This is a genomic window from Mesorhizobium sp. WSM3626, assembly GCF_000513935.1.
GTDB classification, from domain to species: Bacteria; Pseudomonadota; Alphaproteobacteria; order Rhizobiales; family Rhizobiaceae; genus Mesorhizobium; species Mesorhizobium salmacidum.
In genome coordinates, this window is record NZ_AZUY01000018.1 from 1 (window position 1) to 57,299 (window position 57,299).

Sequence of the window (57,299 nt, forward strand, 5' to 3'; positions counted from 1 at the left end):
TTGTAGCGTGTGAGGATCTTGTAGCCCGTCTTGCGCGAGATATCGAACTCCCGGCAAAGCACGGCCATCTTCTCGCCGTCCAGCAGACGGGCGATGAACTTCAGCCGCTCTTCCATGACGTTACACTCCTTCCAAGGCACCTTGCTCTCCTTGCAAAGGGCCGAAAGTGTAACCCATCTATCCGCAATGAACTGTCACCCATCTCTCGGGAAGGGCACCAAAGACTATACGCGGGCACCACACATGACGGAGTGGGTTTGCCGTGGTTGTGACTGGTCGACTAACCCGTACGGAGCTACGGCAGCGACACCTCTGGGCAGTGCCGCTGCCGTGTCGCAGCTAGGCGGCGATCCCACCGCGGCCTGATTTGGTGCCACTCATCCAGGGCAGCGGAGCAAGCGGCTCCTGCAGGATCTTGACGGATCTCGCGAAGCCAGCGACGGCATCGCGCGCGACCGACAGTGGTATCTGGCCATCGTAAGCACGCTGGCAAGCCCGGAAAGCCGTTTCGAAAATCGGGCCCCGCCGCTCCCGCGGCCACTCATCCAGGAAATCGAAGGCATCCTCAAGACTTCCTATTTCTTGAATGAACTGGCCATCCTTGACCAACACCGGTCGATCGAACGTCCTGTCGTCCATGTAGTCCTCCATTCGGTTGAACGAATTGGTTTGCCGATTCAGGTTTTCACGCGACGGCATGCTCAGGCTCCGCGAACATGCCGCCATCCCCACATCTGGGCGGAACGCCGGCATACGCGGGAACCGGCGGCGGATCATCGTCATCGTCATCTCGCCAGGGGTACCGTATCCAACCGCGCCTGGCTTTGTTGCGACGCCGGTCTGAAGGCGGACTGCGGTCAACCGGTGGCCTGGCCGGCGGCTTGCGCCCGATCTCGTCCAGGGTGTGGAGCGCACGAAGAATCTCGCTGAACTGCGCAACGGCACCGCTGTCCAATTGGCGTAGGCTGGGATTGTCTGGAACCGCATTGGCGTCCGAAGCCCAGAAGGCGAGCAAAGCCCTCTTTTCGTCGATCGTCATTTTTCTTTCAGGACATCCTCCGGCCTACGCACGGCAGCGAATCCCGCAACGTGATCTGCCAGTTTGGATTCATGAAAACAGTAAGCTTGCGATCTCATCTCCATTCTCCGCGATCTGTGCCTCCCGGCCGAGCCGGGAGGCGGACCACAGACTGAGGTTTCCGGTATCAGGCCACCTTGCGTTGCGGCTCTGAATCTATGGACTGCTTGTTGCCGCTGTCCTGAAGCGGAACCGCTCTGGCTTCGGAGCCGATCTCGATGCGCCGAGGCTTGAGTTCATCGGGCACTTCGCGGACCAGGTCCACCGACAGCAGGCCATTATGGATATTGGCCGCCTTGACCTTGACGTGGTCCGCAAGTTTGAACACCTGCTTGAAGTTTCCTGTCGCAAGGCCGCGATGGAGGATTTCCCGATTTTGCTGATCGGGCTTCCTCTGTCCGGTCACGGACAATTCAGGGCCGTTCTGCACAAGCTCGACTTCGTCAACACCGAAGCCGGCGACGGCCATCGTGATACGATAATCGTTCTCGCCATTCTTCTCGATATTGTAGGGAGGCCAGTCGGAGCGCACGCCGTTTTCGAGCATGTCGAACAGCCGGTCGAAGCCGACCGTGGTGCGGTAAAGGGGGGAATAATCAAAGCTTCTCATAGCCATATCCTCCGTGAAGCAACATGGGTCGCGGCAGCGCCGCCGCGACGAACTATGTCGAGCCGAAGCCTCGACGGAAAACGATCTGGGAATCGCGTTTTTTTGTTCAAGAGGTCGCCCGAATTTTTTTCGGAGCGGCACCACGGTCGTTCATGATCGGCATACGTCCGACTTTCGCGGCGAATTTTGCGGCGAAAGCGTTCGGTTCGAAGCGGGAATATGGTTCCTGTGGTGGATCGCCTGCCCGTGCAAGTGCGCGCCAGGTTCGGCCTCTGGTCAGCAGCGGTCTTGCACACGCCCCGCCACCTCTCGCGTGATGAGAGGGTTCTCAGCAGCCGCGCGGCGTGCGGAGCGGACTTGCTCGGTGAACACCGGCGCACGGGCAACTCAACGTGCAATCCGGACGCCTTTCCATCCACGGTCACAAAGCGCCTGAGCTCGCTCTGCAGCCGCACGCCGGTGTGTACCAGTGAAAGACATTTCTTTACGTCGAAACGAAACTATCGGGAACGCAGCGAGAAGCGCGGCGTTGGGATCGTGAAGGGACGGCCGTCCCTGCCACCGTAAGGCAGGCATCGGACAGGCAGTTATCGGAGTATCCGTCATGCGAACTCTCATCGTCATTGCGGCGATTTCGCTGCTTGCCGGCCCCGCGTCGGCAGCCGATCACCTCTTCACCGCCACGTCGGCCGGCGGCCTGACGACCTCGAGCCAGCCGTTCATGAACGGCATAAACAACAGTGCGCCGACAGCCGACGCTGTGCCGGGCCAGGGCAGTCCGCTGTCGGGCGACGAGCATACCGTACCGGCCACTGATACGCAGACCGGTGCCTCACTCAGGAACCCGCCGTCGGTGACTCAGGGTAAGACGGCACCATCGGCCAAAGCCCGGTAACAGCCCTGTCGCCTGACGGACGCGCAAGGCGGCACCCATCATCAGCAAGTGCCGCCCTCGGGTCCTAAGCGGACTGCACCGCCCGAAGGTTGATCGTCACTCGCGACCGCTGACCGGAACCGGCCAGGCGCGCGGCACGTTTTTTCTGCCCGATGGACTGGCTCCAACTGGTATTGCTCTGCGGCGCGGGCTCTATGGCCTGGACCTCAATACGCTGTCGGCAGGCGGTGGCGGTCTGCTGCTGATCCCGGCAGTGACCTTCCAGCAGGGGCGCAAAAGGCGATCAATACCCATCTCAAAGGATTCGCCCGCGACGATTTTCTCTAACAGCCGCGTCACGGCGTGGGAGCCGCCGTGATCTGCAATCCACCTGCTTACCCGGCAGGCAGCTTTCGCGTACAGGCTGGCCGATGCCGCACTTTCAATCCAGGCGCTCCTCGTCGTCGGCAGCGCGCCATCCGGTTCACGCAGGCAACGATCGGGCGATGATATTGGCTTCAGGTAGCGGTCGTCATCCGAAACCAAGACCGCAACGCCCTCATCAAACCATTGCGGCACATCACGACGGAAAGTCTTGATCAGCCCGATCCGGATATGAAGTTCGATGTGCGACATCTCGTGTGATGCAATGGTAACGGTCGCGCCTTCGGGCGAGAGGAACAGCGCGAGATTGAGGACAGCCATGCCGCGCGATTTGCCTCCGCCGATCTTGCGGTAACAATTGTCGTCACCGCAGACGAAGATCTCGGGATTACTTTCTGTCGCCCCGTAGAACTGGCGAAGCCGTTCGCGAGCCATGGCGATTGTCTCAAGCGCTGCTGCCTGCCGCTGAGGCGTCATCCCATCCTCGACATAAACTTGACCCGAGGCCTTTTTGAACCCCAGGCAGCTCGGGCACGCTACAGCGGCCGCCGTGGGATATGCGACCGCGAGGCCGGCGGCTGTCGTCACAATCAGAAGGATTGCGAGTGCGGTTGCTTTCATCGATCTTGACACCATGCTCCTTCCAGTCCCGCGCGGGTATGAGCTTATACAGTGGCTTTCGCGGCGATGCCGGTTGGCGAGCCATCACGAAGCACAGAAAGCGGAGAGCGCTAGGACCCGGCCGCATCGCCGACGCCGGACGAAACGGTGTTCAACTGAGAACGCGCGAGCAGATAGAATGCGGTGAGATGTGAGATCATCTGCAACGGCATATAGATGATCAGGAACGCGTACATGGCGCCGAGTTCGCCCGCGACTGCAGGAAGATTGACCTGGACCGCGTGGTAGGAGTCGAGGGCAATGTCCGCCACCCCTACAAGGTTGAAGGCGAGCACGAGCAGCCAGAACAGCGGACGCATCCTGATCGCGAGCAGCGCCAGCATGGATAACGCCCCGGTCGCGAAGTTGCCATAGGCCGCGAACGTGGCGAAGCCGCCAGGCAGGTTGGGGCCGACGAAGCCGGGAAGGAGAAAGGCAAGCCCGATGACGCGGAAGTTGTGCACGGCCGCAATAGCTCGTTGCGCATCGAAGTGATCCATCGCGTTGAGCCTTGGCCAGATGTACGCGCCGAAGAAAAGCAGCCACGGGACATACCCCAGGACGAGCTGGGTTAGGAACACGGTTTGCGGCGACATGTGAGCTCCTACAAGCTGGTTTTGTTCGTCAATCCGCCGGCGGCCTCGAACGTCGCATTCGGTGGCCGAGCAGCCTTCCTCGACTAAAGGGTCCGAAGGAAGTCGATCATTGCGGCGTTCACCTGCGGCGCACGTTCTTGCTGGGTCCAATGACCGCAGCCCGGCAGCATGACTGCGGGCCGGAGCTTGGGAACCATTGCCGACTGTTTGGCGATGATCGGTTGAAATAGCTCCACGATCATGTCGTGTTCGCCCGCAATGTAGAGCGCCGGAACAGTCACCACCGCCTGGCTGAACGCGGCCATGAGCTCCCAACTGTGATCGATGTTGCGCCACCAGTTCAGAGGGCCGCGAAATCCGCTGCGCGTGAATTCCTCGACATAGATATCGATGTCGGCCTCGCTGACCCAGGAAGGCAACGACACCGGATTGGTCAGGAAATCTCCGTTCCGGGGCACCATTCCGGCGGCAAATCCTCCGGCGCCTGCCGGTGGCGGGCTGTCGCCCGAGAGCGAGTAGAACATGGAACGGAAGGTGCGACGCAGGTCGCCTTCGAGCGCCGCCTCAGCCTCCGGGGTCTGGAAATAGAGTTGATAAAACAGGGCGTCCTTGGTGTGTGGCATCAGCGTCGTCGGCGGCCCGGAGTCGCCGAACCCTCGCGAGCGGAACGGCGGGCTGAGCGCGACAACAGCCCGGAAGCGATCGGGGCGCAGAAGCGCTGTTTGCCATGCTATCGCGGCACCGATGTCGTGGCCGGCGATCACGGCTTGTCTGGCGTCCAGGGCGTCGATGAGGCCCACCATGTCGCCGATATTATGGAGAATCGTATATTCCTCCACATCCTCCGGCCGGTCGCTCCGCCCGTAGCCGCGCAAGTCGGGCGCTACCGCACGGAACCCGGCGTTCGCCAGCGCGCCAAGCTGGTGCCGCCAAGAATACCAGCATTCGGGAAAGCCGTGACAGAGGATGATGAGCGGACCTTCACCCTGTTCGGCAACGTGCAGCCGGATGCCGTTTGTCTCGATCATGCGATGCGTAACGTCGGGCATCGTCGGATCCACCCACGACGTCGGCTCTGGGCCGCCTACGGCGAGTTGAGCGGCAGCGGCTTTAAGTGGCTTTGCGAGAGTAGCGCCGACTGTCAGCGCGCCCCCTGCCAAGAGCACCTCGCGTCGGGAAAATGTCGCGTCTGCCATTGTGTGTCTCTCTCTCTTGATCGTCGCGCATCTGGAGCATCGACGACGTCGCAGGCTCTCGAATTGCGGCGCGAGTCCAGATTTCCACGGCAGAGGTACCGCCGCTCCCTGCGATCGACTATTGGCGATAACGTCGATGAGCTATGAAGTAGAACTTCACAATCAAGCGCTGAGCGCCGGACTCGCGCCTCGTTCGGGCGTGCCGTGAATCCCGTAAATGGACAGATCGATCCAGGCCGATCCGAAAGGATTGTTGGGCCCGGCAGCGTCGGGCGCGCAAATGTAAACTTCGGCACCGCTGGCGAGGCAGCAGACTTGCGTTGAGGGATATGTGCTGCCGCGTTTGAGATGGATACGGGCCGAACTGCTTCGCTCAGAGGGTTGGCGCGCTCCCCTCGCCGCCCGGCCGCTGCGACCGGCTCCTGATAAGTGGTTCCGTAAGCAATTCCGGACGGAAACCGCTCACACCTTTCCTGGAATTGCTCTTCCTGGAATTGCTCTTCCTGGAATTGCTCTGGTCCTTGCCACAAGTGCCAGGATCAGCACGGCCGGCATGGTCAGCATCGTCGTCTTGGCGCTTATGCCGACGCTGGTGGAGTTGATCAGCAATGCGAAAAAGAGCGGCAGGATCGCGCCACGGCCGCCGACCCGCAGCATCTCGATGAACCAGCTCAAGATGCCCAGCCACAGAACCGACGAGAAGACGAGACCATAGCGCAACAGGTGGCCAGCCCACGCGTTCTCGATACCCTCGCTGAGGCCGTTTATACGTACACTGGTCTCCAGCTCGTCCTGATTAAATCCGATGAGCAGTTCGCGCAGCCCGAAATTGTCGAACAGGCGAAACAACTGAATGCGAGTCGCCGCACTGCCGCTGTCATTGGTAAAACGCGCGAGGAAATTGTCGAAATAGCCGAATTGGTACAGTGCCGCGACAGCGACTACGCCAAGCGGTGCAAGAACGAGAATGGCGAGCAATGCGCGCACTGAAATCGCGCCGCCGCGCATCAGCTTCAAAATGAAGATCAGGCCCATCACCGCCGCCACGCCATAGACAACAGCAAAGGAGGTTCGGGCGCCGAGAAGCGGCATCGTCGCCATGCACAGGAGTATGATGGGCAGGCGCCAGCGCGGGCTCAGCCCGCGAACATCTTTCACAGTCATCAGGATCACCGCGTAGACGCCAGTGACCAGCGCACCACCAAGCGGGTGGCCAAGCAAAGCCGTGGCCCGATGATCCCAGGTCTGGACCCGATCCTCAATGAGGAAGGGAAACAGTCGCCACGACGTCAAGCCTTCGGTGATCGCAATCAGGCAATTGAGGACCATCAGCATGTGAAGGCAACGGGCAGTATAAAGCCGCAGCTTCTCGCCCGAGTCGCAAAACAGCATGGTAATAACGGCCGCGACCATCAGCGCGTCGATCAGGAAGGAGGCGGATTGATCGGGTTTGTAACGGGAGATGAAGTACCAGAGCAGCAGGGAAGCGGCGAGCAGGCTGGTCGATCCGGCGCAACGAACGAGAAGGGAGACCGCGTAGCCGACCGGGTTTCGATTGGCGAGCACCGCCAGGACCAGCGCCAAGCCAAATGTGTAGGTTGCCGGATGGATCTTGGTGACGATCGATCCGCTCGATGAATCATACGGGATGCCGAGAAAGTCGAGCGCATAGTTTGATAGGGAGAATAAAAATACCGTGGCCAGCAGAATGAGCGGATCGACTAACTGCCGCCAGGACGCAAGGTCGCCTTGCACCTTTAGAGGGAAATCGGCCACGTTCAGCCGATACTCTATTGATCCCATTGTCATTGACTTTCAGTGGCCGCGTCGGGCCGATGAATGCCTTTCGCCGCGACGCAATACCTTGGCCAGGGGAACTTCATGCGGCTTGATCGATAGCCACGTCCTTCTCAACCGACACCACCGAAACATCCATGTCGCCATCGCCGGCCAACGCATTTAAAGCCTGGCGTTCGCGTAGACCAAACACACCGTCCCGCACCGCCAGCACCGACCGGCTGGAATATCCGGCAATCACATCGGCCATGGGACCGGGGCTGGCCTCGAGTGTCCCTCCATTGACAACGATGTGGTCATATTCCTGAATTATCGCGCCAAGGACCGCTTCCACTTTTCCGGGCGACAGGCGCGCGACAGTATCCTTGCGCCCGGCGTTGAGCATCTGAAGTCCCGATTTACGGCCGATCCGGATCGCTTTCGCGACCGGGGATTCACCAATTGCTAGTTCTGCAAGTCCGGCTATGTCGGAAGGTGCATCAGACGCGAGATCGATGAAAATGACCTTCTGGTCGGCCGCCATTGCGTCTCGCGCCAACTCGAACGCGGCCTGACGGGCAAGGGCGGGATCATGGATGGAGACGACTGTTACAAGCCCGCCGGTGATGTCCGCCTTGGCAGGTTCCAAAGGCTGAGCCTGAGGACGCGCGGCGAGCGCGCCGGCAGCCAGATCCCGCAATATCGCGGCAAAGACGCCTATGAACAAGCCCAACAGTCCGGCGGCGATAAGCAGCGGCAACTTAGGTGGATACGAGGACGAACTTGGAACCGCCGCTTCAGCGATGATACGGGCATTGGGCGGCGAAATATTTTCCTGCTCGGCGGTTTCCTTGGCGCGGACCATAAACGCCTCGTAGACGACCTTGCTGGACTGCGCCTTGCGCTCAAGTTCACGCAGTTTGATCAGATCCTGGTTGGTATCGAAGGAAGCTGTCTTGGCGGCATTAAGGTCTCCGGTGACCTTGTTCAGGGTGTCAACAGCTGCGCGATAGTCATCTTGCGCGGCTTGCACCAGCCGCTCACTTTCCGCACGGATTGTCGCGCGAGCTTGCATAACCTGCCCTTCGGCAGCCGTGACGCGAGGATGACGCGGTCCAAGGATCTGCTGGAGCTCGGCCAGGTTTCGCTGCGCCTCGCCAAGCTGGGTGCGCAGGTCGACCATGGCGCTGTCGGTACCGGTGATGACCGTGCTGACATCTCCGCGCGTCTTCAGCGCGGCCTGCATAACCTCGAACCGGGCCTTTGTTTCGTTGACTCGCGCAGCACTAGCCGACTGGCGAGCCGAAAGGTCCGTCAGTTCGCGATCGCCGAGCAATCGTCCGTCCGATTCCGAAACATTGTGGTCGCGCTTGAAGGCTTCGACCTCCTCCTCCGAGCTATTCAACTCGCTTTGCAATTGTGCGAGGCGGTCACGGATCGACGTGCTGGCGTCGCGTGCGGTACCGGAAGTCGTTTCGGCCTGATAGCCCAAATAAGCGGCAGCCACGGCGTTCGCGAGACGAGCCGATTTGATGGCTTCTTTGCTGGTGACGCTGATCTGAAGCACGTAAGTGTTTTCGGGCCGCACGACCTTGGTCGCTTGCGCCAGCGCTTCAAGCGCAATGACTGAGGGATCTTGCCCGCTTTTGATGGCGGATATGAATTCGGGATCCGTGGCAAGACCGCTGCTCTGGACAACCCGCTTGAGCACCGCTTCCGAGGTGATCACCTCGATCTGGCTTTCCACCAGCGCCATGTCGGAGCCGAAGCCTTGCTGCACCACCTCGTTCTGCATGACCCGCTGCTCACGCGGGTCGATAAGGATGCGCGACGTCGCTGTATATCGCGGCGAAATCAGGAACAACGCCAACAGTCCCAAGGCGACGAAGGTCAGTGTGAACGAAAGAACGATCCAGCGCCGCCGGATTAGCGTATCGGCAAGGCCGAGCAAATCCACCGAGGTGTCGACCTGCGCTCGCCTGGCGGCAGATCGATCGCGTGAAATGCCGCCCATGGAGGTCGCCATAGTCTCGTCTCCATCGCACCAAAATCATCGTGCGCATATCGCCAATAATCCATGCGCGGATATGCTTAATATCGGGTTACAGGATATTCCTCAGCCGCGATGCCGGAGCCACCCTCATCGGGAAGACGCCAGTCAGGGCGAGGTCTCAGTCCGGGATCTGACTTACATCTGGTCAGCGACGGATATGCTCCCAAGGGGAGGCCGCATGCGGTTCCTCAGTCGTGCCGTAATCCGTGGAAGCACCCTTCGAAAATCCCCGTCCGGCATAGGCTGGGCTTGCAATTTTAGCTTGTCCGGTTGCTTGAAGATTGCATCAGTTCAGCCACGCTGGCATGCAGTTCGGCGAGCTCGGCATGAATGCTGTGGATTGTTTCAGCGGCATTTTCATCCTGGTCTTGGAATATCTCGTTGTCATGAGGAAAGTAATCCAGTTCCAGTGGATCGAGGAGCCGTAGTCTGGCCGGCGAGCCGGCAAAATCGTCATCCCCGTAGATCACGCCGGTCTGTGAAGCCGCTAGATTGCCGCTCCTCTTGCGCAGCAAATTGGTGATCAAGGACAGCAATCTCAATTTTTTCTCGCTCGACGGTGGCAAATCTGGGTTTTCACCCGGCCTGGCGGCTGTGTTTCGCGCGTTGGACATTCCGCGATATCCATGAAGATAAAAAGCCTCTCCCAATTGGTATGCCAGTTTGGGAAATAAAGAATTAAAGTGCCGGCTGTCGATTGGTCGCCGAGCAGGCCCCAAGTCCCTACCGCCCATCGGCGGCGGGGCTTAACAACTGTGTGACGTGCTCGACAAGCCGAGAGCGTGCATGGGCCGGCGTCAATGTATGATCGGCGGCATCCAGACGCACGAGAGTGATACCTTGCATGCGCCTCAAACGCTCGCCGTCCGGCCCGAAGTGACGGGCAATTTCATCCAGGCTCCGATCGTTTTCGGCGCTTACCACCAAGACGCGCGTTCCACGCGCGGTCAGATTTTTCATCCAGGTTTCCACGGATTGGCTTCCCGAACCGCGCCTGCGCCAAAAATTGGACGTCGTGGATTTCGACAATTCCAGGCCGAAGCGCAGGGCGCGCCCGCCAAGTCTGGACAGGAGCGCTTTCAAGCGAGGTGATCTCAAGGCCGTTCCGTGTGAATGCGGCTCAGCCACATCCGCCTCGCCGGCGCCGTCCTCTGGTTTGAGTGAGCCACGCGCATTGTCCCTGACTTTCGACAGTTCCATGTCCAGGGCATATGAACTGTTCCATGCGAAGCACAAAGGATTGACCATGGTGAGCGAGGCAATACGGCGATCGAAACGCGCGGCATGGAACGCCTGATAGGCCCCGGCGCATGTGCCGATCGCGCTGACCTGATCAAATCCATATTGCTCGAGCCAGTTTACAATGCGCAGCATGTCATCGCGACCGCGCTCATCGTAGAGAAACAGCCGTTTCTCGTCCGGCGTCCCACTCTGGCCGAGGCCCGGCAGATCGACCCTCAGCGAGGCTATGCCATCTCGGGCGAGTGAACGCGCCATGTCGACCGCGCCACGTGCCCAACCGATATGCGGTATCGCGCCGGCATTGAGGATAAGGGCGACCTGTCCCTTGGGCTTGGCCTGGGCAGGCATGCACAGCACGCCGCAAATCTCCGGCGCGGGCGCGAGCACCAGTGGCCATTCGTTATATCCACCCTCCGCCAGAAACACGGGCGCGGTGGCCACCGGCTCGTGGGAAGCCGCGCCGACGGGCTTTCGGCGCTCGACTGCCCACCCCACGACCATTTCAAGGGTGGATTGCGGGATGTCGTTGGCGGTCGGGTTGCTCATCAGCCGGGCAAAACCGGCAAATGTCTCGATCCGCACGCTGCCACCGGCCGCGGCCACGCCTTCGGCGAGCGCCGAATGCGACGTGGCGGGTTGTGTCGTCACAAGCAGAATATCCTGGCGCAAGGAACCGGCGAGTTCACGCCACTCAAGCGTCCGCAGATCCGCGATCGTCTCGGCGCTCATCCTGAACCCGGCGGTTTCGATGCCGTCGAATGGCTCGACCTCAGTGTCGTATGGCGGCAGGGCTGCGTCGATCATTCTCGCCAGGCCTGCCATCTCGCGCACATAGGCCTTGCCCGATATTGGCGGCGCAAGCAGTGCCAGACCGGCAACGTCATCCCGTCCGCCCATGGCCGATGGAGCAAGGAGAGCACCGAGACGGAAGCCGATCACCAGCACATCGGTCACGCCGGTTTCGGCTTTCAGCCGCCCTATCGCCGTCTCGATGCTCGACACCCAGGCAGCCACGCGATGGGGCTCGGTGTGATCGCCGATGGCGTCTCCACAGCCTGGATAGTCGAATTGCAGAACGGGTAGACCAGCTTGGGCCAACCGCCTTGCCATCAATGTGAGAAAACGCCGGCTGCAAAGGTCTTCGAAACCGTGCGCGCCCGCTATAACCACGCCCCGGCTGCCCGCTGCGGGATGAACCCAGCCGACAGTCCCTTCGAAAACGATCGGCCTCACGAAATGCCCCTGGCTGCACCCATTTTAGGGAACGGCTCGGTCAGGTCGAAACCGACAGGTCGCTGCGCATTGAGGGCTGTAACGGTCCCGGTAGGCATCGGTGCGCCCGTCAGCGCGACCAGCCTCACTGTTTTTTCGCGACCAGGCAACAGATGAAAATAATCCTCTTCGGCCCGATAATGGGGACCGCCGACATGGACATAATACGCGGCCCTGTCGCAGGCGAGCCGAAGCCGCCAGCAATCGCTGCCAGGTTCGATCTTGGCGCGAAGGCCGATATCGCACCGTTTCGCCATGACATTGGGCAGAACATGGAAGGCTTCCGCCAACTGGGTTCCCTGCGAATCCGTAAACTGCCCCACGCTCAACTCATGCGCAACCGGACCGAAGCGGTAGGCGTAAGAGATATCGAAGAACGCACCGAACAGCTCGAAGGCCGAAACCGTCACGGCGTCATGCGCCGCAACCGCGATCTCGCGTTTGCCTGTGACGACCGGTGTCAAACCATCGCGCAGACAGGTCAGGGTGAGCCTGCCTTCAACCAAGTCCGGTCCATCGTTGATCACATGCACATGGAGGCCGTTCAAGCCTTCATCGCTAAGGATCAGGCGCAGCGGACGGAAGGCCCGCTTCATCGCATGCCAGACTGATTTTGGCCGGCCGGTCGCATCGATCGCGCCCCAGCCGGCGCCGACGGCCAAATCTTTCCAGAACAAGGTCAGTGCACCCGCCGTCGGCGAGGCCGGTCGGCGCCATTCGTCAATCGTGCGCTCCACAATCTCGGCCGTCACGGCACGCGAGAGGTCGAGGTAGCGCGCACCGTCCTGCAGCCTCAACGCACGGGCGTCGACGCCGAAGACGTTTTCCAGATAGTGGTCGCGTACATCCTCGAAATCCCAAGACGCCCCAACGTCTCTCGGCGTCGCGGCTTTCCAGCGTGGGTCATGCACGGGCGCAACGGGCAGGAAGGCGTCCAGCGTCTCCTGATCCGGCACGTTGGCGAAGGCAAGGCACTCGCTGGCGAAGCGGACCTCGGCACGGCGCGCATCCTCCACCGGCCGGCAATAAGCGCCCACGCCATAATAATGCACCGGTCCGGCTTCAGCGGTGAAAGGCAGGCTGCCGCCATGCGGCGAGGAAGCAACCTGCACGAGATCAGGTCTAATGGCGTCCGCAAGCGGCTTCACCACCGTGTCGAACCACGGCGTCGGGTCCATGGACGCTGGAATTCCCATCATCGACGCCTGCTGGGCGATTTCGCTGCCGCCGCAAATCACAGCAAGCGAAGGCGAATGCCGCAATCGTCGCAGCAATGCTTCTACCTCCGCCGCCAGCGCAGCGCACCATTCGTCATCCCGGGCGGGATAGTCGAAATTCGCCAGCATCAGATCCTGCCAGACGAGTATGCCGAGTTCGTCACACAGGGCATGAAAGGCGTTGGATTCATAGACGAAGGGGCCGGCGACACGCAGCATGTTGACACCGGCATCACTTGCCAGGCGCAAGGCGGCGTCCAACGGCGCCGCGCTCCCGTCCAAGGACACTATGTCCGACGGTGTCCAAACCGCGCCGCGACAAAAGACCGGGATGCCGTTGACGATCAGCCGAAAGTCGCGCCCGTCACGGCCGCGATCCAGCTCCAGGCGTCGAAAGCCGACACGTCCGAGGTTTACCTCGTTACTCCCGATGGTAGCGCTGACACCATGAAGATCCGGCGTTCCATGGCTGTGCGGCCACCAAGCCGCGACGTTGGCGATGTCAAGGCGCGCATTCAGCTTCTCGCCATCGCTGGTGAGCGTCGCGGTTTTTCCGGCACAGCTGATAAAGGCGGTTTCGCCGTCGACAAGCGGCGTGAGGAGCGTCAGCTCGACATCGAGCTTGCCTGTAGTCCCTTCGAGATCGGAACGCATGTCGACGCTAGCGACGCGCGAAGCCAAATTCTCGTGCACCAGCAGAACCGGCCGCCATGCGCCGACGACGTCGAAGGCCGGGCACCAGCCCGGCATGTGGCCAAGCAGGGTCGTGCGAACGAGCCGCAAGCGCTGATCGTCAATCATGCGCGCCTTCCAGCGGGCCCGCGGACCCTTGAGGCCGTCCATATAGGCGTCAAGACTGCGAAACGCGATGGTAAGCATTTCGCCGCCTTTCAGCGTCAGCGACGTCTCACACGGCGCGAACATGGAGGTGGAGACAAGGACCAATCGATCGTCGATGTAGATTTCGGCAATCGTCGCAAGGCCTTCGAAGACAAGCCGCACCGGCCCGCTGGCTTCAAGGCGACAGCGATACCAGATGTCCTTGTCGTGCAATGGCATCGGCGCTTGCCGATCCCAAAGGCCGCCCGCCTCGAGCGCCGCCGCCGCGGTACCAGGACATGTGGTGCGCAGCCATGTTGCCGAAGGGTCAGCATCGCTGGGCCCGCGCCATGCGCCAGCCGGTGTCAGGGCAAGCTGCCATCCTGCTTCCAGCAACTCAGCTGAATCGGCGACGGAGATCACTGTCGTCATGGATCTGATCCAGGCTACGGCAGCCGAATTCCGCTCGCCGTTCAGGCCGCCTCCGCCAGGGTTGCCATGCGCGCGTCAAGCACGTTGATGATAACATCATAAGCGCTGGCCATCGGTTCCAGCGTTGCCTCCAGGCCATCGAAACGCCCGCGCGCCATGGCCCTGGCGAGTTTGAACTGCATGACCTTGGCGCCTTCGGCGATATCGCCGGCGGCCTTGGCCGCTTGCTCGAAACTCTCGCGGCGATTTTTCCCGAGCCACTCCAGATGGCTGCCGAGAAGCTCGAAATTCGCGCCTAGCTGCCGCAACGTGTTGAAGGAGTAGATATGAAAATACTCCGGCGGGCGGTGGACCAGCATCTCGATATGGCGGCCGAACGCAGCAGCGTAGGATCGCAACGGATTGTGCTTCGGGCGGCGTGACAGGTGATGTGAGAGCAGTATCGCGGCTGCTCGTGCCATATCTTCCGGCGGCTGCGTGACGCCGAATTTCACGAACTCCGCGTAGGGAAACAGTGGCAACGAGCCCGCGCTCGCAAGGTCAGCGCCGCCGAAGATGCCTTCATAGTCCTCACCACCCAGTGCGAAGACACCATCATTGTGAAAATAGACCATCCGCTGCGTCCGCGGATCGATCTCATTGATACCGATGGTCGTCTTGGAATGGGCCGCGCGATAGGTGATTCCCCTTGTGTCGGGCAGGTAGAAAGCATCGACTTCCACCAGCGGCAGGCGTCCGAGGTCGATCTGTGTCGCAACATGCGTTTCCAGCCGGTCGAAGATCGCCAGTTCCTGGATATCGAGACCCGCAAGCCGCTGCAGATCGGCGATTGGAAACTTGAAGAAGGTGAACTGATCGCCTTCGAAATCCTGGGCAAGGGTAAAGCCGAGCGCGGCCACCGGGTCATGGCCGGTCGCATGCATGACTTCAATCAGCAGGTCGACGTAGCAATTTGTCTGCGGCCAGCGCCGTTCGGCGCTGTGCAATTCATGCGGCCTGTAGCCCGCCGGGTCGAGACCGGGGATCACGGCGTTCATGTCAGGCATCCCAGAGAACCGCGCGGACAGCCGGCGGCCAGGCATTAACGTCGGGGCCATGATGACGAAACAGCGCCAGCGCCACACGTTCCAGGCCGAAGCCGACGCAGGCCGAATGGCAAAGGCTGCCATCGGCGAACTTCAATCCCCAGGTCTGGCCGAAATGATCCTGGTGATAGTTGAAACTCAGGCAGGCTGTCGGCTTTTCCTGGCTGCTCACCGGTATCAGCAGCTCGAATTTCAGCCCCTGGTCGCGCTGGTTGTTGGCCAGCATCTTGCCGCCGCGGCCGAAGAACGGATCGTTGGCGAGATCCAGCTCACAAGGCAACTCCAGCGACTCGACCATCGCCTTGCCGCGCTCAAGCCAGCTCTGGCGAAACGCATGCACATGATCGGCCGTACCGATGCAGACGAATTCCCGCATCCGGAAAAGCTGCATGCGGGCCGGGTCCTGCGATGGCTCATGCCGGAAACAATAGGATGAGAGTTCAAACAGGAGACCGTCCATCGGAACCGGTCCGCGTGCGGCGACCGTCGGATAGAGCGGATAGCAGGCGGCAGGCGTCAGCGCCAACTCCGTTGGCTGCTGCAGTTCGGTCCAGTCCTGGCCGGCGTCCATCATGCCAAGCAGCTTGGCATGGTCGCGCTCGCCGCCCATGAAGGAGTGCACGCACCCGGCAAGCTGCGGAAAGCTTTTCATGTAGCCGCTTTTTTCCAGCGTCGCGCGGCTCATGCCTGGCGGAAAGTGGATACGGGTAGGCTTGTCGACCGCGCCGAGGCGCGTGACCAGGCGCTCGAAACGTTCGATGACTTCCTCGAACATGCCGGAGCGGCCATAGAGGCCGTCGACGCCGGTCTCAAACAGGATGCCGTTATCGAACAGCTTGTCGAGCAGGTCCTTTGAGGTGAATGTCCCGGTATCCATCTCAACCTCCCAGTCTGGCATCGAAGCGGCTCATCAGAAGCAGCGTCGATGTGTTCGCATGAATGCGGTCGTTCGAAATCATCACTGTAGCGGAGGTGATGTCGCGCAGATGCCGGCCGACGCTGAACGGCGTGCCGTTCTTATAGCCAAGGATGCCGCAGATCAGCATTGCGAGCCGCACGATTTCGCCCGCCTTTTCACTCGCGGCCACCTTCAGCGCGTTGATTTCAGCGGCAAAGCCTATCGAGGAGAGATCGTCCTCATTGCGTTCGGCGATCTCGAAACGGCGGATGGCGGCAACGAGATGTCCCTTCATCTCCTGCAGCTTGGCGGCTGCCTCCGACAGGCGTAGCGCGCCTGGCGGCGTCAGGTTTGGCTGCTTGCGGGCGGCTTGCTTGACGAAGGCCTGGGCACGCGCGAAGGCATCGGCCGCAATGCCAAACCATGTCGCTGCCCAATAGATGTGCGAACTCGCCAGCATTGATTGGGCAGCGATCTCCGAAAACGGCTTGGTGAATATCTGCGCGGCATCGCCGGTTGCGGTCAGCAGAAAGCCGTCGGAACAGGTGCCGCGCATGCCGAGCGTGTCCCAAACGGACTTGCGCTCCAGCGTGCGGTTGGCGTCGGCGGGTATGACGATCATGGACTGGTCGGTGCCGGCTGCGTCCGGTGCCCGGCGCGCTGTGGCCAGGATGGCGTCGGCAAAGGCGCCGTAGGAAATCACGGTCGCGTCCTTGGTCAACGAGAAGCGGCCATCGATGACGTTGAGCGCGCAGATAGAATTGCGAAGATCGCCACCAATGCCCGCCTCGGAGGTAGCGGATGCCATCAGCAGCTGCTCGCTGGCAATGCGACGCATGTAGGCACGATGCCATTCGCTGCCAGTCCCATGGCTGGCCAAGCTCGCAATCTGAATCTGGTGCATGCCATAGATCATCGCACTGGAACCGCATGCCTGCGCCAGCTGGACGATCAGGTCGGCAATAGCGGCATGGCCCATTCCCTGGCCGCCGAATTCAATCGGCACAGCCACGCCAAGAAGGCTTTCCTGCTTCAATGCATCGAAGACTTCGTGGGGGAAACGGGCGTCGCGATCGACGGAATCGGCCGCCTTGGCCGCAACTTCGGCAACACGGGCCATGCGCACCGTGGGGGCGTCACTGTGCATGCCGGCAGGGGCGACGCCAATTGCTTTCGCGACATTCATGGTCAGACTGCCTGCCTCGCAAGTTTGGAGACCGCCTCGGCGATGTTGGCAAGCGAGGCGAATGTGCGCCGTGTCAACATTTCCTCTGGAAATTCGGTGTCGAATTCCTCCTCGATCGCCAGCATGATCTGGACGGAGGCGAACGACGTCATCCCCGCATCATAAAGGTTGTCATGATCGGAGAGTGTTTCGATGTTGAATGAAAGCGCCTCGTTGCGGGCGAAAAGTGCACGAATACGATTGATCATCTGTCCAAGTCTCCCTGTCTGGAAGATACGCTTCAACTCTAGCGGCGCAGTTAATGCGAAATCGTATCCGCGATTATGCTTAACCAACGACTTCCGGATCCATTATAATGCCAATGTTTCACCCCGACGCACCATCAGGCATCCAAGGATGCCGACTTGGCGGGCGCAGTGGAAAGGTCACGATCGCGAAGCAACGTGCCCTTTTCACCGCACGTCCGGCCAATGGCGAAGCGGGTGAACCCGATATAGACCACCGTCTGCAGTGACCAGGCGATGGCGCGGGCCATAACGATGCCGAGAGCGCCGCGATCTTGCAGAAACCACGTTGCGATGATGAATGTCAGCGCCCATCCAGCCGTGATCGAAAGTCCGGTCCACATGTAACCGGAGGACACCGGGACCTGTCCGAGCGGCAGGGCGGCGGCGATGATGGCGGCCGCGAGCACCACGATCATGAAAATCGGCCAGTGCTGGGCGGGATCGAGCTTGAACAGCACAAGGAACCAGTTGCCGAACGTCATCATGACCACGACGAAGCCTATGGCTATGGCTATATTGGTGCCGATGCCCATGCCAAGCACGTTGATCACACGCCGGCGGTCGGCCTCGCCGAAGCCGGTCGACAGCATCGGGATAACCACTTGCACCACGATCTGCGGCACGAACAGCAGCAGCGTCTCCAACTGCATGGCAATGAAGTACAGGCCGACCTGGGCAAGACCGTCGGGATTGTTGACCACCATCGCCGTGCAGATCCAGTTCACCGGCTCGTACAGCAGGCTGGCAAGCAGCGCCGGCACCGCATAGCGTGTAACCAGCCGCCACTGCGAAAATGCCTCCCGGAACGCAATCTCAATACCGCGCCGCCGAAGCGCTGCCACTACGGCCGGATAGGCGATGAGGCATCCACCCAAATAAGCGCAGCCCAAGGCGATAAAGCTGCCTGAGAGGCCGTAAAAGTAAAGCCCGACAGGCACCAGCGTGATCATCAATCCTCCAAAGATCACGTTGAGGCGAGCGATGGTCCTGAAGGCCTGGATACCGCTCAGGATGGCCGTCTGGACCGTGTTCATCGCGTTGACCACAATCACAGGCGCGATGATCTGGAGATAGAAAGCGAGCTCCGGTTGCTTCAGCAGCCGACCGGCGATCTCATGCGCGAACAGGAAGATCATCAGGCCGATCAATGCCGCGGCGCCACCGGTGAGGAGGAATGCCATGCCGGCCAGGCGGCCCGCCGTGGCGGGGTCGTTTATCGAGTAGGCGGCGATATTGCGCGTGGCCATCAGGCTCACACCAGCGGATGCCAGCAGGCTGCTCGACATCAGTGTGCCGTAGGTCACTCCGAATTTGCCGACGAATTCAATGCCGAACCAGTGTGAAATCAAAATGGTGGTGATCATCGGCGTCAGCCGAACGATCACCGTTCCAAAGGTCGACCAGAGCAGCCCGGCGCTGAATACCCGAATGTCTGCGGATCGACCGATCAATGTTCTGAGCGACGCAATCAATTCTCGTCCTGTCGATTGGATAATTCTCGCCGACTGCTAACAGGAATGTATGAGCTAAGCGATTACCGCCGAGGCGACCGGTTCGAAAGGTTAACGAACTCTCTGCGCTTGCCTCTCCGCCGCCCGAGAAAACGCGATCCATGGGGTATGAAGAACGTCTGTCTGAGGTATTATAGAGGATTGCTAGACCATTCCTTAAGTCGTGCGGGATAAAGTAGATTTGGAACCTGGCATGCATACCCAACAGTTTTCTCAACGCAGATTGCCAGCAGCCGGCGCCAAGGGTCGCGAGAATGAACTCACGGTTGAACACGGCAGCCGATGGAGAGGCACAGGCTGTCCGGTCCGACAGACCTTGTGGTCGTTTCGAGGTCGCGGCTTTTACCAACCCTTCGGATATCGAGCGCGAATGGCGCCAACTCGAGTCGACCGGCGTGGCAACGATCTTTCAGCGCTATGATTGGGTCGATGCCTACGCCCGGCATGTGCTGCCAAAGGAGAAAGCCACGCCAGCCATAGTATTGGGGCGGCTCGACGGCAATCCGGCCTTCATCCTCCCGCTGGCGACCTCGACGTTCGGACCCGTTCGCGTCGCGACCTGGATCGGCGGAAACCACTCCAGCTACAATTTCGGCCTGTGGAGCCACGAAGCCGCGGCGGTCATGGCCAGCATGAGGCGCACCCAGATTGAAGCCATGTTGCGCGCCGCGCTCGATGGAGTGGACTATGCGGTGCTCAGGAGAATGCCCAGGATCCATGACGACATGGCTCAGCCGCTCGCCGCGCTGTCGCGCAGCCCATCGCATACGGAAGGCTACTCCTTCGCTCTTGCCGGGGGATTTGCGGCTGTGCTGCAGAAAAGAAACGGCGGTTCGCGCCAACGCAAAATCCAATCGAAAGAGCGTAAAATGCGAGAGGCAGGCGTGCTGGAATACGGCACGGTTCGGTCTCTCGAGCGCGGCAATGCCGCTCTCGACTTCTTTTTCGAGCAGAAAGCCTTGCGCCTTGCCGAGCAAGGCCAGCTCAACAGCTTTGGTGCCCCAGGGGTGACGGATTTCTTCCGCGACCTTCTCGATCGCTCCCGGCACATGAGCGAGCCGTTGCTGGAAATGGCGGAGCTTCGGGTGGGCGGCAAGATCTGCGCCGTCATCGGTTCGGCGATACATCGCAAGCGGGTCAACGTATATTTCATGACCTTCGCCAGGGATGAATTGGCGCCACAAAGTCCGGGCCAAGTGCTGACTTTCAGGCAGATCGCGGAGTGCTGCGAACGCGGCATGGCCGCCTATGACCTGGGCGTCGGCTTCGAAGACTTCAAGACCCATTGGTGTGACGTCATCCATGAACTGGATGATGCCTATGTGCCGCTCACATCACGCGGCAAAGCCGCTATCGCGGCGATCCAGCTTGGTCGGGCAGCGACGGATCAACTGCGTCGAAACCCATTTCTGTGGCGGCGCCTTAAATGGTTGAGGGCATATTTGGCGCGCCATGCATTCGCAGGGAACAGATGACGGTCTTGGCCTCGAAACAATCCATCGCGACCGCTGACGTGATATCGCCACAGCAAAGTCCGCTGGCTGGAGTCCGCGTCCTGTTCGTGGCGCCAGACGACTACCCGGCATTCCGTGTCGATCTGGTGGAACTGTTTTCAAACCACCTGGTTGGCCGTGGGCTGAAGATTGACTGGAGCCTGCGGCCTTACGCGGATGGTCCCAAACGCGTCGACGTGCGCGGCGCCGAGCGGTTCTATATCGCTCGTCGCCAGATGACGGAGAAATTCGGTTCGCTCCGTTATATGATGGGGGAAACCCGGCTTCGCCTGAAGCTGGCCTGGCGGGCAATGCGTGGCGAATATAACCTGATACAGATACGCGATCAGCCACTGTGGGGCATCGTGTACGGAATCGCGGCCAGGATCTCCGGTACGCCCTTCGTGTTCTGGATGAGCTATCCCGTGCTGGAAGCGCGCATGCGTATCGCGCTTCACAATCTCGTGCCCATGAGTCTGCCGGCCCGATTTGTTCGACTTGCCTATGCCGTTATCGGCAGCGCCCTCTTCTACCGGGTCGTGCTGCCGCTGTCGGACCATGTCATTGTCCAATCGAAAAGGATGCTTGAGCGCGTTGCCGAACGAGGCATACCGACGAAGAAGATGACGCCGATACCGATGGGGGTCACGGTTGAGCGCTATAATCCCGCGTCGATCCCTGCCACCGACGACCCGCGGCTCATCGGCAAAAAGAGCATGGCTTATATGTGCGCCGATGTTCTGAACCTGACGACCCGTCTGACGTTCGAGGCATTGGCCCTGCTGGTAGCCAACGGTTACGACACGGTGCTGGTGATCATCGGGGCCGTTTCGGCGCACGAGCGTGAACAACTTGCCTCTCAACTCGACAGGCTCGGCCTGTCCGAGAGGGTGATCTTTACCGGACGTCTTCCCCTGGTCGAGGCGCTGGGCTGGGTAAAGCGTGTCGACGTCTGCCTGTCACCGTTCGAGATGGATGCGGCCCAGCAGGTCGCCACGCCCACAAAGCTGGTTGAATATATGGCCATGGGACGGCCGATCGTTGCCACCGTCCACTACGATCAGAGCGAGGTGGTCAACCGCAGCGGCGCCGGTATCGTCACGGCATTTTCGGGCGAAGCAATCGCGGAAGGTGTCGCGCGATTGTTCGACGACCCGGACAAGGCCCGGACGATGGCCGCCAAAGGGCCCGTATGGGTCAAGGCCAACCGTGACTACGCCCGTCTGGCAGACGAAGTTGAGCGCGTCTATACCAGCCTGCTTGCCCGATAGTGGTCGCGGGAGTCGAGGCTCTACTCTTGTTTTTACACAATCTTGGACGGACCCGAACTTCTCGTGGAATTGTGCTGGCAAGCATCGCTGCGGCGGTCTCAAGGCGGCGATTGCTTTCGGCATGTCGCGGCGGATAGGACTCGGTCGACGTGCCGTAAGCTTCTGATTTTATGCATGTCGTTATCCCGGAACCGAGGACACTTCCGGGCGACATGCATTAGCCTGGCATCCCCAATGCCTCGACGATCGAAGGATCGATCCGGTTGTCGTCGGCCCGCTGAATACCAAATTCCCGGCCGTTGATTTCCCAGAGCGCCCAGCCAAATCCCTGCGTCTGCGCAATGCCTGTCACATCCGAAAGCCAGGCCCGGCGATAGGTCGGCTCGGCTCCCGTGAAAATCCGATCGCGCCGCGTCACCCCGCACTCGCCCATCACTATGCGATTCCTCGCGATGCCGTTACGATCTGCCCAGTTCGCCACACGCACGAAGTCTTTCTCGATGCGGGCGCGGTTCCAGCCGTCGGCCAAGAAACCATCGAGAATCCGACGCGCATCGGCCATGGCAGCCGTCTTTGCAGCCTGGTCAAGCGCGGTGTTGGCGGCAATGCGAGCTTCTATTTTCGCCGATATCTCGTCGGGCGAGACAGCGTCGTAAGGATAAGGAAGATCGACGACGTAGGGCGAACAGGGGGCGTCCGGCGTCCCAAAATCGATGCCTTGATGGGTGAAGCTGAGCGGCATGTAGTAGTGGTAGGAAAACAGCGTATTGCTATCGTTGAATGGTGATGGATCCAGATCCGTAAGCCCACTGATGCCGCCATAGTCGGCGCCGGTCAGCAGGATCGGCAGATCGACCGCCGCCCGCCGCGCCGCATCGTGCAGAACCAGCTGCGCCGCGCCCCAGACTTGGACCTGGGTTCGATGACTCGCCTCCCCGACCACCGGCTCATTCATGAGTTCCAGCGCGACCCGCTCCGACCGCAGTTCACCCAGCAGAGCCGCCAGCCGGCTGATCATCGCGGTGTATTGAGCAAAAAGCGGCGCCTTCAGATCCGCCAGGATTGACTGAACCGAATAGGCCGGCACCTGCTCGACCGGATGGCAATCCACGATCACCGAAAGCCCGAGCTCCTGGAAGAGTTGCAAATTGTCCATGAGCTTCCGCTCCAGCGCGTCCCTGTCGCTGCCCTGCAACTGAATGAACGGACCGACGTCCAAGGTGAGTCGGATAAAGTCGAATCCAACCTGCGCAAAATCGCGCACCAATTCGGCTGGGAAGACGTTTCGGGCCGTTTCGAACGGGCGCGCCAGATAGTGTTGTGGATCGCCGTCGCGCAACGCTCCCCAATTCATCATTGTATGGATCGAACCGCCGTGTTGAAAACGGGAATTCGTTTTTGGCGCCGCGGCAGCACGCACCGACAGCGCCGTCAGCGCGGCAATCGAAGCTGACAGAAGCTGGCGTCGTGAGAGTTCCATATGGCGGCGCTCCTTGCGAGGCCCGGCAAGCCCGCGCCTATAAAGATACGGTACCCGGCCGGTGCGCGCGAGGACAACGCGACAAAGATGCCGATTAAGGTTAGCGGAGCCGTCCGCCCGATAGCGGCCGATGTTAATCTCAAGGCAATGGCAGTCCGTTAGAATCTGCTCCATGTTGAGACGTTTGACCTGGTATGCACGACGGCTTGCCGTGATGGAACATGGCGAGGTCCGTCATCGGTTTCGTGAGCAGTTGGAGCGCAGGCGCGCGCGGCGCGAGCGCCACAACTGGTCCGACTTTGCAACGGCCGGTGCGCGACCCAAGGTGTTGCCGCTGTTTGCGCCCCTGTTCGAAGCGGACTTGCCGCTGCCTGTCGCACAGCAACTGCAAACCGCCGCTGCCGCGTTTCGCGCCGGACGGCTGAGACTGCTCAATCGCGATTGGCCTGTATCGATGCTGGACAGTAGCGGCCGTGTCGATCCGGTGATCTGGCGACTGGACCCGGTGAGTGGCGCAAGCTGGCCTGGCGCCGAGCGATCGACCTTCGACATCAATTTCCGCTTCGGCGAGGAGCATGGAGACGTCAAGTACGTGGCCGAGGCAAACCGGCTGCATTTTCTGGCGGCGCCGGCAATCCATGCCCGCCGGGAAAACGACGCAAGCCTTGCCGACGCCATACTCGGCTCCGTCTTCTCGTGGATGGAAGCGAATGTTCCCGGCCGCGGCATCAATTGGTATTCAGGCATCGAGGCCGGCTATAGGCTGATCTCGCTGTCCATCATCATAGCGTCGCTCGATCCATGGATCGACCGGGCTGCCGGCGAGCGGCTGGCGTCCTTTGTCTGCGCCCACGGCCTGTGGCTTGCCAGGTTTCCCTCACTCCATTCCTCGGCCAACAATCACCTCGTCGCCGAGGCGATGGGCCTTGTGCTTGCCGCACGCATGCTGCCGAACCACTCCGACGCCTCGCCCTGGTTGACACACGGTCGGACGCATCTTGAAGACAGAGCGCTGGCCCTGTTCCATAGGGACGGCGTGGGCAAGGAGCAGTCGCCGGCCTACAGCGCTTTCACGCTCGAAATGCTGCTCATCGGCTTCAGCGTCTTGGGCGGCGCCACAGAAACCGCACGTAAGCGCATGGCGGAAGCCGCCCGCGCCTTGAATTTCTTTCTCGATGATGCGGGCCATACGCCGTTGATCGGCGATGACGACCAGAGCCGCATCCTGTTGGCATTCGGCAGCGACGAGCCGCGTTATGTCGCGTCCATCGTCGGCGCGATTGCCGGTTTTCTGGATCAGCCCGAACTCGGACCGGCTATACGCGATCCGCATTGGCGCGATGCCGTATTCGCCACCCCATCGTTGACGCCACTGCCTGCCGACGGCGCGGTTACCCTTGAAGAGGGCGGCTATACCATCCGGCGCGGTGCCATAAAGGGCCGCCGTGTCCATTTTGTCTTCGATCACGGGCCGCTTGGATTTGGCGCCTTGGCCGCACATGGCCACGCCGATGCGCTCGCGGTATGGCTCTCACTGGATGGCCTGCCGCTGCTGGTCGATGCGGGCACGCATCTTTATCATTCGGAAGGCGAAAGTCGCCGGCGCTTGCGGGTAAGCGCCGTACACAATACCCTTACAATGGACGGCGTCAGCCAAAGCGAGCCGTCAGGTGCTTTCAACTGGATGCCACGGCGTGCCCAAGCAACATTGGACGCCAGGTCGCAAGCGTCCCGGCTGAAAGTATCCGCCTCGCATGATGGTTACATGAGGCGCTTCGGCGTCATTCACCATCGGGATATAGAAGAAACCGCCGAGGGTTTTCTGATCACGGACCGGCTGGTTGGCACGAAGCCGTCCGGGACGGTCGAGATCGCCTTCCTGATTTCGCCGGAACTCAGCGTGTCGGTCGAGGGCAATTGTGTGGTGGCACGCCGCAACGGCCGGTCGGAACTCAACATCGTAGCACCCGAAAGCGCCGAGATCGAGATTGTACGCGGCGACCAGGCATCCGGACGCGGTCTGCAGTCGGCTGGATTCGGGCTCCTCGATAAGGCGGCAACCGTTGTTTTCAAGGCGCCTGGCCACCGGATGCAGTGGCAAAGCAGATTGCTGATCGGTTTGCTAACCTGACCTTTACTTGTCTTTTTTATGTTCTTCGAAAATAAGCGTGAAGGTGGCTCGATCCGCCTTTCGAAAGAAAGAACAGGACGGGCGAGCTATGAAAGTTTCCATCTTCGGGTTGGGATATGTCGGTACTGTTTGTGCCGCGTGCCTGGCCGAGCGCGGGCATGACGTCATCGGCTGCGACGTCAGCGAGGCCAAGGTCGATCTCATAAACAGTGGCCGAAGCCCTATCATCGAGAAAGACGTCGGCGAACTTGTCGCTGCCAATGTCGCGTCGGGTCGTCTAAAGGCCTCATCCTCGACCGAGGAAGCCGTGATGAACAGCGACTTGTCGTTGCTTTGCGTCGGCACGCCCTCACGCCCCAACGGCTCACTGGATCTGTCGGCGGTTCAGGCGGTATCGCGCCAAATCGGATCGTCTCTTTCCAGAAAGGCCGACTATCACTCGGTCGTCGTTCGCTCGACCGTGCTGCCGGGGACGTTGTCCGACATCGTCATTCCGGCGCTCCAGGCAACTGCATCAAGGAAACTGGGCGAAACGTTCGGCGTGGCCTCAAACCCCGAATTCATGCGCGAGGGGTCGGCGGTCGCCGATTTCAATAATCCAGCCAAGACCGTGATCGGCGTTGACGATGAGATAACCCGGGATCGGCTGTTGGAGCTCTACGCAGGCCTGCCTGGCCGCGTTGTCGTCACAGAGCCCCGGTTGGCTGAACTGGTCAAATACACAGACAACACCTGGCATGCGCTTAAGGTCGCCTTCGGCAACGAAATCGGCAATATCTGCAAGGCGGCGGGCGTTGACAGCCATGAGCTGATGGAGGTGTTCTTCGCCGACACCAAGCTGAATATCTCGAATGCCTATCTTCTGCCCGGCTTTGCGTTCGGCGGCTCGTGCTTGCCGAAGGACGTACGTGCAATCAACGCCTACGCGATCCAGAACGATGTGGAAGCACCGCTGCTTAAATCCCTGCTGCCGTCGAACAAGCAGCAGGTCGAGCGCGCACTGGACCGCTTGCTAAGTTATGGCAAGCGCAAAATCGGCTTCCTCGGCTTCTCCTTCAAAGCAGGCACCGACGATTTGCGCGAAAGCCCCTATCTGGAACTTATCGAGCGGCTTGTCGGGAAGGGCTGCGACATCCGCATTTTTGACCCGAACGTGTCGTTGGCAAAGCTGATGGGCGCCAACAAAACATACCTAATGAACGCGATCCCGCACGTTACGCAGCTGATGGTCCCCTCGCTCGACGAGATGGTGATGCATTCGGACGTTGTCGTGGCCACCAGTCGTTCGCCCGAATATGAAACTGTGGTTGACAAGATGAATGCAGACCAGACGCTTCTCGACATGGCCAGGCTGCCGAACACGAACCGGTTTGCGGGGACCTATGACGGCATCAACTGGTAAGCGCATCCTCATCATCGTCGAAAATCTGCCGGTCCCCTTCGACCGCCGCGTCTGGTCAGAGGCAACCACGCTGGTGAAAGCCGGCTATCAAGTGTCGGTGATCTGCCCGAAAGGCAAGGGCGCGACGGCGCCATACGAGGTGATCGACGGCGTCCATATCTATCGCCACTCGCTGCCGCTCGACGCCGAGGGCTTCCTTGGCTACGTGCTGGAGTACAGCACCGCGCTGTTTTGGGAATTCCTGCTGTCATTCAAAGTGGCGCGGCAACGCGGTTTCGACGCGATCCATGCCTGCAACCCACCAGATACGATTTTCCTCATCGGCGGGTTCTACAAGTTGTTCGGCAAGAAGTTCCTGTTCGACCATCACGACATCAATCCAGAGCTCTACGAGGCCAAGTTCGGCAAGCGCGGCATCGGCTGGAAATTCATGGTCTGGTTGGAGCGGCTTTCGTTCCGAACCGCCAATGTCTCGATCGCCACCAATGAAAGCTACCGCGACATCGCCATCAGACGGGGGGGCATGCCCCCCGAGAAGGTGCATATCGTGCGTTCTGGCCCGAATCTGGACCGGGTCAGAGAGGTTGCGCCCGATCCGAAATGGCGCAATGGTCGCCGCTTCGTCGTCGGCTATGTCGGCGTCATCGGCAAGCAGGAAGGGCTCGACCTTCTGCTCGACTCGGTCGACCACCTGGTGAATGCCAAAGGGCGCCAGGATATACAGTTCGTGATCTGCGGCGGCGGTCCCGAGCTTGATGCCATCAAGGCGGATACAGTCGCGCGCGGGCTCGGCGAGTACGTCACCTATACCGGTCGCTGCCCGGACGAGATTCTGTTTTCCGCGCTCTCGACAGCCGATGTCTGCGTCAATCCCGACCGGCCCACGGCGATGAACGACAAATCGACCATGAACAAGATCATGGAATATATGGCGCTTGGCAAACCGATCGTGCAATACGATCTGCGGGAAGGCCGCTTTTCGGCGCAAGGCGCCTCGCTCTATGCAACCTGCACGGAGCCGACCGACTTCGGCGACAAAATCGCCGAACTCCTCGACGACAGCGAGCGCCGCGCGACCATGGGCGCGTTAGGCCGTGAGCGGGTACGCAAGGAACTCGCCTGGAGCCACGAGGGTCCGAAGTTGCTGGCCGCCTATGACGCCTTGTTCGGCACGCCTTCCAGGAGCCACATCCAGAAGCCAAGTTCGGGGTCCGACCCGGCCATGTGCAGCGGTCAGGGCTAGCCGCGATGTGCGGAATTTTTGGGTTCCACGCCCGATCACGCTTGCCTCTCGCCGAAACGCTGGATGGGGCCACGGATCGGCTGGCCCATCGCGGTCCGGACGGACGCGGAACATTGATCATGCGGAGCCCGGATGGCGAGTGGCAGGCCGGAATCGGTCATCGTCGGCTGTCGATCCTTGATATCGAGGGCAGCCCGCAGCCGATGCATTCGCATGACGGCCGATATGTCATCGTCTACAATGGCGAGGTCTACAATTATATCGAATTGCGCGCCGAACTCATGGAACGCGGACATCGCTTTGCCACGCAAGGCGACACCGAAGTCGTGATCGAGGCCTGGCGCGCCTGGGGCGACGACTGCCTGCCGCGCCTCAACGGCATGTTTGCCTTCCTGCTTTGGGACAGCGAAACCGGCCGCCTCTATGCCGCGCGCGATCCTTTCGGCAAGAAACCGCTCTTCCTGGCTTCCGGGGATGGCTTCCACGCCTTCGCCTCCGAAATCGATTCGCTGCGCCATTTTCCGGGTGTCGACGACCGTCTGGATCAGGATTCGCTGCGCGAATTTCTCAGCTATCGCTATGTCCNTGGACCGGCCACCTTCTTTCGCGGCATCTCCAAGGTTCCGCCAGGAACCTTCATGGTGGTCGATGGCGCCAACATCCGTGCGGAGCGCTATTTCACGACGCCTTTTTCACGCACGTCGCCCACCGTCGAAAGCTTCGACGAGGCGGTGAAGCTTTTTGGCGAGAAGCTTGATGAGGCGGTACGGCTCAGATTGCGCTCGGATGCGCCGTTTGGCGCATATCTTTCCGGCGGGCTCGATTCCTCGATGATCGTTGCGCTGATGAGCCGTCACATGGGCAAGCCCGTGGCGACCTATTCAGTAGGGTTCGATGTGCCCGGCTCCTCCGAATTACCCTATGCCAGGCAAGTCGCCGACACCTTCGGCAGCGACCACAGTGAGCTCGTCGTGAACATGGATGCGTTCACGTCGGTGTGGGAGGAGGCGGTGCTGCGGCGGGGCGCGCCGGTATCCGAGCCGTCGGACCTGCCGGTTCTGCTTTTGTCACGGCTGGCGAGCCGCACCGTCAAGATGGTGCTTACCGGCGAAGGCGCCGACGAGCTCTTGGGAGGCTATCCCAAGCATCGCGCCGAGCCGTGGGTTTCCATGTACCAGAGTCTGGTGCCGGGCGGCTTGCACGAAGCCCTTGTGGGTCCCGGCGCACGCGCCCTGCCCTATGCGGCGCGGCGACTGAAGATCTTGGCCGGCGTCGCCGGCATTCGCGATGCACAGGCCCGTATGGTGGCCTGGTTCGGCGGAGCAGACGGCGGACAAGCCGAAGCGCTCTATGCCGGTCCGCCCCAATCGCGCGATCTCGACCCGCTGCCGTTCACGACGGATGGCGAAATCAGCCCGCTCAAACGCATGCTGCATTTCGATCAGACGTCATGGCTGCCGGATAATCTTCTCGAGCGCGGCGATCGCATGATGATGGCGGGGTCGATCGAAGGGCGCATGCCATTCATGGATGTCGGCCTGGCCGAACTCGTCGCCCAATTTCCCGATGCTTTCTTGACCGGCGCGCCAAAGGGCAAGCGCGTGCTGCGATCGCTTGCAGCGCAATTGCTTCCCCGCCAGATCCTGGAGCGCAAGAAGGTCGGCTTCCGGGTACCTGTCGAGCAATGGTTCCGTACCGGCATGTCGGATCAGCTTCGAGATCTGCTGCAGAGTGACAGCGCCACGGTGCGCAATGTCTGCAATGCGCGCGAGATAGACCGACTGATGAGCGAGCACCTGGGTGGCGCTCACAATCACGAGAAGATCCTGTGGGCGCTTGCCAATCTGGAGCAGTTCTTCCGGGTGTTCCGGCCGACGCTCGATGCTGAACAGCCGCAAGCCGCTCAGCGACGGGTCGCCAGCGCCTTCCGATAGGCTCCCTGAAGACCTTCGATCATGGTTTCGAGGCGGAAACGCGCGTTATAGATATCGCGCGACGCGGTTCGAAACGCTTCGCGGCGCGCGCCGTTTTCAATCAATTGCGCAAGGGCATGCGCAAGCTCTTCCGCATCGTCCGGCTTCACGCTTAGACCGTTCCGACCTTCCCTCAATACGTCGGGCACCGAGCCGACCGATGTCGCGACCAGGGCTGCGCCCGCACACGCACCCTCAAGCAGGCAAACCGGCAAGACCTCATTGCGTGACGGCAGGACGACGATATCGGCCTGCCGATAGAGCGGCAGGATCGTCTCGAGCGCCAGCCAGCCGGTGAATTCCACCTGGCCGAAAAGCCCTGAACTTATGGCGCGGTCGCGGAAGGCGGCGACATCGCCGGCACCCGCGAAGGTCGCGCGCCATTGCGGCAGATCCTTCGGCAGCAGCGCAAGTGCCTGAAGCAATACCCCGGCGCCTTTGGCCTCGGTGAGGTTGCCGGCAAACAACAGTCGAACGGGCGCATTCTCCTCGCGCGGTTGCGGTGCATCAAAAGCGAAGTCGGCGACGCCATTGGACACGACGTCGAAGCGATCCGGCGGCATGTGATAAAAGTGGGCGACGAAGTCTCGCCAGTAATCGCCAAGCACGATGATGGCGTCGGCTCGCTCAAAGACAAGGCGCAAGACACGGACCCAGCCGCGTTGCGCATCTCCGGGCTTGGGAAAGGCCGAGCCATGAAAGTGGACGACCGTGGCCGCGCCGGCCAATCGCGCCATGGACTGCATGACCCATTTCCTCCACGACGATGCATTCGTCGCGGTGTTGAGGTGGACGATGTCATACCGGCGGGTTGCCAGCAGCCAGCCATAGCGGATCAATGCGAACGGGAAATGTGCCAGCCAACCGACACCGGACGCGTCGCCCCGCGAGGCCAGGAAATCCATCTCGATCGCACTGCCGGCCGTCGAACGAAGCTGTTCATCAACGTGAGAAAACAGCGTCTCGATCCCGCCACGGCCTTTCAGGCCCCGCGGAACGACACAGAGGACCCGTATTCGATCCAAAAGGTCACACAACCCTTCGAAGCGCCGACCTGGGCGCGGGTGCACGACAGTCGATGACTTCAAGATGATCGCTGCTGTTGAGAGTATGGATCATCGGATAAGGTCTCTTTGCCGAAGCAAGAATGGGCACTGGTAAGGTCAAATGCACCTTCGTCTCGTCCAACTCGACAAGGTCGGCAAGTCCGAGCCCGCCGCCATAATTGTCCGTGCCGTTCTGCAATGGCAATATGATGCGATCGCCCATACGCACAAAACAGCCTCCGGGCCGGGCTGCGGCGCGATCGATTCTCACCGGATTGCTCCGGTGCGGGAACCATGGTCCCTCCAGGGCCTGCGCATAATAGACCACGAGGGTGTCCGAGGCGCTGCCGTAGCCGTCGCGTTCGGTCGCGAACAGCCAAAGCTTGCCGCCATGCTCCAGCAGGGTCGCATCGAAAAGTTCGCGATCCGGAATCAGGACCGAATGCCGAACCCACCGGTCCGGGAACGACTCAGCCCGGTATAGAACCAGATCTCCACCCGAACCGCCCTCGGGAAGCATCCAGATCTGGCCGCCATGACTGAACACTTGCGGATAGGACAGATGATAGGGTTCCTCGATCACCACACGCGGCACGGTTGGAGCGCCGTCTCGGAAGACCTCGGTCACGGAAATCACCGCTTTGGTACTGGCATGGCAAAAGTCTTCAATGAATATGAAATATCGCCCCTGCCATTCAAACGGAAACGGATCAGCATAGAAACGATCGCCATCATCGGGCAGATCGATCCAGGGTTCTCCGGCCAGGAGACCCGTGGCCGCGACGGTCTGGCCATTGTGAAACCGGTAGCTCACCCGCCAACGATTGAGGCGGAACCCCAAGCGCCTGGCCGCCCCTGCTGTTTGCCGGGGTATGGTTGAAAGAAGGTAGGTACCGATCAGCTGTCCATCGGTTGGACACTGACGCGCGCGCCCTGTCGGTTCGGATCGGGCCTTGTGGCCCTTGAGGAAATGATCCGTCGTGTCCACCAGCAGTGTGCACATGCGCGCCAGAATGTCATTGAGCCCGCGAAGGATCGAAAGCCGGCTGTCGACCATGGGGGCCGCGCGCGCGATGCGTTCACCATCCAGAATGATTTCGATATCGGGAAGGCCGCCGGCCATCAACACCCGGGCTGCTTCGGCAATTGACGCGGAGCTCGCGAAGCCCGGGCGAAGGCCGGGAGAGGCAATAGGCAGCATGACGCCGGTCAGATCGATACGCAGTTCAGCGTCAGGCCGGGACCGGGACAGTTCCACGCCCTCGACAGGTTCAAGAAGGTCATGGCCCCGAATCTGCACTGCCTTGCGCTCAAGGCGCAGAATATAGCCAAGCGGCCATTGTACCCCGGGCGCCGCAACGCCGACCAGCGCAACGTCATGACCTTTCTCGGCCAGCCGCTTGGCGACAAGCATGTGCACCGAACACACATTGTCATCAGGAACAAGTATATCAATTCTGCTCATCGGGATTCCGTCAGCGAAGGTCGAGAGACTATGAGAACCAGTTGCTAAGTTCGGCTTAATACCGCGGACTCTGTAAGGTGTGTTCGGCGCTGTGCCTTCTGCCGACCACCGAGACGTGCGACAGCATCGCTTTCTCACTCGGTGCACGTGGCAATGGGTCGAGCCATTCCGACGGTCTCACCGGCAGGCTTGCGCATGGAAGTCTCCCGAGCAATGCTGCGGCAGTGGAGGAATCATGCGGAAAGTCCTGATAGCGGTACTGCTGGCCGCGGCTGCACTTTATGCAAATTGTGCCCTGGCATTGGACAGCAGCGGAACCCCCGTCGTCGTGACGCCACTCGCATCACGCACGACCACTGCATCAGGTCGGCCGATCACGCTGCCGCAGAAGAACGTGCAGGTGCTGGTCTCGACCTATGAGATCAGGCCCGGCGCGACCTTGCCGGTCCATCGCCATCCCTTCCCGCGCTACGCCTATGTCGAGGCTGGAACATTGAAGGTCACCAACGTCGAGACCGGCAACAGCAACGTCTACAAGACAGGTGATTTCATCATCGAGATGATCGGCCAATGGCATCAGGCCACCAATATTGGTGACGGGCCGGTCAAGCTCCTGGTGATCGATCAGGTCGAGGAAGGCGCCAAGAACACGGAATTGCGCCAGTAGCCACCAAGACTATGCCCGCGCCCGAGGGCGGGAGGGCAATGCCCCGCCCGCCCTCGCCTCGCGGACCATTCGAAACCAGGCGCCTAGCCCCAGGCGCCAACCGGCTGCCGGGTCGTTGCGTTCAGCCTATTGAAGGCGTTGATCAGGGCGATCTGGATGACCAGTGCGGCAAGCGCCTTCTCGTCATAATGCCGGGCCGCTTCATCCCAGACATCGTCCGGCACTGCGTCCGGCCGGTCGGCGAGCCTGGTGCCGGCTTCTGCCAGCGCCAATGCCGCGCGCTCGGCGTCGGTGAAATACGGCGTCTCCCGCCAAGCCGCCAGCGCAAAGATGCGCTCGTCCTTTTCTCCGGCCTCCTTCAATTCGCGCGCATGCATGTCGACGCAGACGCTGCAATTATTGATCTGGCTGGCGCGCAGATGAATGAGCTTGCGCGTCACATAGGGCACGTCGGCCGCCTCGGTCGACTTGTCCAGCGCCAGCAGCGCCTGCACCGAACCGGGGATGAGCATCACCGGGTTCTTGATCCTTGCTTGCATGATCCTTCTCCTTTTGAATTGTTTCTCCGGGCGTGTTTTCCCGGCCCGGACGCCTCGCATCCAGGATTCGAACTTGATAAAACTGTTGGCTGCCTGCCGCGTATCAGGCCTGTGTTGCGGTAACCTGTTCGAGCCGTTCGAGAATGCGCGGCCAGCCACTTCCCATGCCGATATAGCCACGCTCGTCGGCCGGCCGGAATCCCGACTGCTCCATTCGCACCCGGGTCGCCACACCCTCGGGCGTCAGTGACCACGTCACCACGGTTTTCAACCCGCTGTCCGATTCCGTCCCATCGCCCCAACTGTAGGCCAGCAGCCGCGGCGCCTCGACTTTCAGCACCACGCAGTTCGTCACGCCGGACCATCCGGGAACTGGTGTCGCACGCAGTGTGAAGCGATGCCCCTCTTGCGCAGCGAAGTCATTCTGCATGAGCCATTCGCCGACGAGTGCTGGCACGGTCAGTGCCCGCCATATCTTTTCCGCCGAATATGGAATCAGCCTTTCGACGACAATCGATTTGGTTTCCGTCATGCCTCGCTCCTCTCGTTGTTGTCGTCGTGCCACGCACGCGCAATCAATAACCCGTCAGCTATAGATTATTACTCATAACCATGCGGTTATGCGATTGTCAAGTAAGGAATCTGCCGTCTGGTCCAAATGGCGGCATAGGGTTCGCGCTTTCGCGTCAGCCGTCCTGGTGCTAGGGCTCTCCACGACGTCATGAACTGGATTGCCCCTTGAGCATGGAAACTCGCCCGCCGCTGATCGAAATCTGTGTCGAAGGCATCGATGGCCTGCTCGCCGCGCAGGCCGCAGGCGCCGACCGGGTCGAACTCTGCGCCAGTCTGGTCGAGGGCGGCATCACGCCGAGTCTTGGCACTGTGCACGCCGCGCTCGACCAGGCGACCGTCCCGTTCCACGTCATGGTGCGGCCACGCGGTGGCGATTTTCTCTACAGCGAGACTGAATACCGCTCGATGCTGGCCGACGTCACCGCGCTCCGCGAGCTCGGTGTGCCCGGCGTGGTGTTCGGCTGCCTGAACGCCGACGGCGCCATCGATGAGAAGCGCATGGGCGAACTGACCGAGGCCGCCGGGCCCTTGAACGTCACCTGCCACCGCGCCTTCGACATGACGCGCGATCCGGCCGAGGCACTGGAGGCGCTGATCCGCTGCAAGGTCGGCCGCGTGCTGACCAGCGGCCAGCGCGACACGGCGATCGAGGGCTTGCCGTTGCTGGAAGAGCTGGTGCGTCAGGCCGGCGACCGGATCATCATTCTCGGCTGCGGCGGGCTCGATCTCGGCAACATTGCCGAGGTGCGCGCAAGGACCGGCCTGGCCGAAATGCACTTCGCCGCCCTCAAGGAAGTGCCGAGCGCCATGCGCTACCGCAATCCGAAGGTCGGCATGGGCGGCTCCGATCTCGACCGCGAGTATCGCAACACACTGACCGACACACCGCTGGTGGCGGCGACAATCGCGGCGGCCAAGGCATGACCTCTCCCATAGACCGCATAGCGCAGGACGACGAAGCCGCCATACTGGCGCTCAACAACGAGCACGCCGCCGAATTGTCGTGGCTCGAAGCCGAACGGCTGTCCTTCCTGCTCGGCGAGTCCTTCTATGCCCGCCGCATCGGCGATCTCGAAGCCTTCATCATGACCTTCGACCAGGATGCGAATTATGACAGTCCGAACTTCGTCTGGTTCCGCGAGCGCTACGAGCGCTTCATCTATGTCGACCGCGTCGTCGTGGCGGCGCACGCAAGAGGCCGCGGCCATGCTCGCCGGCTCTATCGGGACCTGTTCGACCAGGCGGAGAGCGCCGGCCACACACTGGTTACCTGCGAGGTCAACACCGACCCGCCCAACCCCGCCTCGGATGCCTTCCACGCCGCTCTCGGCTTCGCCGAAGTCGGCGACGCGGTGATCCATGGCGGCAAGAAGGCGGTGCGCTATTATATCAGGCAGATCGCCGCCTGATCCGATGGCGCTCGGCGTTCATTCACCAATTGCGGTTGAGCCATTCGCGCGCTGGGCGCTCGATGAGGTAGTAGCTGCAGAGCGCGCAGGCGAAAACCCCGGCCAGCATCGGCCATGGATTGCTGCCCTGCTCGTAGACGAATTTGTAGAAGGGCTGCTGCCACAGATAGAGCGAATACGACCACAGACCCAGTGTCGTCATCGGCAGGGATGACAGCCATCCGGACAAGAACCGCGTGCTGAAATCCAGCGCATTGATAGCAGTCGCCAGCAATGGCACCGCGACCAGGTAGTGGATCGGTGTCGGTACTGAATCCATGAACAGGAAAACCGCGCCAACGGCCGCCGCAACGGCGACATAGGGGCCCTTCAACAAGGCCGGCAGCTTGCCGTCGGCCTTGAGCAGGCAGACCGCGGCCGACAGCAGGATCGAGGCGATGTGCACATCGGTGCGCCAGTACGTGGCTTCATAATCCATGTGCAGGAACCAGTAGGAAACCGCGCCATTGGCCATGGCCAGCAAGGCCAGGACCAGCAGCAGCGGGACGACACGGCTGCGGCTGGCGACGATTGCGCTGATCGCCGCCAGGATGATGTAGGCATGCTCTTCGATACAGAGCGACCAGATGTGGTCGAGTGCGCCGGCCCGGTTCAGGAGAATTCCGGCATAGTTGTAGGTGAATGTCAGCGCCGTCAGGGCCGCCTTCCATTTGAAGACGATGAACGTGCCTGAGAGCGCGATCATGGCGACGACGACAAAGACCAGAAGCGCCGGATAGATGCGCGAGAAGCGGCGTTTGAAGAATTTCTTCAGCGGATAGCGTTCGATGAACAGGATTTCGGCCATCAGCCGGCCGCTGAGCACGAAGAAGAATTCGACGCCCAGCACGCCCAGATTGATTCCGGGAACGGGAAAAAAATGCCCAATCAGCACCAGGGCGATCGACAGACCGCGCCAGCCGTCGAGATAGGCCAGCCTTGTCCTGGCCGATCGGTCGACGATCGTTTGGGACGGCACCAAATGGGTCGCGGAAATTTCGGACATGCCGATCCTTTCGCATTGATATGCGAAAGGGCACGGCTGTACGCCTTCCGAACCCGGCTCGCATTCTCCGCCCGCCCCATACTGCAGTGCAATATAAGTTTGTGCAAGTGCGAGATTGGTGCCGGTGCATTCCCGGGCAGGCATGGGTCAGAATCGTTTCAAGCAAACATAGGATGCGGCGGCCGGAAACCGGGCAGCTACAGGCGCCAGGAACGAAAAAGGGCCGTGACAGCCCCTTTCCTTGTCCGCAATCGATCTTGCGTCAGGCGTTGGCTGCCGCCACCGCGCGCTTGGCCATGACCGCGATCAGGTTGGCGCGGTAGTCGGCGGAAGCGTGGATGTCGCTCATCAGGTTTTTCGCCGGCACTTTCACGCCATTGAGCGAAGCAGCATCGAAGCTCTTGGCAAGCGCCGCCTCGATCTCCTTCGAACGGAAGACGCCGTCATCGCCGGCGCCGGTGACGGCAACGCTGACGCCATCCTTGCCCTTGGCCACGAACACGCCGACGATCGCGTAGCGCGAGGCCGGGTTGCGGAATTTTTCGTACGCAGCCTTTGCCGGCGCCGTGAAGGAGACCGCCGTGATGATCTCGCCGTCCTTCAAGGCCGTCTCGAACAGCCCCTTGAAGAACTTGTCGGCTGATATTTCGCGCTTGTTGGTGATGATGGTGGCGCCCAGCGCCAGAAGTGCGGCCGGATAATCCGCCGCCGGATCGTTGTTGGCGATCGAACCGCCGATCGTGCCCTTGTGGCGTACCGCCGGATCGCCGATCAGCGACGCCAGATGGGCAAGCGCCGGGCAGGCCTTGCGCAGCTTCTCGTCATTGGCGACGTCGAAATGGGTGGCGGCGGCGCCGATCGTGACCGTCTTGCCTGACACCTTGACGCCCTGCAGGTCCTTGATGCGTGACAGGTCGATCAGGTCGGAAGGGGCCGCCAGCCGCGTCTTCATGGCGGGGATCAAGGTCATGCCGCCCGACAGCAGCTTGGCGTCGCCGCTCTTCACGAGCTTGGCGGCTTCAGTGACCGAGGCGGCACGATGATAGTTGACTGCGTACATGGGATCCTCCCCTAAGTGGTCAAGCAGTATTGAGCAGTGAGTAGTCAGTAGTGGGAACGCCGCCGCCGGAGCTGGACACGGTGCCCTATTCGCTACTCACTACTCCCTACTCACTCATTTCGCGGCGCGGATCGCGGCCCACACGGTCGACGGTGTGGCCGGCATGGCGATATCGGCGATGCCGATGGCGTCGGTGATGGCATTGATCACCGCCGGCGGCGAACCGATGGCGCCGGCCTCGCCGCAGCCTTTGATGCCGAGCGGATTGCTCGGACATGGCGTGTTCGACGTCGAGACCTTGAACGACGGCAGGTCGCCGGCACGCGGCATGGTATAGTCCATGTAGCTCGCCGTCAGCAGCTGCCCGCTGGCGTCGTAGTGAGCGCCTTCCAGCAGCGCCTGGCCAACGCCCTGGGCGATGCCGCCATGCACCTGGCCTTCGACGATCATCGGATTGATGATATTGCCGAAATCGTCCGCCGCCACGAACTGGACGATCTCGGTCGTTCCGGTTTCCGGATCGATCTCGACCTCGCAGATGTAGCAGCCCGCCGGGAAGGTGAAGTTCGCCGGATCATAGAACGCCGTTTCCTTCAGTCCTGGTTCCATGCCGGCCGGCAAATTGTGCGCGGTATAGGCGGCCAAAGCCACCTGGAACCACGGCAGGCTCTTGTCGGTACCGGCGACCTTGACTTCGCCATTCTCGATGACGATGTCGCCCTCGTCGGCTTCGAGCAGGTGCGCGGCGATCTTCTTGGCCTTGGCCTCGACCTTGTCGAGCGCCTTGGCGATCGCCGACATGCCGACCGCGCCCGAGCGCGAGCCGTAAGTGCCCATGCCCATCTGCACCTTGTCGGTGTCGCCGTGGACGATCGACACCGAATCGATCGGCACCCCAAAACGCTGGTTGACCAGTTGCGCGAAGGTCGTCTCGTGCCCCTGGCCATGGCTGTGCGAACCCGTCAGCACCTCGATAGTTCCGACGGCGTTGACCCTTACCTCAGCCGATTCCCACAGGCCGACACCGGCGCCGAGCGAGCCGACCGCGGCCGACGGCGCGATGCCGCAGGCCTCGATGTAGCAGCTCATGCCAATGCCGCGCAGTTTGCCCTTCCTGGCCGCGTCCGCCTTGCGCTTGCCAAAGCCGGCATAATCGGCGGTCTTCATGGCCGCGTCGAGCGAGGTCGCATAATCGCCGGCGTCATAATTCATGATCACCGGTGTCTGGTGCGGGAAGGTCGTGATGAAGTTCAGGCGCCGCAGCTCGGCCGGAGACACGCCGAGCTCGCGTGCAGCGGCTTCCATGGTGCGCTCCAGAAGATAGGTGGCTTCTGGCCGTCCTGCCCCGCGATAGGCATCGACAGGTGCCGTGTTGGTGTAGACGGTGCGTACATTGGCGTGAATGGCCGGGATGTCGTACTGCCCTGACAGCAGTGTCGCGTAGAGATAGGTCGGCACACAGGACGAGAACAGCGACATGTAGGCGCCGAGATTGGCGATGGTGTCCACCTTCAGCCCGGTGATCCTGTTGTTCTTGTCGAAAGCCATTTCCACCGTCGAGACATGATCGCGGCCATGCGCGTCGGTGAGGAAGCTTTCGGTGCGATCGGCGACCCATTTGACCGGCACGCCGGTCTTCTTCGAGGCCCACAGGCAGACGATCTCTTCCGGGTAGATATAGATCTTGGAGCCGAAGCCGCCGCCGACATCCGGCGCGATCACGCGCAGCTTGTTTTCGGGTGCGACGTTGTAGAAGGCGCTCATCACCAGCCGCGCGACATGCGGGTTCTGCGATGTCGTCCAGCAGGTGTAATGATCCTCGGCCTTGTCGTAATGGCCAAGAGCCGCGCGCGGCTCCATTGCGTTCGGCACCAGCCGGTTGTTGACGATCTTCATGCGGGTGACATGCGCCGCCGCCTTGATGGCGGCATCGGTCGCCTTGGCATCGCCGATCTCCCAGTCGAAGATCAGGTTGTTCTCGGCCTCGGCATGGACCTGCGGTGCGCCCTTTTCGAGCGCCTTGGTCGCGTCGACGACGGCCTTCAGTTCCTTGTAGGTGATGTCGACCGCCTCGGCCGCATCGCGTGCCTGGCCCTTGGTTTCGGCCACCACCACCACGACCGCATCGCCGACATAACGGACCTTGTCGACGGCCAGCGGCGACCATGCGCCCATCTTCATGGGCGAACCGTCCTTGGAATGGATCATCCAGCCGCAGATGAGGTTGCCGATACCATCGGCCTTGAGCTCCTTGCCGGTCAGCACGCCAATAACGCCCGGCATGCCTTGAGCCGTTTTCACGTCGATCTTCTTGATCTGCGCATGCGCGTGCGGGCTGCGCACGAAGGCTGCATGCTTCATGCCGGGCACCACCATGTCGTCGACATAGCGGCCGGCGCCGGTGATGAACCTTTTGTCTTCCTTGCGCGCGACCCGAGCGCCAACACCTTCGATGCCCATGCAGAGATTCCTCCCGAAAAAGTGAATAGGAAGCAGTGAGCAGTAAGTATAGCCGCCGGTTCAGACCGACTACTGACTACTCACTACTCGCTCTTCTCTCACGCCGCCTGTTTCGCCTTGTCCTTGGACCCATTCGACATCGTCTTCGATGCGGCGAGGATCGCCTTCACGATGTTGTGGTAGCCGGTGCAGCGGCAGATATTGCCTTCGAGTTCTGCACGAACCGTGGCCTCGTCGAGGCCTTCGGGATGACGGTTGATCATGTCGATTGCGGCCATGATCATGCCTGGCGTGCAGAAGCCGCATTGCAGACCATGATGTTCCTTGAAGGCCGCCTGCACTGGATGCAGGTCGGCGCCGTCGGCGAGGCCTTCGATCGTAACCACGGTCGATCCGGACGCCTGGACCGCGAGCATGGTGCAGGACTTGACCGCCTTGCCGTCGACATGCACGACGCAGGCTCCGCACTGCGAGGTGTCGCAACCGACATGGGTGCCGGTCAGGCCGAGATTCTCCCGCAGGAAATGGACGAGCAGCGTTCGATCCTCGACGGCCCCGCCGATCCGCTTGCCGTTCACCATCAACGAAACGTCCGACATAGCCCCTCCCTGGGTGTCAACCTTGGTCATCAGGTTGCCGACGCGCCGCTGGCACTTCGGCCATGCGTTAGTCGTACACCGCACAACGCACAAAAAACAACACGAGGGAAAAGTCGGATTGTTGTACTTTCGGCCATGGCCAAGGGACCAAAGTGCATTTTCCCGGCCCCATTGCCAAAACGCCTCCTGGCGGCAAGAATGCCTTCGTCGCCCGCGCGCCAGAAGCACTTGAAAAGCCGCGCACAAGAAGGCGTCGGAGGAAATGCGGGAGAACGCCCCTGACCAGTTCACTGACGCGCTACGCATGCGGGTTGTCGGCGCTGACCACGGACGAGCCCGACCCGGACGTCTTCGCACGCGCGGTAGCCGCCGAGGCCGCTGCCATCGATGCCGGCTTTGCCCTCGTGTTCTTTTCCCAAAGCCTCGTCGAGGCAAGCACCCTCTCGCAGGCGCTCACGACGTGCGCGCCGGGGCTCCACCATGCCGGCTGTTCCACCGCCGGCGAGATCACGCCGCAGGGGCTCGAGGAAGGCCATATGCTGGCGATGCTGCTGCCCTCGGCGTCCTTCACGGCGGTCAGCACCATGGTCGACAATTTGTCGACATCGGGCATGGACAGGATCACCGAAGAGGTCGAGGCCCTGCGGCGCACGCTGCGCGCCCGGCCCGGCGGCGAGCAGACCAGGAACACCTTCGCGCTCTGCTTCATCGACGGGCTGTCCTATGCCGAGGAAGCGGTGAGTTCGGCCATCCACTGGGGTCTTGACGACATACCGCTGCTCGGCGGCTCGGCCGGTGACGATTTGAAATTCGAGACGACGCGTCTGATCTCGAACGGCGCCGTCACTTCGGACAGCGCCATCATCGTGCTGATCGCCACGGAAATTCCGTTCCACGTCTTCAAGACCGACAACTTCGTTCCCACCGACGAAAAGCTGGTGGTGACCGCGTCCGACCCGGATCACCGTATCGTGCGGGAGTTCAACGCCACCAATGCGGCGGAGGAATATGCCGCTTCCGTCGGCATCCTCCCGCAGACCCTGACGCCGCTGAGCTTCGCCTCGCATCCCGTGGTGGTGAAGGTGGGCGGAGAATATTACTGCCGCTCGATCCAGAAGATGCACGCGGATGGCTCGCTGTCGTTCTTCTGCGCCATCGACGACGGTGTCGTGCTGTCGATCGCCCAGCCCGAGGACATGGTGGAAGCGACACGAGCGGCATTGCGCGAGGTCAAGGAAAGGCTGGGCGGTATCGATATGATTCTTGGCTTCGATTGCGTGCTGCGCCGGCTGGATGCGCGCAACCGGCAGGTCTTTCGCGACATTTCGGAGCTCTACAGGGTCAACAATGTCATCGGCTTCGGCACCTATGGCGAGCAATATCGGTCGATGCACCTGAACCAGACTTTCACCGGCATCGCCTTCGGTGACCGGCAAGCGGCTGAATAGGCGCAACAAAATGCCGCTCAGGGACATAAACGATCTCGACAGGCTGAAGAAGATCAACGCCGCCCTGGTCAGCCGCGTCGAGCGCTCGATGGACCAGCAAGGCAATGCCTTTTCGTTGTTCCAGACCGCGATCTCGCTGGAAAACCGGGTGCGCACGCGCACCGAGGAACTGCATTCGACCTTGCGCAGGCTGGAACAGTCGAACATCGACCTCAGCGCCGCCAAGGAGAGTGCCGAGCTGGCGAACCTGTCCAAGACAAGGTTCCTCGCCGCCGCCAGCCACGACGTGCTGCAGCCGCTGAACGCCGCCCACCTCTCCGTCTCGGCGCTCGCCGAGGTGCAGACCAGCGAAGAGGGAACAAAGCTGGTTCGGCAGGTCGAGCGCTCGCTGGAGACGATGGAAGACCTGCTGCGCACCTTGCTCGACATTTCCAAGCTCGACGCCGGCGTGGTCCAGCCCGACATCGGCGATGTCAGCCTGGAGGCGTTGTTCTCATCACTGCGCTCGGATTTCCAGCCGGTGGCGGAGTTGAAGGCGCTGTCGCTGAAATTCCGGCCGGTCAATGCGGTGGTCCGCTCGGACAGGACCTTGCTGCGCCGCATCCTGCAGAACATTCTCTCCAACGCGCTGGGCTATACCCGTTCGGGCGGCGTGCTCGTCGGCACACGCCATCGCGGCGACACCATCCGCATCGATGTCGCCGACACGGGCTGCGGCATTCCCGAGGACCAGCGCGAAGCGGTGTTCGAGGAATTCCATCGCGGCACCTCGCCGGCCAACGCCGAACTCGATGGCGGCGGGCTTGGGCTCGGGCTCGCCATCGTGCGCCGCATGGCCGGCGCGCTCGGCCACCCCGTGACGTTTTCATCCAAGGTTGGCCGCGGCACCATCTTCCACATCGATGTCCCCGTCGGCCTCGGCGCGCCGGCCGATGCCATCGCCAGCGCCGCCAGCCTGGAACGGCCGCGCGGCTACGGCCTGTTCGGCACCAAGGTGCTGCTGGTCGAGAACGATGCCGAGGTGCTGGAGGCCATGACCTTCCTGCTTGAGCGCTGGCAGTGCCTGGTGCGGGCCGCGACCTCGACTGACGATGCGCTGGACATGCTCGGCGATACCGACTGGATGCCCGACATCGTCATCGCCGACCAGCATCTCGACGGCGGCGACCTCGGCACCGCCACCATATCGGAGGTCCGCGACTATCTCGGCCGCGCCGTGCCGGCGCTGATCGTCACCGCCGACAGTTCCGAAGCCGTGGCCAAGGCAGCGCGCGCCGGCGGTATCGAACTGATGCGCAAGCCGGTGAAGCCCGCGCAACTGCGCGCGCTGCTGGCGCATTTGCTGGCTTAGAGTCCCCGGCAGAGGACTAATGGCTCAAAAACCGGCCTGATCGCGAAACAGCTCGGCACTGTCCAGCTTCGACACCTCGATCACCGCTTGCGTGCGGCTGTAGACGTTGAGCTTGCGCAGGATCTCGGAGACATGCGCCTTCACCGTGGTCTCGCCGACCTGCAGCTCGAAGGCGATCTGTTTGTTGAGCAGGCCCTGGCGCAGCATCTGCAGCACGCGCAATTGCTGCGGCGTCAGCTTGGAGAGGCGCTGGAGCATGTCGGCGCGATCGGTGCTGTCGGCGCCCGGCGGCAGGCCCTCATAGGTTTCCGGCACATAGATCGCGCCGTCCATCACCGAGCGGATGGCCGCGGCCAGATCGCTCTTGCGCGCCGATTTCGGGATGAAGCCGGCAGCGCCGTAGGACAAGGCCTCGGAGATGATCCTCGGCTCCTCATAGCCCGACACGATCACCACCGGCAGGCGCGGATAGCGGGTCCTGAGCTGCAACAACCCGTCGAAGCCGTGCACGTCGGGCATGCTGAGGTCGAGGAGCGCCAGGTCGAAAGGCTTTGCATCGGCCAGCAGATCCAGCGCCTCGGTGATCGATCGCGCTTCGACCGTGTCTACCTCGGGATAAGCCATTTGGACGGCGCTGTGCAGCGCCTCGCGAAACAGCGGATGGTCGTCGATGATGAGAAACCGGGCACGATCGGTGGGAGGGGTCATAGGGCTCGTTCCGGTTTACCGGGCACACCATAGTCTCCTGACCATGGCCGGATTATTGGCAAATAGTCTATCGCCTGTTGACGGGATTCATCGCCGCAAAAATGATCGGAAGCCTGAATTCCTCATCCAGCCGCGGCAAAGCCCATGCTTTATGAAAAGCGACGCCTTGCCCGACCCCCGAAATCGGCCGAATGTATCGCCATCATACGCAGAGATCGCCATGACCGCCTTTGTCCTTCCCGTCCCGCCAACGCCTTCTGTCGCCATTGCGGGTTCCGGCGAACGCTTTGCCGTGCGGCGCATCTTCTGCGTCGGCCGCAATTATGCGGCGCATGCGCGCGAATTCGGCAATGACGAGCGCGATCCGCCTTTCTTCTTCACCAAGCCGGCCGACGCGGTGGTCGATTCCGGCACTCATATCCCCTATCCACCGCTGACCGAAAATCTCCACTTCGAGATCGAACTGGTGGTGGCGATCGGTACATCGGGCTTTCGCATTTCCCGCGACAAGGCGCTGGACCATGTCTGGGGCTATGGCGTCGGCATCGACCTCACCCGCCGCGATCTGCAGGATGCCGCCAAGAAGGCGGCGCGGCCCTGGGACTGGTCGAAGGCGTTCGACCGTTCCGCGCCCTGCGGTCCGCTGGTTGCCGCGCGGAAATCCGGGCACCCCGCGAAGGGTCGTATCTGGCTCGCCATCGACGGCGCGGTGAAACAAGATGCGGACCTCGCCGAGCTGATCTGGCCGATTGCCGATATCGTCTCGATCTGCAGCGAAGGCGTGGAATTGCAGGCCGGGGACCTGATCTTCACCGGCACGCCGGCCGGTGTCGGCGCGGTCAAGCCGGGTGAAACGATATCAGGCGGCGTCGACGGCATCGGCACGATCGAAGTGACCATCGGCCAGCCGAAGTCATGAGCAAGATTGTCCTGCACAACTACTTCCGCTCCTCCACCTCGCACCGGGTGCGGATCGCCCTGGAGATGAAGGGGGTGGGCTATGACTACATCCCGCATCACCTGCGTCACGGCGAGCATCTGGAGGCGGCCTATCTCGCAGTCAATCCGCAGGGGCTGGTGCCGGCGCTGATCGGGAGCGACGGCATGCTCCTGACGCAATCGCTGGCGATCATCGAATTTCTCGACGAGACCATACCTGAACCTCCGCTATTGCCGAAAGACCCGCCCAGCCGGGCACGGGTGAGAATGCTGGCGCAGATCATCGCCTGCGACATCCACCCGGTGAACAATCTGCGGGTGCTGACCTCACTGCGCACGCTGTTCGGCGCCGGCGACCAGGATGTCGCCAACTGGTTCCGGCATTGGGTCAATGAAGGTTTTGCGCCGCTCGAGCAATTGCTGACGGCTTCGTCCGAAACCGGCACATTCTGTCACGGCGAAACCCCGGGGCTGGCCGACATCTGCCTTGCCGCGCAAGTCACCAGCAATGCCCGCTTTGGCGTCGATATGGTGCCCTATCCGACGATTTCGCGCATCAACACCGCCTGCATGGCGCTACCCGCCTTCCAGAAAGCCGCGCCACAGAACCAGATCGATGCCGAATAGAGAAGCCACCGATGCCGACGAGGCAAAGGCGCTGGCCGATATCGAGGCGTATGGCTGCCTCTACGTGCTGGAGGAAGATGGCGAACCGCCATTCGCCTACTCCGTTGGCATCGCGGGATCGATTTCCGCTTGACCGGTCAGGGAATAGGCTATCGTTTCCCACGTGCAGTCTCAAGGGTGGAGTGACCGATGAAAGCCGTCGTCTTCGAGAAATTCGGCGAAGCGCCGAGCATCCAGACCGTGCCCGATCCGAAGCCGGCTGCCGATGGCGTCGTCATCAAGGTCGAGGCGACCGGGTTGTGCCGCAGCGACTGGCACGGCTGGATGGGCCATGACGCCGATATCCGCCTGCCGCACGTGCCGGGCCATGAACTGGCGGGAATCGTCGTCGCCGCCGGCAAGCACGTCACCCGCTGGAAGGCGGGCGAACGCGTCACCGTGCCGTTCGCCGTCGGTTGCGGCCACTGCTTCGAATGCACATCAGGCAATCATCAGGTTTGCGAACATCAGTCTCAGCCTGGCTTCAACGCCTGGGGCTCGTTCGCCGAATATGTCGCCATCGAACACGCCGACACCAATCTCGTGCGCCTGCCCGACGAAATGGAATTCGCCACCGCCGCCAGCCTCGGCTGCCGCTTCGTCACATCGTTCCGCGCCATCGTCGACCAAGGCCGGGTGACGCCGGGCGAATGGGTGGCGGTGCATGGCTGCGGCGGCGTCGGCCTGTCGGCGATCATGATCGCCAGTTCGATGGGCGCCAACGTCATCGCCATCGATCTCACCGAGGAGAAACTGAACTTCGCCAAAAAAATCGGTGCCGTGGCGACGATCAACGCCTCCACGACGCCGAACGTCGTCAAGGCGGTCAAGCAGATCACCAATGGCGGTGCCCACATGTCGATGGACGCGCTCGGCCACCCCACGACGTCCTTCAACTCGATCGCCAACCTGCGCCGGCGCGGCCGTCACGTGCAGGTCGGCCTGATGCTGGGCGAGCATGCCCGACCGCAAGTGCCGATGGACAAGGTGATCGCCTTCGAACTCGAAATCCTCGGCAGTCACGGCATGCAGGCCTATCGCTACCCCGCGATGATGGAGATGATCCGCCACGGCAAGCTCAAGCCCGAACTGCTGGTCGGCAAGAAGATCAGCCTCGAGGAGGCGCCAGCAGCCTTGATGGCGATGGGCGGTTTCGAGGGCATCGGCATCGGCGTGGTGACGAAGTTCTAAGGTCGCAATCACAGCCAGAACGCTATTATGGTAGCGGGGGTGAGCCGATGCTCTTGGAGAGAGTGTATGATCGCGACAGACCGGTTGAAGCTCAGGGTCTGGCGAGAGGCGGATAAGCCCCTATTGAGCGTTATCCACGCCGATCCGGAGGTGATGCAGTTCCTCGGCGGCATGAAGACCGCCTCTGAGACCAGCGACATCGTCGAACAACTGATGCGGCTTTCCGAAGTCGGCGCGCCAATTTTCTGGGCCGCCGAGCGTATCGGCGACGGAGCGTTGCTCGGCGCGGTGGGCCTGCACCGCCTCGGGACCGATTTCCCTTTCGGCCCGGCCCTGGAGGTGGGCTGGCGGCTTGCTCGCGACCATTGGGGCAAGGGTTATGCGACCGAAGCCGCTCGCGCCGCCCTCGACTATGCATTCGGCAGCCTGGATGCGCCGCGCGTCTACGCATTCACCGCATTGGCGAACACGCGGTCCGAAGCCGTCATGCAGCGGTTGGGGATGAAGAAAATCGAGGGCGGCGAATTCGCTCACCCTGACCTGCTGCCGACCGATCCGAGCTCAATGCACATGCTGTATGTCGCCGAAAGGATAGTGCCGCAGTCGGGTACCTAGAGCCTAAACTCGTTCAGAGCCAAAAGGCGGTGAAAGCGAAGCGACAATATCTAATGGCCGCCAAGGCCATGCTCGACAAGAAGGTGCCGCTGATACTTTCATGGTAATGTCGCAATTGAGCGCCAGCTCGGCGCATCTCATGGCGGCTCTCTCACTACACCCGGTACAACTTATCGGTCAGTGACTTAAGGAGAGTTTCCATGCGTGGTCATTGCTTATGCGGCGCTATTGCTTTTGAAGTCGATGGGCCGGAGCGAGCATGCGTGGTCTGTCATTGTGAAAGTTGTCGGCGGCAATGTTCCGCGCCGATGACCACCTACATTGGCGTCTTGGACGGCCACTGGCGATGGTTGGGCAAGCCACCGAAGGTATTCAACTCTTCTCCCGGTGTGGAAAGAACATTTTGCGATCACTGTGGCTCGCCGCTGTCCTTCCGCTCAACCAACATGTCCGGTGTCATGCATTTTTTTGCAGCGGGGATGGAGGAGCCGGAAAAATTTGCACCCACGCTGCATGTCGCTTTTGAGGAGAAGCTCCCTTGGTTGAAACTCGCCGACGGCCTGCCGACACGGGTTGGGCCTGACTATACGAAAAACTAGTCAGGGATCGGCATCATCACTATGCAGCCGCACGCCACGGCAAATCCCGCTTGGCGAATTTCTTTGCGCCGAACACGCAGGTCACCACGCCCAGCGTGACGACGATCATCATTGGGCTGACCTGCTCGTGCAGCAGCGTCGCCGCCAATGCGAGCCCGAAAAACGGCTGCAGAAGCTGCAACTGCCCCACCGCTGCAATACCGCCTTGCGCCAGGCCGCGATACCAGAAGACGAAACCGATCAGCATGCTGAACAGCGAGACATAGCCAAGACCGATCCAGGCATTGGAGCCGACGCTGGCGAAGGATGGCGGCAGGGTCGCAAACGTCAGCACCAGCATGATCGGCAGGGACAGCACCAGCGCCCAGCAGATCACTTGCCAGCCGCCGAGCTTGCGCGACAGTGCGGCACCCTCGGCATAGCCAAGGCCGCAGGCGATGATGGCCGCAAGCATCAGCCCATCGCCGACCGGCGAAGCCGTCATGCCTTGCGCAAGTGCAAAACCCGCCACCAGCGCACTGCCGAGGCATGAGAACAGCCAGAAGGCAGGCCGGGGCCGTTCACCGCCGCGCAACACACCGAAGATCGCGGTCGCCAGCGGCAGCAGGCCGACAAAGATGATGGAGTGGGCCGAGGTGACATGCTTCAGCGCCAATGCCGTCAGCAAGGGAAAGCCGACCACCACGCCAAGAGCAACAATGACGAGCGACAGCAAGTCATGACGCCCCGGGCGTTTCTCGCGGAACGCAAGTAGCAGCGCCAGACCAAGCAGGCCGGCTATGACCGCGCGAGCCGATGTCAGGAATATCGGATCGAAATCCATCACCGCCACGCGCGTCGCCGGCAACGAACCGCTGAAGATCAGCACGCCGATAGATCCGTTCACCCAGCCGCTCGCCGTCTTGTCCATCGCAGGCTCCATTGCTTTCACCCTCTATCGGGCGGACGCCCATGGTGCGGCCAGAGACAATGGGGTACAATTCGATGAAACTGTAATGGAGGATTGAGCAGTACGGATGACAGACCTTACTTTGGAACCCGACGGCGCGCGCACCCTTGTGGAAAGCGTCATGGCGACCATCCGACAGCGGATCGCAGCGCGCAGCCTGACACCGGGAACCCGATTGCCGTCGATCCGTGCCTTCGCGAAGTCCATGCAGGTGTCCAAATCCACCGTCGTCGAAGCCTATGAGCGGCTCGCCGCCGAAGGCGCGATCCGCTCCCGGCCGGGTTCCGGTTTTTATGCCGCCGGCTCGCTGGCGCCGCTGTCCCTGGCCGAGATCGGCCCCCGGCTCGATCGTGCCGTCGATCCGCTCTGGGTTTCGCGCCAGTCGCTGGAGGCTGGCGAGGAGGTCCTGAAACCCGGTTGCGGCTGGCTGCCGGCATCATGGATGCCCCAGACCGGGCTGCGCCGGGCACTGCGTACGGTCGCGCGTGCCGACGATGTCGCGCTTGCCGATTACGGCACGCCGCTCGGGCTGCCGCCGCTGCGGCAATTGCTGGCACGGCGCATGGCCGGGCATGGCATCGAAGCCGCCCCCGAACAGATCATGCTGACGGAATCGGGCACCCAGGCCATCGACCTGCTCTGCCGGTTCCTGATCGAGCCCGGCGACACGGTGCTGGTCGACGACCCCTGCTATTTCAATTTCCACGCTTTGCTGCGTGCCCACCGCGCCAAGGTCGTCAGCGTTCCCTACACACCATCGGGACCGGACATCGAACTGTTCGCCCAGGCGCTCGCCGAACACCGGCCGCGCCTCTACATCACCAACTCCGCCATCCACAATCCGACCGGCGCGATCCTGTCTCCGGTCATCGCGCACCGGTTGCTCAAGCTTGCCGACCAGTCGGACCTGACCATCGTCGAGGATGACATCTTCGCCGATTTCGAGCGCACCCCCGCCCCCAGGCTGGCGGCGTTCGATGGCCTCAGCCGCGTCGTCCAGATCGGCAGTTTCTCCAAGACGCTGTCGGCGTCGGTCCGCTGCGGCTTCATCGCCGCGCCCCGCGACTGGATCGAGGGCCTGGCCGACCTCAAGATCGCCACGACTTTCGGCGGCGGACGGCTGGCTGCCGAACTGGTGCTGACGCTGCTGAAGGACGGCAGCTACCGCAAACATATGGATTTGCTGCGCGCCAAGCTTGCGCGCGCCATGGTCGAGACCAGCGCCCGGCTGAAAGCGATCGGCATCATGCCCTGGATCGAGCAGCCGGCCGGGCTGTTCCTGTGGTGCGGCCTGCCGGATGGGGTGGACGCGGCCGAAATCGCCCGCCGCGCCCTGGCCGACAACATCGTGCTGGCACCCGGCAATGCGTTCAGCCTGTCGCAGTCCGCCAGTCGCTTCCTACGCTTCAACGTCGCCCAGTGCGCGGACGAGCGGATTTTCAAGGCGCTCGAAACGGCGATGGCTCGCTGATTTGGCACGAAATCGTCAGTGCTTCGAACAAACCTCGCGCACGCACTCACGCAACCAGCGTTGCGCCGGATCGGCATCGAGGCGCGGATGCCAGAGCATGGAGATGGTGACCTCCAACGTGGCGACCGGTAGGGGAAAACTGTGCATGCCGGCGCGCGCTCCTGTCGTATGTCGCTCCGGCACGCTGGCGATCAGGTCTGAGGCTCGGGCCATGGCAAGTGCTGCCGAAAAGCCCGAGACCATGCACACGACTGTCCGCCGCAAGCCAATCGTGCTCAGGGCCTCGTCGATCGGCCCTTTCTCGCGGCCGCGCCGCGAAACGCTAATGTGCCGGCCAGCCGCATAGCGCTCGGGCGTCACCTTGCCCTCGCTCAGGGGATGGCCTGATCGAACAGCGCCGATGAAACGGTCGCGAAACAGCGCCTGGATGCGCACCTCGGGCCCGGTTTCGCCGGCAACGCCAATTTCCAGGTCAATCGCCGCTTCGCGCAGCGACATCGCATCCTTATCGGACTTCGGCGCAAAACGCAGCCGCACCCCTGGCGCATCGGCCTCGATGCGGGCGACGAGACGGGGCGCGAACTCCTCGACGAAGCTTTCGTTGGTGCGCAATGTGAAGATCCGGTCCAGACTCCGGGGGTCAAGCAACTCGGCAGGGCGCAGGAGCACTTCCGCGTCCTGGACGACACGGCCGACCTGTGACCGCAATTCCTCCGCACGCGGCGTTGCCACCAGGCCGCGCCCGGCGCGGACCAGCAGAGGATCGCCCGTTGCCTCGCGCAGCCGCGCCAGCGTTCGGCTCATCGCCGAGGGGCTGAGGCGCAGACGGCGCGCCGCGCGCGCCACGCTGCCCTCGGCCAGCAGGACATCGAGGGCAAACAGCAGATTGAGATCGGGTGATATCATCGGTCTATCCTAGCATGATATGGCGTTTGACGCACGGATAAGGTGCAAATGCTGCGCCTTCCGCCTTGTCAGCCACAAGACTAGATCTCCGACGGCTCCGCTTCGGGAGCAGACAGAAGGAGATCGCCTTGGGACTCGCTGAGCAAAATCGGGAACTGACATCGGCGCCGCAACAGGCCCGGTCCACCGGCCTGGCGCTGGCGAGCCTGTCGCTCGCCACGCTGCTATCGTCATTGGGAACCAGCATCGCCAGCGTCGGGCTGCCCTCGCTCATGCAGGCTTTCGATGCATCGTTCCAGTCCGTGCAATGGGTGGTTCTCGCCTATCTGCTCGCCATCACGACACTGATCGTCGGCGCCGGGCGGCTGGCCGACATGTTCGGGCGCCGGCCGTTGCTGCTCGGCGGCATCGCGCTGTTCACGCTGGCATCGGTGCTCTGCGGCCTGGCACCGACGCTCTGGCTGCTGATCGCGGCACGCGGCATGCAGGGGCTTGGCGCCGCGCTGATGATGGCGCTGACGTTGGCCTTCGTCGCGGAAACCGTGAGCAAGGAGCGAACCGGCAGCGCCATGGGCCTGCTCGGCGCCATGTCCGCGATCGGCACGACGCTCGGGCCTTCGCTTGGTGGCTTTTTGATCGCTGGCCTTGGCTGGCGGGCTATCTTTCTTGTCAATGTCCCGCTGGGCCTTCTGACCTTCGCTCTCGCCTGGCGTGCCCTGCCGGCGCGCAGCGGAACAATGGAGGTCGCTCGAGGCACGTTTGACGTCACGGGCACCGCCCTGCTGGCCCTTACTTTGGGCGCCTATGCCCTGGCATTGACGCTTGGCAGAGGCAATTTCGGCGTCCTCAATTTGGGCCTGCTGGTCGCGGCCGGTATCGGCGTCATCGTGTTCGCCATCGCGCAGGCGAAAGTGAAGGCGCCCCTTGTCCAACTCGCCCGCTTCCGCGACCCGCGGCTGAGCGCCGGCCTTGCCATGAGTCTCATCGTCGCCACGGTGATGATGGCAACCCTCGTGGTTGCTCCGTTCTACCTGTCGCGCGGGCTCGGATTGGATGCTGCGATGGTCGGAATGGCGCTTTCGACCGGGCCGCTTGTCTCGACCCTGTCGGCGCTGTTGGCCGGCCGCCTGACCGATCGCCTCGGCGCCCACGCGATGATGGTCGCCGGCCTGGCCTGCCTCGCCACGGGGACGTTCCTCCTGTCGCTTGCCCTGACCAAGCTCGGCATTGCCAGCTATGTCGTTCCAATCACCGTCACCTGCTTTGGCTACGCCCTGTTCCAGACCTCCAACAACGCGGCCGTCATCGGCGGTGTAACCGCAAACGAACGTGGCGTCGTTTCCGGTCTGCTCAACCTGTTGCGCAATCTCGGCCTCATCACCGGCGCATCGCTGATGGGTGCCATTTTCGCGATTGCATCAAATGACGCTCGGCAAGAGATTGGGCAACAGCTCTTGACTTCCGCGGCCGCGGCCCGAGGCATGCAGATCACCTTTCGGACCGCCACCGCCCTGGCTCTGGCCGCGCTGGTCCTTGCCCTGCTCTCCGCCCGCGTCGATCGCCGAGCGGAACCCAGTCTGCCTTAGCCGTAACCGTTTGATAGCTGGGGGCCTGGCGAACCGCCGTTCAGGCCCCTGCCCGTTTGCGGCGTTCGTAAAGCATGACCAGCGTTTCAGCCATCAGCGCCGGCTTTTCCTCGCCTTCGATCTCGACCGTGTTGGCTGCCTTCATCAGATACTGGCCTGGGCCTCTGTCTTCCATGGAAAGCAGCGTCGTGCGCAGGCGAATGCGTGCGCCGACCTTGACCGGCGCCAGGAAACGCACCTTGTCGAAACCGTAATTGAAGGCGGCCTGCGTATTCTCGGGCACGATCCCCATGTCGAGGGCCAGCGCGCCGATGATCGACAACGTCAGATAGCCATGCGCGATCGTGGTGCGGAACGGGCTTTGCCGCCGCGCCCGTTCAGGATCGACGTGGATCCATTGATGGTCGCCGGTGCAGTCGGCGAACTGGTTGATACGGCTCTGGTCGACCGTGGTCCATTCCGAGACGCCGAGCTCCTGTCCGGACATCGTTCTCAGCTGCTCGTAGCTAGGCGGCGTTTTAGGCCGTACTTCCGTCATTCCTGCTTTCCCGATCGCTTCCAAAGCTTCCGGACCACGAACCGGCGGCCTCTGTCAATTCATCCTGCGCAAATCCGTTCCGGCGGATTCGAGCTCACTCGTGCCATGCATTGCCACGCGATGGCAGGCCGAATTCGGATTTTCCAACCTTCCGGGCTGCCGGGAGCTTATGCTGTGGCGCTAATACAACTATGCGCAAGGTTGCGGAATCGCGAACCGGCGTGCTTGGCCGAGGACGGAACGACAGCCGATGAGAACCTACTTCTGCCCGTAACCGGCGCGGACCTCCTCCATCGCTTCCTTGATGCGCGCGCGCAGGATATCGATCGATTCGGTGCCTGATTTCCTTGCCAGTTCAGCCACTTCACCGGCGTTCTTGAGCGCCGCCTCGAAGGATTTTCTGGCAAACTCCGTCTGCTTGGCCATGAGCTCCTGCGGATTGCCCGGTGCGCGGTAGCTCTGCGCCATGTCGGCGACTTCCCGCAGCGTGTCCTGCAGCATTTCGCGCTGCTTCGACAACAGCGAGGATGCCCCGGCCGCACTGGTCCGTGCCGCCTTCTCCAGCGCTTCCAGATTCTTGCGATGATGCGCAAGGATCGCCTCGACATCGACGTTGGGCACCTTCAGGTCACGGCCGAACCTGCCGAACATCTCCATGAAGGAATCGGATTCCAGTTGCCTGGCCATGATTGTCTGCTCCCCTGTTGCCGCGGGTGCGGACGCCCTCGGCGGGAGAATAGCACTCGAACGCCGTGTGTCCATTTCGAACGCACGCCTGGCGGTCGATACGGATCAATTGACCGGGAGCAGCAACTCGATCGTATAGAGCACGATGCCGGCCAGCCCGCCGATGATCATGCCGTTGAAGCGGATATATTGCAGGTCGCTGCCGATGTTCATCTCGATCAGGCGCGTCAGTTGCGCCAGATCCCAGCGCTTGACCTGGTCGGCGATGAATTTCGATACGCCGCTCTTCTGGCTTTCGACGAAAGAGGCCAGCGCCACCACGAATCCTCCGTTCATGTCGGCCCGGATATGCGCATCGCCGGCAAGATGGCGGCCGACCTCGACGAACATGCTGGCGAGTTGCTCCCGGATCAGCGAATTCGGCGCCTTGGCATCCTGCTCGATGAACAGGCTGAGGCTCTCCCACATGTCGCCGGCCAGCGCCCTGACTTCGGGTCTGGCGAGGAATTCGCGCTTCATTTTCTCCGCCCGCTTGGCATATTGCTTGGACGTGCGCAGCCGCTCGACGAAGCCTAGTGCGAAACGGTCGAATTCGGCGCGCATCGGGTGGTCGGGATCGGCACGCACCTCGTCCAGCAGGGAGCCCGCCGAGGCGACGATCTTCTTCAGGAGATAGGCGTCGGCGCGAAACAGATTGAACAGCGACGGCAATTCCTCACGGATCTTGTCGCGCATCGTCGCCAGCGCCTGTTCGTCGTTGAGAAACCGGCCGATGACCTTGATGAACTCGTCGAACAGCTTCTGGTGGCGGCGATCGTCGGTGAGCGCCGACAAGAGTTCGGCCGCCAGCGGCGCCAGCGGCACCTTTTCGATCTGTTCGAGCATGCGGCTGGTGACGAAACCGCGCAGGCCGGATTGTTCGACGGCGGCAAGCGTCTGCGGCACCAGCCGCACGACGAAGCGCGACAGGTCGGCGGCGCGCTCGGCATCGGCCAGCCAGTCGGCGACGAGTGCCGAAAAATCGACCTCGGCGAGTTTTTCACGCACCGGCTCCGGCGCCAGGAAATTGACCTCGATGAAACGGCCGAGATTGTCGGCGATACGATCCTGGTTTTCCGGGATGATGGCGGTGTGGGGAATGGGCAGCCCAAGCGGCCGTTTGAACAGCGCCACCACCGCGTACCAGTCGGCAAGGCCGCCGATGGTTGCCGCCTCGGCGAAGGCGGCGACGAAGCCGAGCCACGGATAGCTGCTCTGGAAGGACTTGGCCAAGGCAAAGACCAGCACGCAGAGTGCCAGTGCCGCCGTGGCGACGAACTTTGTCCGCCGCAGCGCGGAAAGCTTGGCGCCCGCGTCGGCATCGAACCGCACTGGCGCCAGGGACTGGTCCGATTGAGCCATGGATGGGCCGCTCCTCGTCGATCTCAGCCTATTTAGTGTTTCGACCGCCAGAATGCCCGTGACAGCGATTACCCCCGGGGTTTCACCCGGTCACGCACATAAAGTTGACGAGAATATTCAGCTATAACGCGAAGCTAGTCTGGAATTATTCCAAGGTATAGGCCATATTCCGTCGAGGCTAGTGTGGAGACTCCGAAAATCCGGATGAAGCCGCGCCAGCAAATCTACACTCTGGCATGGTTGCACCGTACCAGCGCTTTGTGAGGATGAAATGCGGCTTACCCGCCAAACCAACTACGCCATGCGCATCCTGATGTATTGTGCCGCCAACAATGAACGGTTGAGCCGCATCCCGGAGATCGCGGCCGCCTATTCGGTGTCGGAACTGTTCCTGTTCAAAATCCTGCAGCCTTTGGTCGAGAACGGCCTGGTCGAGACTGTCCGCGGCCGGAACGGAGGGGTACGGCTCGGCCGTGCCGCCGAAGCGATAAGCCTGTTCGACGTTGTGCGCGTGACCGAGGAAAGCTTTGCCATGGCGGAGTGCTTCGAGAACGACGCGGCCGAATGCCCACTCGTCGACAGCTGCGCGTTGAATTCGGCGCTGCGCGAGGCGCTCAACGCCTTCTTCGCCGTGCTTGCCCGCTACACGATCGCCGACCTGGTGGCGGCGCGGCCGAACGTGCGCAACCTGCTCGGCATCGATCTGTTGATGGAGCGCCGCGCGCCGGCAGCTTGATCCCTGTCGTGTCGTGCGAGGTCGGCTGAATATCAGCTGACCGACGATTGCGGGAGCACGAACGGCATGTCGCTAGCCGGCAGCACGCCGACCTTGAGCCGGCAATCGAACACCCTTTCGATCAGCTCATCGCTTAGCACCTCCCGCGGCGAGCCGGTCGCGGCCAGCCGGCCGCGATGCATCACGAAGATGCGGTCGGCATACATGGCCGTCAGATTGAGGTCGTGCAGGATCGCGACCACGCCCCCGCCTCTTCTGGCGAAATCGCGGGCGATGTTCATGATGATCAGCTGATGCTTGATGTCGAGGCTGGAAACCGGTTCGTCGAGGAAGAGATAGCGCGGCCTGCCGTCGAGCACTGGCGCCCAGACCTGGCACAGCACGCGCGCAAGCTGGACGCGCTGCTGCTCACCACCCGAAAGTTCCTGGTAGAAACGCCCGGAAAAGCCCTCCAGATCGACCCGCGCCAGCGCCCG

At 61.7% G+C, this 57,299-nt stretch carries 54 protein-coding genes and 1 pseudogene (1 of these 55 running past the window's edge); 21 read left to right on the top strand and 34 right to left on the bottom strand.

Going from position 1 to position 57,299, the window contains the following annotated elements:
- The 4 genes from M653_RS01000000132555 to M653_RS0114545 form a co-directional block, all read right to left on the bottom strand.
- Positions 1-140 (bottom strand): helix-turn-helix domain-containing protein (locus tag M653_RS01000000132555; RefSeq protein WP_032935043.1); only part of this gene is annotated, 140 nt, incomplete at its 3' end.
- Between the two features lie 199 nt (positions 141-339).
- Entirely contained in the window at positions 340-639 is a 300-nt protein-coding gene (locus M653_RS0114535) for a DUF982 domain-containing protein (RefSeq protein WP_027144010.1), read from the bottom strand.
- A 46-nt stretch (positions 640-685) separates the two neighbouring features.
- Positions 686-1,039, bottom strand: coding sequence for a hypothetical protein (locus M653_RS1000000134420; RefSeq protein ID WP_245262138.1), 354 nt, complete (start codon positions 1,037-1,039; stop codon positions 686-688).
- 166 nt (positions 1,040-1,205) lie between these two features.
- The gene (locus M653_RS0114545) at positions 1,206-1,688 is read right to left on the bottom strand and encodes an Hsp20 family protein (protein ID WP_027144011.1); all 483 of its coding nucleotides are present in this window, start codon (positions 1,686-1,688) and stop codon (positions 1,206-1,208) included.
- A gap of 604 nt (positions 1,689-2,292) precedes the next feature.
- Here M653_RS0114545 and M653_RS01000000132565 point away from each other — a divergent pair.
- Positions 2,293-2,583, top strand: a complete 291-nt coding sequence (locus M653_RS01000000132565) for a hypothetical protein (RefSeq protein WP_032935324.1) — start codon at positions 2,293-2,295, stop codon at positions 2,581-2,583.
- A gap of 192 nt (positions 2,584-2,775) precedes the next feature.
- Here M653_RS01000000132565 and M653_RS01000000132570 read toward each other — a convergent pair whose 3' ends face one another.
- The 14 genes and pseudogenes from M653_RS01000000132570 to M653_RS0114620 form a co-directional block, all read right to left on the bottom strand.
- Positions 2,776-3,567: a hypothetical protein gene (locus M653_RS01000000132570; RefSeq protein WP_051442679.1), complete on the bottom strand. Its 792-nt coding sequence runs from the start codon at positions 3,565-3,567 to the stop codon at positions 2,776-2,778.
- 110 nt (positions 3,568-3,677) lie between these two features.
- The gene (locus M653_RS0114560) at positions 3,678-4,202 is read right to left on the bottom strand and encodes a hypothetical protein (RefSeq protein ID WP_027144012.1); all 525 of its coding nucleotides are present in this window, start codon (positions 4,200-4,202) and stop codon (positions 3,678-3,680) included.
- 83 nt (positions 4,203-4,285) lie between these two features.
- Positions 4,286-5,398: an alpha/beta hydrolase gene (locus M653_RS0114570; protein WP_245262139.1), complete on the bottom strand. Its 1,113-nt coding sequence runs from the start codon at positions 5,396-5,398 to the stop codon at positions 4,286-4,288.
- A gap of 186 nt (positions 5,399-5,584) precedes the next feature.
- Positions 5,585-5,665 (bottom strand): annotated as a pseudogene (locus M653_RS1000000137660) (L,D-transpeptidase); the annotation flags it as partial.
- A gap of 195 nt (positions 5,666-5,860) precedes the next feature.
- On the bottom strand, positions 5,861-7,207 hold the full coding sequence (locus tag M653_RS0114575) for a VpsF family polysaccharide biosynthesis protein (protein ID WP_156938196.1): 1,347 nt from the start codon (positions 7,205-7,207) through the stop codon (positions 5,861-5,863).
- Between the two features lie 70 nt (positions 7,208-7,277).
- On the bottom strand, positions 7,278-9,200 hold the full coding sequence (locus M653_RS0114580; protein WP_027144015.1) for a GumC family protein: 1,923 nt from the start codon (positions 9,198-9,200) through the stop codon (positions 7,278-7,280).
- 284 nt (positions 9,201-9,484) lie between these two features.
- A complete protein-coding gene (locus tag M653_RS0114585; RefSeq protein WP_156938197.1) occupies positions 9,485-9,841 on the bottom strand; it encodes a hypothetical protein in 357 nt (118 codons plus the stop codon).
- A 109-nt stretch (positions 9,842-9,950) separates the two neighbouring features.
- Complete coding sequence (locus M653_RS0114590) at positions 9,951-11,702, bottom strand: alpha/beta fold hydrolase (RefSeq protein WP_084636681.1); 1,752 nt, start codon at positions 11,700-11,702, stop codon at positions 9,951-9,953.
- Positions 11,699-14,209, bottom strand: a complete 2,511-nt coding sequence (locus M653_RS01000000132575; protein ID WP_084636682.1) for a hypothetical protein — start codon at positions 14,207-14,209, stop codon at positions 11,699-11,701. The genes M653_RS0114590 and M653_RS01000000132575 overlap by 4 nt, the downstream gene beginning before the upstream one ends.
- Before the next feature lie 41 nt (positions 14,210-14,250).
- On the bottom strand, positions 14,251-15,246 hold the full coding sequence (locus M653_RS0114600) for a DUF1839 family protein (protein WP_027144018.1): 996 nt from the start codon (positions 15,244-15,246) through the stop codon (positions 14,251-14,253).
- Between the two features lies 1 nt (position 15,247).
- Positions 15,248-16,171: an amino acid--[acyl-carrier-protein] ligase gene (locus M653_RS0114605; RefSeq protein WP_027144019.1), complete on the bottom strand. Its 924-nt coding sequence runs from the start codon at positions 16,169-16,171 to the stop codon at positions 15,248-15,250.
- Between the two features lies 1 nt (position 16,172).
- Positions 16,173-17,339 (bottom strand): acyl-CoA dehydrogenase family protein, encoded by a 1,167-nt coding sequence (locus tag M653_RS0114610; RefSeq protein WP_027144020.1) that lies wholly within the window; start codon positions 17,337-17,339, stop codon positions 16,173-16,175.
- A 41-nt stretch (positions 17,340-17,380) separates the two neighbouring features.
- Positions 17,381-17,626, bottom strand: coding sequence for an acyl carrier protein (locus M653_RS0114615; RefSeq protein ID WP_027144021.1), 246 nt, complete (start codon positions 17,624-17,626; stop codon positions 17,381-17,383).
- Between the two features lie 134 nt (positions 17,627-17,760).
- Positions 17,761-19,137, bottom strand: a complete 1,377-nt coding sequence (locus tag M653_RS0114620) for an oligosaccharide flippase family protein (protein ID WP_198028778.1) — start codon at positions 19,135-19,137, stop codon at positions 17,761-17,763.
- Between the two features lie 305 nt (positions 19,138-19,442).
- On the opposite strand from M653_RS0114620, the gene M653_RS0114625 reads away from it, so the two are divergent.
- On the top strand, positions 19,443-20,651 hold the full coding sequence (locus M653_RS0114625) for a GNAT family N-acetyltransferase (RefSeq protein ID WP_032935326.1): 1,209 nt from the start codon (positions 19,443-19,445) through the stop codon (positions 20,649-20,651).
- The gene (locus M653_RS0114630) at positions 20,648-21,940 is read left to right on the top strand and encodes a glycosyltransferase (RefSeq protein WP_027144024.1); all 1,293 of its coding nucleotides are present in this window, start codon (positions 20,648-20,650) and stop codon (positions 21,938-21,940) included. Before M653_RS0114625 ends, M653_RS0114630 begins: the two co-directional genes overlap by 4 nt.
- 217 nt (positions 21,941-22,157) lie before the next feature.
- Here M653_RS0114630 and M653_RS0114635 read toward each other — a convergent pair whose 3' ends face one another.
- Positions 22,158-23,420, bottom strand: a complete 1,263-nt coding sequence (locus M653_RS0114635) for a cellulase family glycosylhydrolase (protein ID WP_027144025.1) — start codon at positions 23,418-23,420, stop codon at positions 22,158-22,160.
- 172 nt (positions 23,421-23,592) lie between these two features.
- Between M653_RS0114635 and M653_RS01000000132580 the strand changes: the two genes are divergently transcribed.
- The 4 genes from M653_RS01000000132580 to asnB all read left to right on the top strand — a co-directional run bounded on the left by M653_RS01000000132580 (position 23,593) and on the right by asnB (position 30,130).
- Entirely contained in the window at positions 23,593-25,551 is a 1,959-nt protein-coding gene (locus M653_RS01000000132580) for a heparinase II/III-family protein (protein ID WP_198028780.1), read from the top strand.
- Between the two features lie 88 nt (positions 25,552-25,639).
- Entirely contained in the window at positions 25,640-26,953 is a 1,314-nt protein-coding gene (locus tag M653_RS0114645) for a UDP-glucose/GDP-mannose dehydrogenase family protein (protein WP_027144026.1), read from the top strand.
- Entirely contained in the window at positions 26,934-28,196 is a 1,263-nt protein-coding gene (locus tag M653_RS1000000134425; protein ID WP_156938198.1) for a glycosyltransferase family 4 protein, read from the top strand. The genes M653_RS0114645 and M653_RS1000000134425 overlap by 20 nt, the downstream gene beginning before the upstream one ends.
- A gap of 5 nt (positions 28,197-28,201) precedes the next feature.
- On the top strand, positions 28,202-30,130 hold the full coding sequence (gene asnB / locus M653_RS01000000132590) for an asparagine synthase (glutamine-hydrolyzing) (RefSeq protein WP_084636687.1): 1,929 nt from the start codon (positions 28,202-28,204) through the stop codon (positions 30,128-30,130).
- On the opposite strand, the gene M653_RS0114660 is transcribed toward asnB, so the two are convergent.
- A complete protein-coding gene (locus M653_RS0114660) occupies positions 30,100-31,074 on the bottom strand; it encodes a glycosyltransferase family 4 protein (protein ID WP_027144027.1) in 975 nt (324 codons plus the stop codon). The genes asnB and M653_RS0114660 overlap by 31 nt on opposite strands.
- 124 nt (positions 31,075-31,198) lie before the next feature.
- Positions 31,199-32,680, bottom strand: coding sequence for a hypothetical protein (locus M653_RS0114665; protein ID WP_027144028.1), 1,482 nt, complete (start codon positions 32,678-32,680; stop codon positions 31,199-31,201).
- 235 nt (positions 32,681-32,915) lie between these two features.
- Between M653_RS0114665 and M653_RS0114670 the strand changes: the two genes are divergently transcribed.
- Positions 32,916-33,347, top strand: a complete 432-nt coding sequence (locus M653_RS0114670) for a cupin domain-containing protein (protein WP_027144029.1) — start codon at positions 32,916-32,918, stop codon at positions 33,345-33,347.
- Positions 33,348-33,430: 83 nt separating this feature from the next.
- Here M653_RS0114670 and M653_RS0114675 read toward each other — a convergent pair whose 3' ends face one another.
- The gene (locus M653_RS0114675) at positions 33,431-33,886 is read right to left on the bottom strand and encodes a carboxymuconolactone decarboxylase family protein (RefSeq protein WP_027144030.1); all 456 of its coding nucleotides are present in this window, start codon (positions 33,884-33,886) and stop codon (positions 33,431-33,433) included.
- A gap of 103 nt (positions 33,887-33,989) precedes the next feature.
- Positions 33,990-34,418, bottom strand: coding sequence for an SRPBCC domain-containing protein (locus M653_RS0114680; protein ID WP_027144031.1), 429 nt, complete (start codon positions 34,416-34,418; stop codon positions 33,990-33,992).
- Positions 34,419-34,630: 212 nt separating this feature from the next.
- Between M653_RS0114680 and M653_RS0114685 the strand changes: the two genes are divergently transcribed.
- Entirely contained in the window at positions 34,631-35,383 is a 753-nt protein-coding gene (locus M653_RS0114685) for a copper homeostasis protein CutC (RefSeq protein ID WP_032935327.1), read from the top strand.
- A complete protein-coding gene (locus tag M653_RS0114690; RefSeq protein ID WP_027144033.1) occupies positions 35,380-35,868 on the top strand; it encodes a GNAT family N-acetyltransferase in 489 nt (162 codons plus the stop codon). The genes M653_RS0114685 and M653_RS0114690 overlap by 4 nt, the downstream gene beginning before the upstream one ends.
- A 22-nt stretch (positions 35,869-35,890) precedes the next feature.
- Here the strand turns inward: M653_RS0114690 and M653_RS0114695 are convergent, their stop codons facing one another.
- The 4 genes from M653_RS0114695 to M653_RS0114710 all read right to left on the bottom strand — a co-directional run bounded on the left by M653_RS0114695 (position 35,891) and on the right by M653_RS0114710 (position 41,032).
- Entirely contained in the window at positions 35,891-36,913 is a 1,023-nt protein-coding gene (locus M653_RS0114695; protein WP_027144034.1) for an acyltransferase, read from the bottom strand.
- Positions 36,914-37,175: 262 nt separating this feature from the next.
- Positions 37,176-37,973 (bottom strand): xanthine dehydrogenase family protein subunit M, encoded by a 798-nt coding sequence (locus M653_RS0114700; protein WP_027144035.1) that lies wholly within the window; start codon positions 37,971-37,973, stop codon positions 37,176-37,178.
- A gap of 114 nt (positions 37,974-38,087) precedes the next feature.
- The gene (locus tag M653_RS0114705; protein WP_027144036.1) at positions 38,088-40,433 is read right to left on the bottom strand and encodes a xanthine dehydrogenase family protein molybdopterin-binding subunit; all 2,346 of its coding nucleotides are present in this window, start codon (positions 40,431-40,433) and stop codon (positions 38,088-38,090) included.
- A 98-nt stretch (positions 40,434-40,531) separates the two neighbouring features.
- On the bottom strand, positions 40,532-41,032 hold the full coding sequence (locus M653_RS0114710; RefSeq protein ID WP_027144037.1) for a (2Fe-2S)-binding protein: 501 nt from the start codon (positions 41,030-41,032) through the stop codon (positions 40,532-40,534).
- A gap of 311 nt (positions 41,033-41,343) precedes the next feature.
- Between M653_RS0114710 and M653_RS0114715 the strand changes: the two genes are divergently transcribed.
- On the top strand, positions 41,344-42,480 hold the full coding sequence (locus M653_RS0114715) for an FIST signal transduction protein (protein ID WP_027144038.1): 1,137 nt from the start codon (positions 41,344-41,346) through the stop codon (positions 42,478-42,480).
- Positions 42,481-42,490: 10 nt separating this feature from the next.
- Positions 42,491-43,831, top strand: coding sequence for a hybrid sensor histidine kinase/response regulator (locus tag M653_RS0114720; protein WP_027144039.1), 1,341 nt, complete (start codon positions 42,491-42,493; stop codon positions 43,829-43,831).
- A gap of 24 nt (positions 43,832-43,855) precedes the next feature.
- Here the strand turns inward: M653_RS0114720 and M653_RS0114725 are convergent, their stop codons facing one another.
- A complete protein-coding gene (locus tag M653_RS0114725; protein ID WP_027144040.1) occupies positions 43,856-44,539 on the bottom strand; it encodes a response regulator transcription factor in 684 nt (227 codons plus the stop codon).
- Positions 44,540-44,759: 220 nt separating this feature from the next.
- On the opposite strand from M653_RS0114725, the gene M653_RS0114730 reads away from it, so the two are divergent.
- From M653_RS0114730 to M653_RS0114755, 6 genes are all read left to right on the top strand, one after another.
- Positions 44,760-45,458: a fumarylacetoacetate hydrolase family protein gene (locus M653_RS0114730; RefSeq protein ID WP_027144041.1), complete on the top strand. Its 699-nt coding sequence runs from the start codon at positions 44,760-44,762 to the stop codon at positions 45,456-45,458.
- A complete protein-coding gene (maiA, locus tag M653_RS0114735; protein ID WP_027144042.1) occupies positions 45,455-46,105 on the top strand; it encodes a maleylacetoacetate isomerase in 651 nt (216 codons plus the stop codon). Before M653_RS0114730 ends, maiA begins: the two co-directional genes overlap by 4 nt.
- Positions 46,095-46,238, top strand: coding sequence for a hypothetical protein (locus M653_RS1000000136700; RefSeq protein ID WP_198028782.1), 144 nt, complete (start codon positions 46,095-46,097; stop codon positions 46,236-46,238). The genes maiA and M653_RS1000000136700 overlap by 11 nt, the downstream gene beginning before the upstream one ends.
- 56 nt (positions 46,239-46,294) lie before the next feature.
- A complete protein-coding gene (locus tag M653_RS0114745; RefSeq protein ID WP_027144043.1) occupies positions 46,295-47,335 on the top strand; it encodes a zinc-dependent alcohol dehydrogenase family protein in 1,041 nt (346 codons plus the stop codon).
- Positions 47,336-47,401: 66 nt separating this feature from the next.
- Positions 47,402-47,950 (top strand): GNAT family N-acetyltransferase, encoded by a 549-nt coding sequence (locus tag M653_RS0114750; RefSeq protein WP_027144044.1) that lies wholly within the window; start codon positions 47,402-47,404, stop codon positions 47,948-47,950.
- Positions 47,951-48,150: 200 nt separating this feature from the next.
- Complete coding sequence (locus M653_RS0114755; protein WP_084636690.1) at positions 48,151-48,549, top strand: GFA family protein; 399 nt, start codon at positions 48,151-48,153, stop codon at positions 48,547-48,549.
- Between the two features lie 19 nt (positions 48,550-48,568).
- On the opposite strand, the gene M653_RS0114760 is transcribed toward M653_RS0114755, so the two are convergent.
- Entirely contained in the window at positions 48,569-49,459 is an 891-nt protein-coding gene (locus tag M653_RS0114760; protein ID WP_027144046.1) for a DMT family transporter, read from the bottom strand.
- Positions 49,460-49,565: 106 nt separating this feature from the next.
- On the opposite strand from M653_RS0114760, the gene M653_RS0114765 reads away from it, so the two are divergent.
- Positions 49,566-50,969, top strand: coding sequence for a PLP-dependent aminotransferase family protein (locus M653_RS0114765; RefSeq protein ID WP_027144047.1), 1,404 nt, complete (start codon positions 49,566-49,568; stop codon positions 50,967-50,969).
- Positions 50,970-50,984: 15 nt separating this feature from the next.
- Here M653_RS0114765 and M653_RS0114770 read toward each other — a convergent pair whose 3' ends face one another.
- Complete coding sequence (locus tag M653_RS0114770) at positions 50,985-51,875, bottom strand: LysR family transcriptional regulator (RefSeq protein WP_027144048.1); 891 nt, start codon at positions 51,873-51,875, stop codon at positions 50,985-50,987.
- A gap of 128 nt (positions 51,876-52,003) precedes the next feature.
- Between M653_RS0114770 and M653_RS0114775 the strand changes: the two genes are divergently transcribed.
- Positions 52,004-53,461, top strand: a complete 1,458-nt coding sequence (locus M653_RS0114775) for an MFS transporter (protein WP_027144049.1) — start codon at positions 52,004-52,006, stop codon at positions 53,459-53,461.
- Positions 53,462-53,501: 40 nt separating this feature from the next.
- Here the strand turns inward: M653_RS0114775 and M653_RS0114780 are convergent, their stop codons facing one another.
- The 3 genes from M653_RS0114780 to M653_RS0114790 all read right to left on the bottom strand — a co-directional run bounded on the left by M653_RS0114780 (position 53,502) and on the right by M653_RS0114790 (position 56,087).
- On the bottom strand, positions 53,502-53,999 hold the full coding sequence (locus M653_RS0114780) for a MaoC family dehydratase (RefSeq protein ID WP_027144050.1): 498 nt from the start codon (positions 53,997-53,999) through the stop codon (positions 53,502-53,504).
- A 258-nt stretch (positions 54,000-54,257) separates the two neighbouring features.
- Complete coding sequence (locus M653_RS0114785) at positions 54,258-54,686, bottom strand: phasin family protein (protein ID WP_027144051.1); 429 nt, start codon at positions 54,684-54,686, stop codon at positions 54,258-54,260.
- Between the two features lie 105 nt (positions 54,687-54,791).
- On the bottom strand, positions 54,792-56,087 hold the full coding sequence (locus M653_RS0114790; RefSeq protein ID WP_027144052.1) for a DUF445 domain-containing protein: 1,296 nt from the start codon (positions 56,085-56,087) through the stop codon (positions 54,792-54,794).
- Positions 56,088-56,358: 271 nt separating this feature from the next.
- Between M653_RS0114790 and rirA the strand changes: the two genes are divergently transcribed.
- Positions 56,359-56,823, top strand: a complete 465-nt coding sequence (gene rirA, locus M653_RS0114795; RefSeq protein WP_027144053.1) for an iron-responsive transcriptional regulator RirA — start codon at positions 56,359-56,361, stop codon at positions 56,821-56,823.
- A 32-nt stretch (positions 56,824-56,855) separates the two neighbouring features.
- On the opposite strand, the gene M653_RS0114800 is transcribed toward rirA, so the two are convergent.
- On the bottom strand, positions 56,856-57,299 hold the 3' portion of the coding sequence (locus M653_RS0114800; RefSeq protein ID WP_027144054.1) for a heme ABC transporter ATP-binding protein. It continues 348 nt past the right edge of the window; 444 of the gene's 792 nt are visible here — the last part of the coding sequence; its start codon lies off the right edge, out of view; it ends in the stop codon at positions 56,856-56,858.

Bases quoted from the DNA above. Each gene is read 5' to 3' on its own strand.
- M653_RS0114675 (WP_027144030.1), bottom strand. From the start codon at position 33,886: ATGCAAGCAAGGATCAAGAACCCGGTGATGCTCATCCCCGGTTCGGTG.
- M653_RS0114610 (WP_027144020.1), bottom strand. From the start codon at position 17,339: ATGCACAGTGACGCCCCCACGGTGCGCATGGCCCGTGTTGCCGAAGTT.
- M653_RS0114665 (WP_027144028.1), bottom strand. From the start codon at position 32,680: ATGAGCAGAATTGATATACTTGTTCCTGATGACAATGTGTGTTCGGTG.
- M653_RS0114545 (WP_027144011.1), bottom strand. From the start codon at position 1,688: ATGAGAAGCTTTGATTATTCCCCCCTTTACCGCACCACGGTCGGCTTC.
- M653_RS0114635 (WP_027144025.1), bottom strand. From the start codon at position 23,420: ATGGAACTCTCACGACGCCAGCTTCTGTCAGCTTCGATTGCCGCGCTG.
- M653_RS0114790 (WP_027144052.1), bottom strand. From the start codon at position 56,087: ATGGCTCAATCGGACCAGTCCCTGGCGCCAGTGCGGTTCGATGCCGAC.
- M653_RS0114710 (WP_027144037.1), bottom strand. From the start codon at position 41,032: ATGTCGGACGTTTCGTTGATGGTGAACGGCAAGCGGATCGGCGGGGCC.
- M653_RS0114725 (WP_027144040.1), bottom strand. From the start codon at position 44,539: ATGACCCCTCCCACCGATCGTGCCCGGTTTCTCATCATCGACGACCAT.
- M653_RS0114570 (WP_245262139.1), bottom strand. From the start codon at position 5,398: ATGGCAGACGCGACATTTTCCCGACGCGAGGTGCTCTTGGCAGGGGGC.
- M653_RS0114630 (WP_027144024.1), top strand. From the start codon at position 20,648: ATGACGGTCTTGGCCTCGAAACAATCCATCGCGACCGCTGACGTGATA.
- M653_RS1000000136700 (WP_198028782.1), top strand. From the start codon at position 46,095: ATGCCGAATAGAGAAGCCACCGATGCCGACGAGGCAAAGGCGCTGGCC.
- M653_RS0114535 (WP_027144010.1), bottom strand. From the start codon at position 639: ATGGACGACAGGACGTTCGATCGACCGGTGTTGGTCAAGGATGGCCAG.
- M653_RS0114760 (WP_027144046.1), bottom strand. From the start codon at position 49,459: ATGGACAAGACGGCGAGCGGCTGGGTGAACGGATCTATCGGCGTGCTG.
- M653_RS01000000132580 (WP_198028780.1), top strand. From the start codon at position 23,593: ATGTTGAGACGTTTGACCTGGTATGCACGACGGCTTGCCGTGATGGAA.
- M653_RS1000000134425 (WP_156938198.1), top strand. From the start codon at position 26,934: ATGACGGCATCAACTGGTAAGCGCATCCTCATCATCGTCGAAAATCTG.
- M653_RS01000000132570 (WP_051442679.1), bottom strand. From the start codon at position 3,567: ATGAAAGCAACCGCACTCGCAATCCTTCTGATTGTGACGACAGCCGCC.
- M653_RS1000000134420 (WP_245262138.1), bottom strand. From the start codon at position 1,039: ATGACGATCGACGAAAAGAGGGCTTTGCTCGCCTTCTGGGCTTCGGAC.
- M653_RS0114695 (WP_027144034.1), bottom strand. From the start codon at position 36,913: ATGTCCGAAATTTCCGCGACCCATTTGGTGCCGTCCCAAACGATCGTC.
- M653_RS0114615 (WP_027144021.1), bottom strand. From the start codon at position 17,626: ATGATCAATCGTATTCGTGCACTTTTCGCCCGCAACGAGGCGCTTTCA.
- M653_RS0114770 (WP_027144048.1), bottom strand. From the start codon at position 51,875: ATGATATCACCCGATCTCAATCTGCTGTTTGCCCTCGATGTCCTGCTG.
- M653_RS01000000132575 (WP_084636682.1), bottom strand. From the start codon at position 14,209: ATGACGACAGTGATCTCCGTCGCCGATTCAGCTGAGTTGCTGGAAGCA.
- M653_RS0114690 (WP_027144033.1), top strand. From the start codon at position 35,380: ATGACCTCTCCCATAGACCGCATAGCGCAGGACGACGAAGCCGCCATA.
- M653_RS0114700 (WP_027144035.1), bottom strand. From the start codon at position 37,973: ATGTACGCAGTCAACTATCATCGTGCCGCCTCGGTCACTGAAGCCGCC.
- M653_RS0114780 (WP_027144050.1), bottom strand. From the start codon at position 53,999: ATGACGGAAGTACGGCCTAAAACGCCGCCTAGCTACGAGCAGCTGAGA.
- M653_RS0114785 (WP_027144051.1), bottom strand. From the start codon at position 54,686: ATGGCCAGGCAACTGGAATCCGATTCCTTCATGGAGATGTTCGGCAGG.
- M653_RS0114730 (WP_027144041.1), top strand. From the start codon at position 44,760: ATGACCGCCTTTGTCCTTCCCGTCCCGCCAACGCCTTCTGTCGCCATT.
- M653_RS0114765 (WP_027144047.1), top strand. From the start codon at position 49,566: ATGACAGACCTTACTTTGGAACCCGACGGCGCGCGCACCCTTGTGGAA.
- M653_RS0114720 (WP_027144039.1), top strand. From the start codon at position 42,491: ATGCCGCTCAGGGACATAAACGATCTCGACAGGCTGAAGAAGATCAAC.
- M653_RS0114580 (WP_027144015.1), bottom strand. From the start codon at position 9,200: ATGGCGACCTCCATGGGCGGCATTTCACGCGATCGATCTGCCGCCAGG.
- M653_RS0114600 (WP_027144018.1), bottom strand. From the start codon at position 15,246: ATGAACGCCGTGATCCCCGGTCTCGACCCGGCGGGCTACAGGCCGCAT.
- M653_RS0114605 (WP_027144019.1), bottom strand. From the start codon at position 16,171: ATGGATACCGGGACATTCACCTCAAAGGACCTGCTCGACAAGCTGTTC.
- M653_RS0114645 (WP_027144026.1), top strand. From the start codon at position 25,640: ATGAAAGTTTCCATCTTCGGGTTGGGATATGTCGGTACTGTTTGTGCC.
- M653_RS0114560 (WP_027144012.1), bottom strand. From the start codon at position 4,202: ATGTCGCCGCAAACCGTGTTCCTAACCCAGCTCGTCCTGGGGTATGTC.
- M653_RS0114755 (WP_084636690.1), top strand. From the start codon at position 48,151: ATGCGTGGTCATTGCTTATGCGGCGCTATTGCTTTTGAAGTCGATGGG.
- maiA (WP_027144042.1), top strand. From the start codon at position 45,455: ATGAGCAAGATTGTCCTGCACAACTACTTCCGCTCCTCCACCTCGCAC.
- M653_RS0114705 (WP_027144036.1), bottom strand. From the start codon at position 40,433: ATGGGCATCGAAGGTGTTGGCGCTCGGGTCGCGCGCAAGGAAGACAAA.
- M653_RS0114585 (WP_156938197.1), bottom strand. From the start codon at position 9,841: ATGTCCAACGCGCGAAACACAGCCGCCAGGCCGGGTGAAAACCCAGAT.
- M653_RS01000000132565 (WP_032935324.1), top strand. From the start codon at position 2,293: ATGCGAACTCTCATCGTCATTGCGGCGATTTCGCTGCTTGCCGGCCCC.
- M653_RS0114745 (WP_027144043.1), top strand. From the start codon at position 46,295: ATGAAAGCCGTCGTCTTCGAGAAATTCGGCGAAGCGCCGAGCATCCAG.
- M653_RS0114685 (WP_032935327.1), top strand. From the start codon at position 34,631: ATGGAAACTCGCCCGCCGCTGATCGAAATCTGTGTCGAAGGCATCGAT.
- M653_RS0114660 (WP_027144027.1), bottom strand. From the start codon at position 31,074: ATGGATTTCCTGGCCTCGCGGGGCGACGCGTCCGGTGTCGGTTGGCTG.
- M653_RS0114670 (WP_027144029.1), top strand. From the start codon at position 32,916: ATGCGGAAAGTCCTGATAGCGGTACTGCTGGCCGCGGCTGCACTTTAT.
- M653_RS0114575 (WP_156938196.1), bottom strand. From the start codon at position 7,207: ATGACAATGGGATCAATAGAGTATCGGCTGAACGTGGCCGATTTCCCT.
- M653_RS0114750 (WP_027144044.1), top strand. From the start codon at position 47,402: ATGATCGCGACAGACCGGTTGAAGCTCAGGGTCTGGCGAGAGGCGGAT.
- M653_RS0114680 (WP_027144031.1), bottom strand. From the start codon at position 34,418: ATGACGGAAACCAAATCGATTGTCGTCGAAAGGCTGATTCCATATTCG.
- rirA (WP_027144053.1), top strand. From the start codon at position 56,359: ATGCGGCTTACCCGCCAAACCAACTACGCCATGCGCATCCTGATGTAT.